Origin of the sequence: Streptomyces tendae (genome assembly GCF_014650435.1) — a bacterium.
Classification (GTDB): Bacteria; Actinomycetota; Actinomycetes; order Streptomycetales; family Streptomycetaceae; genus Streptomyces; species Streptomyces tendae.
Genome location: NZ_BMUY01000018.1, coordinates 112360 through 167144, shown reverse-complemented (window position 1 = coordinate 167144; position 54785 = coordinate 112360). Strand labels below are relative to the sequence as shown.

Below are 54785 nucleotides of genomic sequence, written 5' to 3'. Positions count from 1 at the left end.
GGAAGGTCGGCGCCGTACCGCTGCCCGGCCCCGGCGGCCCCGGCACCAGCGTCCTCGGCGGCTCCAACCTGGCCGTCGGCGCCCACGCCCGGCACCCCGACTCGGCGGCGCGCCTCATCGCGTACCTCACCAGCGAGCGCGTCCAGCGCCAGGTCCTCACCCGCGGCGCGCTGCCGCCCGTACGGGCCGACCTGTACGAGGACCCCGAGCTGATCGAGGCGTTCCCCTACCTGCCGACCCTGCGCGAGAGCGTGCTCGCCGCCGCCCCGCGCCCCAAGAGTCCGCGCTACGACCAGGTCAGCCTGGCCGTGCAGGCGGTCGTGCACGACGCGCTGACCGGGCGGCAGACGCCCGAGGCCGCGGTGCGGCGGCTGGCGCGCGAGCTGGCCGCGATCTCCTAGTTACGCGTTAGGTAACGCCGACGTCTCATCTGCGTCTGTCGCGTGCAGAAAAGTCGGCATATAAAGACCCAACTGTCCAGTAGCCTCCGTTCCCTTCATTGACACCCTCGCGTCACCGCTACCTAACATGCATGCATAACAGCGGCCCTCCTCTACAGACAGGTCCACGGGGTGAACAGGCACCACTGGTGGCGTGACGCGGTGATCTACCAGGTCTACGTCCGCAGCTTCCTCGACAGCACCGGCGACGGCGTCGGCGATCTCGCCGGTGTCCGGGCCGGACTGCCCTACCTGCGCAAACTCGGCGTCGACGGGATCTGGTTGAGCCCCTTCTACCCGTCGCCGCAGCACGACCACGGTTACGACGTCGCCGACTACCGGGGCGTCGACCCGCTCTTCGGCGACCTCGACGAGTTCGACGCGCTGGTCGCCGCGGCCCGGCGCCTCGGCATCCGGGTCCTGCTGGACATCGTCCCCAATCACTGCTCCAGCGAGCACCCGTGGTTCCGCGAGGCGCTGGCGTCCCCGCCCGGCAGCCCGGCCCGCGCCCGCTTCCACTTCGCCGACGGCCGCGGACCGGACGGGGACGAGCCGCCCAACAACTGGCACGCCATGTTCGGCGGCCCCGCCTGGACCCGGGTGACCGAGCCCGACGGCCGTCCCGGCCAGTGGTACCTGCACATGTTCACGCCCGAGCAGCCCGACTGGAACTGGCGCACCCCCGAGGTCGCCGCCGAGTTCGACCGGATACTCCGCTTCTGGCTGGACCGGGGCGTCGACGGCTTCCGCATCGACGTCGCCGCCGGCCTCTACAAGCACCCCGAACTGCCCGACTCCCCGGACCCGGAGGCCGACGCCCGCACCCGCGACTCGGTGAACCCGCTGGCCTGGAACCAGCCCGAGGTGCACGACGTGTGGCGGCACTGGCGCGCGGTCTGCGAGGAGTACACCGACCGCGACGGCCGCGAACGCCTCCTTGTCGGCGAGGTGTCGGTCCCCAGCGCCCGCGAACACGCCCGCTACGTCCGGCCCGACGAACTCCACCAGGCGTTCTTCTTCGACCTCCTCGGCGCCCCCTGGGACCCCGACGCCTTCCGCAAGGTCATCTCCGAGGCCATGCAGGACATCGCCGGCACCGGTTCCACGGTCACCTGGGTCCTCAACAACCACGACCAGGTCCGCACCGTCACCCGCTACGGCGAACCCGCCACCGACGGCAGCGGCCTGGGGACGGCCCGCGCCCGCGCCGCCGCCCTCCTGATGCTCGCGCTGCCCGGCGCCGCGTACATCTACCAGGGCGAGGAACTGGGCCTGCCCGAGGTCGTCGACCTGCCCGACGACGTGCTCACCGACCCGATCTTCCACCGCACCGGCAGCCGTGCCCGGGTTCGCGACGGCTGCCGGGTGCCGCTGCCCTGGTCGGGCCAGGCGTCCCCGTTCGGCTTCACCGCGGGCGACGGGAGTGCCAAGCCCTGGCTGCCGCAGCCCGAGTACTTCGCCGAGTACGCCACCGACCGCGCCCTCGCCGACACCCGCTCCTTCTGGCACCTGTACCGCGACGGCCTGCAACTCCGCTCCGACCTGCCGCAGCTGGGCGAGGGCACGCTGCGCTGGCTGGACACCCCGCCCGGCGTGCTCGCCTTCGTCCGCGGCGACGGACTGGTCTGCGCCGTCAACTTCGGCACCGCCCCCACGCCCGCGCCCGTCCCCGGCGCCCCGCTGCTTGCCAGCGACGGCCCCTGCCCGCCCGGCGTCCTGCCCGGCTCCACCGCCGCCTGGTGGATCGCCGAGCTCTGACCTCGCCTCTGACCTTTCTCGCCCGACCCTCGAAGGGACATCAACGATGATGCGACGACCCAGCACCATCCTGCTCACCGGCTGCACCGCCCTCGTCCTCGCCCTCGGCGCGACCGCCTGCGGCGGCTCCGGACCCGTCACCGCGGGCGGCGGCGACAAGGCGCTCAGCGGACAGTCGGTCACCGTGGCCGGCGTCTGGTCCGGCACCGAACAGGAGAACTTCCAGAAGGTGCTGGACGCCTTCACCGAGAAGACCGGCGCCAAGACCTCCTTCGTCTCCACCGGCGACAACGTCTCCACCGTGGTCGGCAGCAAGATCGAGGGCGGCAACGCCCCCGACGTCGTGATGGTCCCGCAGGTCGGCGTGCTGGGGCAGTTCGCCGGCAACGGCTGGCTGAAGCCGCTGTCCAAGACGGCCCAGAAGTCCGTCGACACCAACTTCGCGGACGTCTGGCAGACGTACGGGACCGTCGACGGCACCCTCTACGGCCTCTACTTCAAGGCCGCCCACAAGTCGACCGTCTGGTACAGCCCCGACGCCCTCGCCCAGGCCGGGGTCGAGCCGCCGAAGACGTACGACGAGATGCTGAAGGCCGGGCAGACCGTCTCCGACTCCGGGCTCGCCGCCTTCTCGGTCGCCGGGCAGGACGGCTGGACGCTGACCGACTGGTTCGAGAACGTCTACCTCTCCCAGGCCGGACCCGAGAAGTACGACGCCCTCGCCGCCCACGAGTTGAAGTGGACCGACGCCAGCGTGGTCGAGGCGCTCACCACCCTCGGCAAGCTCTTCAAGGACAAGCAGCTCATCGAGGGCGGCCAGAAGGGCGCCCTGAACACCGACTTCCCGGGCTCGGTGGAGAAGGTGTTCGGCCCGAAGCCCGAGGCCGGCATGGTCTACGAGGGGGACTTCGTCGCCGGGGTCGCCAAGGACCAGTTCGGCAAGGAGATCGGCAAGGACGCGAACTTCTTCCCGTTCCCGGCGGTCGACGGCGGCGAGGCGCCCGTGGTCAGCGGCGGTGACGCGGCCGTCGTCCTCAAGGACGGCAAGAACTCCGAGGCCGGCATGGCGCTCCTGGAGTACCTGGCGACGCCGGAGGCCGCGGCCGTGTGGGCCGAGGCGGGCGGCTTCCTCTCCCCGAACAAGAACCTCGACCCCGCCTCCTACGGCGACGACGTCACCCGGGCCACCGCCGAGTCGCTCGTCGGTGCCGGGGACTCGGTCCGCTTCGACATGTCCGACCAGGCACCGGCGGCCTTCGGCGGCACCAAGGGCACCGGCGAGTGGAAGATCCTCCAGGACTTCCTGCGCGACCCCTCCGACCCGAAGGCGACCGCGGCCGAGCTGGAGGCCGCGGCGTCCAAGGCATACAAGGGCTGAGGGCCGACCGGTCATGACCTCCACCCTGGTGAAAGAGGCGAGCCCGCCCGCCGCTCCCGGCCCGGCGCCCCTGCGGCGCCCCCGGCGGCGCCGGGCGGCCGTCGCCCTGCTCTTCGTCCTGCCCGCGCTGCTCCTGCTGGGCGCCCTCGTCGTCTACCCCGTGCTGTTCTCCGTCGGCCGCAGCTTCTTCGACGCCTCCGGCACGCGCTTCGTGGGCGGCGAGAACTACACCGAGATGTTCCGCGACCCGGCCACCCTCAAGGCCATCCGCAACACGGCGATCTGGGTCGTCGTCGCGCCCACCCTGCTGACCGGCCTCGGCCTGATCCTCGCCGTCCTGGTGGAGAAGGTCCGCTGGGCCACCGCCTTCAAGCTGCTCCTCTTCATGCCGATGGCGGTCTCCTTCCTCGCCGCCGGCATCGTCTTCCGGCTCGCCTACGACCACGACCCGGACAAGGGCGTACTCAACGCTGCCGTGACCGGCGTGCACGACGCCTTCGCCGGTACGTCGAGCTACCCGGGCGCCCGGGCACGTGAGGGCCAGGAGGGCGGTCTGGTCAAGGGGGCCGACGGCTCGTACCGGACCGGTGCGGGCGTGTCACCCGGCGACACGGTGGCCCTCGGCCTGGTCGGCGTGGGGCCCGACGACCTGCCGTCCGGCGCGGAGTCCGCGTACGGGGCGGCGGGACGGGACGCCGCCGACGACGAGGTGCGCGGCGTCGTCTACCTGGACTTCACGCCCGGCGGGGGAGGGGAGCAGGGGCGGGTCGACCGGCGGGAGAGCGGGCTGCCCGGGATGACGGTCGAGGCGGTGCGCGACGGCCGTACGGTCGCCACCACGACCACCGCCGACGACGGCTCCTTCTCCTTCGACGGGCTGGACCCGGGCTCCTACGGCGTGAAGCTCCCCGCCGCCAACTTCGCCCCGCCCTACGAGGGCGTCTCCTGGCTCGGACCCGCACTCGTCACCCCCGCCATCATCGGGGCGTACCTGTGGATCTGGACCGGGTTCGCGATGGTGCTGATCGGCGCCGGGCTCTCCTCGCTGCCGCGCGACGCGCTGGAGGCGGCGCGGATGGACGGCGCCAACGAGTGGCAGATCTTCCGGCGGATCACCGTGCCGCTGCTGGCACCGGTGCTCACGGTCGTCTTCATCACCCTCGTGATCAACGTGATGAAGGTCTTCGACCTCGTCTACATCATCGCGCCCGGACCCGTGCAGGAGGACGCGACGGTGCTCGCGACGCAGATGTGGCTGGTGTCGTTCGGCGGCGGCAACAACCAGGGACTCGGCAGCGCGCTCGGCGTACTGCTCCTGCTGCTCGTCGTCCCGGCCATGGTCTTCAACGTCCGCCGCTTCAAGAGGAGTCAGCGATGAGGAGTCAGCGATGAACGCCGTCCGGCGCTATCTGGGCAACGGGATCGTCCAGGCATTCCTGGTGCTCATCGGGCTGGTGTGGATGACGCCGCTGGCCGGGCTGTTCCTGTCCTCACTGCGGTCGTCCGAGGACACGGCGAAGGGCGGCTGGTGGACGGCCCTGGCGAGCCCGGGGCAGCTCTCCCTCGACAACTACTCGGCGCTGCTCGGCAACTCCGGCATCACCCAGGCATTCTGGAACACGGTGCTGATCTCCGTGCCGACGACCGTGCTCGTCGTGGTCGTCGGGGCGCTCGCCGGGTACGCCTTCGCCTGGCTGGACTTCCCGGGGCGCGAGACGGTCTTCCTGGTCGTCGTCGCGCTGCTGGTGGTGCCCGTGCAGATCGGGCTGCTGCCGGTCGCCAAACTCTTCGGGCAGCTGGGCCTGTTCGGGACCATCCCGGGTGTGGTGCTCTTCCACGTCGCCTACGGACTGCCGTTCGCGGTGTTCCTGCTGCGGAACTACTTCGCCGAGATGCCCAAGGAGATGCTGGAGGCCGCGCGCATGGACGGCGGCAACGAGTGGCGGATCTTCACGCGGCTGGTGCTGCCGGTCGGCAAGCCGGCCATCGCCAGCCTCGCCATCTTCCAGTTCCTGTGGGTGTGGAACGACATGCTGGTCGCGCTGCTCTTCGCGGACAGTTCCTCGCAGCCTCTGACAGTGGAGCTCCAGTCACAGATCCGCCAGTTCGGCAGCAACATCGACGTGCTGGCACCGGGGGCGTTCCTGTCGCTGGTGGTGCCGGTGGTTGTCTTCTTCGCGTTCCAGCGGCACTTTGTGCAGGGGGTCATGGCGGGGTCCGTGAAGTGACGGGGGAGAGTGGGGCGGTGGGGAGGGTTTTCGCCCCCGCCGCCCCTTCCCGTTCCCGTCCCTGGGGCTGCCGCCCCCAGACCCCCGCTTTCGGCCCTGAACGGGCCTCGTCCTCAAACGCCGGACGGGCTGGATCAGGCCGACGCCGGTGGGTACAGCGACCTCGGCAGCTGGGATGCCGCCGCCGAGTCCAGGAGCCACAGGGTGCGAGCGCGGCCCCTGGCGCCCGCTGCCGGGGCCTGGATCTCGCCGGCGCCCGACAGGGCCATCGCCACCGCGTTCGCCTTGTCCTCGCCCGCCGCCAGCAGCCACACCTCACGGGCGGCGCGGATCGCGGGCAGGGTCAGGGAGATGCGGATGGGCGGCGGCTTGGGCGAGCCGTGGACGCCGATCACCGTGCGCTCCGTCTCCCGGACGCCCGGGTGCTCCGGGAAGAGCGACGCCACGTGGGTGTCCGGGCCGACGCCGAGGAGCAGGACGTCGAAGGACGGGACCGCGGCGTGGTTCTCCGGGACGGAGGCCGTGGCCAGTTCCTGCGCGTAGGCCGCCGCTGCCGCCTCGACGTCCGAGCCGTAGGGGCCGTCGGAGGCCGCCATCGCGTGCACCCGCTTCGGGTCCAGCGGCACCGCGTCGAGGAGTGCCTGGTGAGCCTGGGTGACGTTGCGCTCCGGGTCGCCCTCCGGCAGGAAGCGCTCGTCGCCCCACCACAGGTCGAGCCGGCTCCAGTCGATCGCGTCCCGGGCCGGGGAGCCGGCCAGCGCCGCGAGCAGGCCGTTGCCGTTGCGGCCGCCGGTGAGGACCACGGACGCGCTGCCCCGGGAGGCCTGCGCGTCCACGATCTTCGTGATCAGGCGGGCCGCCGCGGCCTCGGCCATCAGCTCCTTGTCACGGTGCACGACCAGCTGCGGGGTGTCGCTCATTTCGCCGCCGCCTTCCTCACCGGTGTCTTCTCCTGCGCCGCGTCCTTCGCGGAAGCCTTCGCGACCGTCCCGACGGGAGCGGTGACCGCGAGGGCGTCGCCTTCGCCGACCCGGTCTCCTTTGGCCGACTCGTTCAGCCGGTCCACGCCGTACCGCAGCGCCGAGGCGTACGTGTCGTCCGGGTCCAGGCGGCGCAGCTCCTCCGCGATCAGCTCGGCCGTCTCGCGGCGCTTGAGCGCGACCGCGCGGGCCGGCTGGCCCTGGATGGAGAGGTTCGCCAGCGAGCCGTCGGCCCGGTCCAGGACGACGGGACCGCAGTCGGTGTCCATGCGGACCGCGGTGAGACCCGGGCCGCCCGACACCGTGCGCCGCACCGGCACGTCCAGCCGGTCCGCGAGCCACATCGCGAGCAGCTCGCAGCTCGGGTTGAACTCCTCGCCCTCCACCTCGACGCCCTGCACCTTGCAGTCGACCTGGTCGAGCGCGGCCGCCAGCATGGAGCGCCACGGCGTGATGCGGGTCCACGACAGGTCGGTGTCGCCCGGTGCGTAGGCGTCGGAACGGGCCGCCAGCTCCCGTATCGGCTCCTCGCAGGCGTAGGTGTCGGTGACCCGGCGCTGGGCGAGGGCGCCCAGGGGATCCTTCGCCGGGTCCAGCGGCGCGTTCACCGGCCACCAGACGACGACCGGCGCGTCCGGCAGCAGCAGCGGCAGGACCACCGACTGGGCGTGGTCGACGACATCGCCGTACAGCCGCAGCACGATCGTCTCGCCGGTGCCCGCGTCGGCGCCGAGGCGGACCTCGGCGTCCAGCCGGGACCGGGTGCGGTCCCGGGGCGAGCGCGAGACCCGCTTGATGACGACCAGCGTGCGCGAGGGGTGCTCGTGCGCGGCGTCGCTCGCGGCCTTCAGCGCGTCGTAGGCGTTCTCCTCGTCGGTGACGATGACCAGGGTGAGCACCATGCCGACGGCGGGGGTGCCGATGGCCCGGCGGCCGAGCACCAGCGCCTTGTTGATCTTGCTGGCCGTGGTGTCCGTGAGGTCGGTCTTCATGGCCGGCGCCAGCTCCGTCCGTCTCGTTCCAGCATTTCGTCCGCCTCGACGGGCCCCCAGGTGCCGGCCGGGTACTGGGCCGGGGTGCCGTGCTCGTCCCAGTACTCCTCGATCGGGTCGAGGATCTTCCAGGACAGCTCGACCTCCTCGGTGCGCGGGAAGAGGTTGGCGTCGCCCAGCAGGACGTCGAGGATCAGGCGCTCGTACGCCTCCGGGCTGGACTCGGTGAAGGACTCGCCGTAGGCGAAGTCCATGGACACGTCCCGGATCTCCATCGACGTGCCCGGCACCTTGGAACCGAAGCGGACGGTGACGCCCTCGTCGGGCTGGACGCGGATGACGATCGCGTTCGAGCCGAGTTCCTCGGTGGCCGTCGTGTCGAAGGGGGAGTGCGGCGCCCGCTGGAAGACCACCGCGATCTCCGTGACCCGGCGGCCGAGCCGCTTGCCGGTGCGCAGGTAGAAGGGGACGCCCGCCCAGCGGCGGTTGTCGATGCCGACCTTGATCGCGGCGTAGGTGTCGGTCTTCGACTTGGGGTCGATGCCGTCCTCTTCGAGGTAGCCGACGGCCTTGGCGCCGCCCTGCCAGCCCGCCGCGTACTGGCCGCGCACAGTGTCCCGGCCCAGGTCCTTGGGGAGGCGGACCGCTCCGAGCACCTTGGTCTTCTCCGCCGCCAGCGCGTCCGCGTCGAAGGAGGCGGGCTCCTCCATGGCGGTCAGCGCGAGCAGCTGGAGGAGGTGGTTCTGGATGACGTCGCGCGCCGCGCCGATGCCGTCGTAGTAGCCGGCCCGGCCGCCGATGCCGATGTCCTCGGCCATGGTGATCTGGATGTGGTCGACGTAGGACCGGTTCCAGATCGGCTCGAACATCGTGTTGGCGAAACGCAGCGCCAGGATGTTCTGGACGGTCTCCTTGCCCAGGTAGTGGTCGATGCGGAAGACCTGGTCGGAGCCGAAGACCTCGTGGACGATCGCGTTCAGCTCCTCGGCCGACCTCAGGTCGTGGCCGAACGGCTTCTCGATCACCGCCCGCCGCCAGGAGCCGTTCGTCTGGTCGGCGAGACCGTGCTTCTTGAGCTGCTGGATGACCACCGGGAAGGACTTCGGCGGCACCGACAGGTAGAAGGCGAAGTTGCCGCCCGTGCCCTGTGCCTTGTCCAGCTCCTCGATGGTGCCGCGCAGCCGCTCGAAGGCGTCGTCGTCGTCGAAGGTGCCCTGGACGAAGCGCATCCCCTGGATGAGCTGCTGCCAGACCTCCTCGCGGAACGGAGTGCGGGAGTGTTCCTTGACGGCGTCGTGCACGACCTGGGCGAAGTCCTCGTGTTCCCAGTCGCGGCGGGCGAACCCGACGAGCGAGAAGCCCGGCGGCAGCAGACCCCGGTTGGCGAGGTCGTACACGGCGGGCATGAGCTTCTTGCGGGACAGATCGCCGGTGACGCCGAAGATGACCAGACCCGACGGCCCCGCGATGCGCGGGAGCCGTCGGTCTGCGGGGTCACGCAGCGGGTTGCTGCTTGACAATTCTCAGCCCTTCGAGGGAGCGAGGCGCTTGAGCTCCGCCTCCGTGGACTTCAGCAGGTCGTTCCAGGACGCCTCGAACTTCTCGACGCCCTCGTCCTCCAGGAGCTGGACCACCTCGTCGTAGGAGATCCCGAGCTTCTCGACCGCGTCGAGGTCGGCGCGGGCCTGCTCGTACGACCCGGCGACGGCGTCGCCGGTGATCTCGCCGTGGTCCTCGGTGGCCAGCAGCGTGGCCTCCGGCATGGTGTTGACCGTGTTCGGCGCGACCAGGTCGGTGACGTACATGGTGTCGCTGTACGCCTTGTCCTTCACACCGGTCGACGCCCACAGCGGACGCTGCTTGTTGGCGCCGGCCTTCTCCAGGGCGGCCCAGCGGTCGGTGCCGAAGACCTCCTCGTACGCCTGGTAGGCCAGGCGCGCGTTGGCAACGGCGGCCTTGCCGCGCTGCGCCTTGGCCTCGTCGGTGCCGAGCGCGTCGATCCGCTTGTCGATCTCGGTGTCCACGCGGGACACGAAGAAGGACGCCACCGAGTGGATCTGGGAGAGGTCCAGGCCGCGCTCCTTGGCCTTCTCCAGGCCGGTCAGGAAGGCGTCCATGACCTTGCGGTAGCGCTCCAGGGAGAAGATCAGCGTGACGTTGACGCTGATGCCCAGGCCGATGGTCTCGGCGATGGCCGGCAGGCCCGCCTCGGTCGCCGGGATCTTGATGAAGGTGTTCGGCCGGTCCACCAGCCACGCCAGCTGCTTGGCCTCGGCCACCGTGGCGTGGGTGTTGTGCGCCAGGCGCGGGTCCACCTCGATGGAGACCCGGCCGTCCTTGCCGCCGGTGTTGTCGTAGACCGGGCGCAGGATGTCGGCGGCGTCGCGGACGTCCGCCGTGGTGATCATGCGGATGGCCTCTTCGACCGTGACCCCGCGCACCGCGAGGTCGGCGAGCTGCTGGTCGTAGCCGTCGCCCTGCGAGATCGCCTTCTGGAAGATCGACGGGTTGGTGGTGACGCCCACGACGTGCTGCTGGTCGATCAGCTCGGCGAGGTTGCCGGACGTGATCCGCTTGCGCGACAGGTCGTCCAGCCAGATCGCGACGCCTTCATCGGAGAGGCGCTTGAGTGCGTCTGTCATGGAAATTGCATCTCCTACGTGTCGTATACGAGCGTCAGCGCTGGGCCGCGGCGAGGGATTCCCGCGCGGCGGAGGCCACGTTCTCGGCGGTGAAGCCGAACTCCTTGAAGAGCACCTTGGCGTCCGCCGAAGCACCGAAGTGCTCCAGGGAGACGATGCGGCCGGCGTCCCCCACGTACTTGTGCCAGGTCAGACCGATTCCGGCCTCGACCGCCACCCGGGCCTTCACGGACGGGGGCAGGACGCTGTCCCGGTACCCCTGGTCCTGCTGCTCGAACCACTCCACGGACGGCATGGACACCACACGGGTCGGCACACCGTCGGCCTGGAGCTGCTCGCGCGCCTCGACCGCCACGTGCACCTCGGAACCGGTGGCGATCAGGACGACCTGCGGCTCGCCGCCTTCGGCCTCGAACAGGACGTAGCCGCCCTTGGCCGCGTCCTCGTTCGACTCGTACGTCGGCACACCCTGGCGGGTCAGCGCCAGACCGTGCGGCTGGCCCTTGCCGAACTCCTTCGTCCAGCGGCGCAGGATCTCCCGCCAGGCGATCGCCGTCTCGTTGGCGTCGGCCGGCCGGACCACGTTCAGACCCGGGATGGCGCGCAGCGAGGCCAGGTGCTCGACCGGCTGGTGGGTCGGGCCGTCCTCGCCCAGACCGATGGAGTCGTGCGTCCACACGTACGTCACCGGCAGGTGCATCAGGGCCGACAGCCGCACCGCGTTGCGCATGTAGTCCGAGAAGACCAGGAACGTTCCGCCGTAGATGCGGGTGTTGCCGTGCAGCGCGATGCCGTTCATCTCCGCGGCCATCGCGTGCTCGCGGATGCCGAAGTGGATGGTGCGGCCGTACGGGTCGGCCTCCGGCAGCGGGTTGCCCGCGGGGAGGAAGGACGACGTCTTGTCGATCGTCGTGTTGTTCGAGCCCGCGAGGTCGGCCGAGCCGCCCCACAGCTCCGGGACCACCGCGCCGAGCGCCTGGAGCACCTTGCCGGACGCGGCGCGGGTCGCCAGGCCCTTGCCCGCCTCGAAGACCGGGATCTTCTCCTCCCAGCCCCCCGGCAGCTCACCCTTGGCGACGCGGTCGTACTCGGCGGCACGCTCCGGGTTGTTGTCCCGCCACTGCTGGAAGGACTTCTCCCACACCGCGCGGGCCGCCTGGCCCTTCTCCAGCGCCTTGCGGGTGTGCTCGATGACCTCGTCGGAGACCTCGAAGGACTTCTCCGGGTCGAAGCCCAGGACCCGCTTGGTCGCGGCGACCTCGTCGTCGCCGAGCGCCGAGCCGTGCGCGGCCTCGGTGTTCTGCGCGTTCGGGGCGGGCCAGGCGATGATCGAGCGCATCGCGATGAAGGAGGGGCGGTCGGTGACCTTCTTGGCCGCCTCGATCGCGTCGTAGATCGCGTTCGGGTCCAGGTCGCCGTCCGGCTTCGGCGCGACCCGCTGGACGTGCCAGCCGTACGCCTCGTACCGCTTGCAGGTGTCCTCGGAGACGGCCGTCTCGGTGTCGCCCTCGATGGAGATGTGGTTGTCGTCCCACAAAAGCACCAGGTTGCCGAGCTTCTGGTGACCGGCCGTCGAGGACGCCTCGGAGGAGATGCCCTCCTGGAGGCAGCCGTCACCGGCGATGCAGTAGACGAAGTGGTCGAACGGGGACTCGCCCTCGGCGGCCTCCGGGTCGAACAGGCCGCGCTCGTAGCGGGCGGCCATCGCCATGCCCACCGCGTTGGCGACACCCTGGCCCAGCGGGCCGGTCGTGGTCTCCACGCCCGTGGTGTGGCCGTACTCCGGGTGGCCGGGGGTCTTGGAGCCCCAGGTGCGGAAGGACTCCAGGTCCGCCAGCTCGAGGCCGAAACCGGCCAGGTACAGCTGGGTGTAGAGGGTCAGGGACGAGTGGCCCGCGGACAGCACGAAACGGTCGCGCCCGACCCAGTTCGCGTCGGCGGGGTCGTGCCGCATCACCTTCTGGAAGAGGGTGTAGGCGGCGGGCGCCAGGCTCATCGCCGTACCCGGATGGCCGTTGCCAACCTTCTGTACGGCATCGGCGGCCAGGACGCGGGCGGTGTCCACGGCCCGCTGGTCCAGTTCGGTCCACTCGAGGTCTGTGGTGGTCGGCTTGGTGCTCACCCTGAGTCAGGGCTCCTCTCCACATGTCGGTTGCCGGTGCACGAGCACCGGCTGCCGGCGCGTCCGTGAGTCGGCCGGCCATTGCCGAGCCTACCCCCGTAAGTACGTGCGTTTTTCCGCTGGAAACCAGACTGCCGGGACTCTTGTGGATCCGCCTGTCGACTGGGCGAAACCGCATTCGGCAAGTGAATACGGAGCCGCTCATCTGACCGCTCAATCGACTCCGCGAACGCACGTCGGAGCACCCCGGCCAACACGAGCCCACCCCCGCGAAGGCCGAGGTATGGGCAACGTCTAAAGTGGCGTGGTACGCGCGAGCCTTTACCGCCACTTCACACGGGGAGGCTCGCTGGGATGTCTCTGTCAGGGGTGTGCGTGACGGCCGTTGAATCCCGTCCTGCGGGGGTTATCGGGACGAACCAGAGCCCGAGTCACCGGCCGTTCGGGGCCCGTGTCAAGGCGTTCGTGGCGCTGACCAAGCCGCGGATCATCGAGCTTCTGCTGATCACCACCGTTCCGGTGATGTTCCTCGCCGAGCAGGGTGTTCCGGATCTGACGCTGGTGCTGCTGACCTGCGTCGGCGGTTACCTGTCGGCCGGCGGCGCGAACGCGCTGAACATGTACATCGACCGCGACATCGACGCGCTGATGGACCGGACCTCGCAGCGCCCGCTGGTGACCGGCATGGTCAGTCCGGTGGAATGCCTGGTCTTCGGCATCGCCCTGGCGATCGTCTCCACGCTGCTGTTCGGCTTCACCGTCAACTGGCTGTCGGCCTGGCTCTCGCTCGGCGCGCTCCTCTTCTACGTGGTCGTCTACACGATGATCCTCAAGCGCCGCACCTCGCAGAACATCGTCTGGGGCGGTATCGCGGGCTGTCTGCCGGTGCTCATCGGCTGGTCGGCCGTGACCAACTCGATGTCCTGGGCGCCGATCATCCTCTTCGGGGTGATGTTCTTCTGGACGCCGCCGCATTACTGGCCGCTGTCCATGAAGGTCAAGGAGGACTACGCGCGCGTCGGCGTGCCGATGCTCCCGGTGATCGCGTCCAACAAGGTGGTCGCCCGGCAGATCGTCATCTACAGCTGGGTGATGGTCATCGTGTCGCTGCTGCTGACGCCGCTCGGCTACACCGGCTGGTTCTACACGGCGGTCGCCGTGGCGGCCGGCGGCATGTGGCTGTGGGAGGCGCACGGACTGCAGAACCGCGCCAAGGCCGAGGTGACCGGTGGCAAGCTCAAGGAGATGCGGCTGTTCCACTGGTCCATCACCTATGTGTCGGTGCTGTTCCTCGCCATCGCGGTGGACCCCTTCCTGCGCTGACATCCCTCCGGGGTTCCTGCGCTGATATCTCTTCGGGACGGGCGGGGTGCGTGGTCAAGGCCACGCACCCCGCCCGTCGCCGTTCGATCTACCCGTCGGTAGCATCCTGGGCATGGCAGACACGCAGCAGGTTGACACGAAGGCCGACCGGTGGGCCGAGCGCCGGGTGACCCGGCTGGCCGGGCGGATCGACTCCTTCTCCAAGGCCCACGGCGGCGCCGAGGCCCAGGTGGCCTACCTGGGTGAGCGCGGCGCCCGGATCGTGCTGGTCGGCGAGGACGGTGCCTGGGGCGACCTGGTGGCGCGCACCTACGAGACCGCGCAGAAGGCCGTGGAGAAGTCCGGGATCACCGTGCACGAGGACTTCGACGGCGAGTTCGCCGCCAAGGTGACCACGGGCCGCTACGAGTGGTCCCGCATGGCCGGCATCCAGGTCGGCGGGCCGAGCAACACCTGAGAGCGGGTTCACCCGTTAGGACCGTAGGAAGCCGCGAGGCGCACGGGCCGTTCGAGGCACGCGAGCCGCACGGCGCACGGTCCCAGCACGGGGAGCCCGGATGATCGAAACGCCGTCCCTGGTGGACCAGTACTGCCACGGCGTCCTGAGAACGGAGCTGGGCCTCGGCACCTTCGAGGCCCAGCTGGCCCGCACCGAGGGTCCGCCCGCCCCCGGCACCACCCTCTTCGACACCCAGACCGGCTTCGCGGTACGCCGATGGTGCCCGCCGCTGCTCGGCCTGGAACCGCACTGCACGCCCGCCCGCTATCTGGCCCGGCGCCGTGAACTGGGCGTCATGGAGGCCGACCGCAGGCTGCTGCGCGGCAGCGGCATCACCACCTACCTGGTCGATGCCGGGCTGCCCGGCGACCTCACCGGACCGACCGAGATGGCCACGGCCGCGGACGCCGACACGCGCGAGATCGTGCGCCTGGAACTCCTCGCCGAGCAGGTCGCCGACACCTCCGGCACCGTCGAGTCCTTCCTCGCCAACCTCGCCGAGGCCGTGCACGGCGCCGCCGCGGGCGCGGTCGCCTTCACCTCCGTGGCCGGGGTCCGGCACGGTCTGGCGCTCGCGCCGGAGCCGCCCGGCGCGGGCGAGGTGCGCGGGGCCGCCGCCCGCTGGCTCACCGGGCGCGAGGTCGGCGGGGAGCTGAGCGATCCGGTGCTGCTGCGCCACCTGCTGTGGATCGCCGTCGCCTCGGGCCTGCCGCTCCAGCTGCACGCGGGCCTCGGGGAGCCGGGCCTGCGCATCGACCGCACCGACCCGGTCCTGCTCACCGACTTCGTGCGGGCCACCGCCGGTCTCGGCACCGACCTGGTCCTGCTGCACGGCTACCCTTACCACCGCCACGCCGCCCACCTGGCCGGGGTCTTCTCGCACGTCTACGCCGACTCGGGCGCCGCCCTGGTGCGCACCGGCGCACGGGCCGCGACGGTCCTCGCGGAGATCCTGGAGCTGGCCCCCTTCGGTAAGATCCTCTTCTCCAGCGGCGCCCAGGGCCTGCCCGAGCTGCACGTGGTCGCCGCCCGGCTGTTCCGCGAAGCCCTCGGACGGGTGCTGGGCGCCTGGGTGGCCGAGGGGGCGTGGTCGCTCGGGGACGCACAACGGGTGGCGGGGTTGATCGCCTCGGGGAACGCGGGGCGGGTGTACGGGCTGGAGTGACCGGTGTACACACCGGAGCCGGGCGGAGAGACTGGGCGCATGCCGACCGACGCCCTGCTCGACCGCTTCCTCGCACACCTCGCGCCCCTCGACCCCGTGGCCGTCTGGGCGCACGGTTCACTGGGTGCGGGCGACTACCAGGAGGGCCGCAGCGACCTCGACCTGATCGCCGTCCTGCCACGGCCGGCCACGGCCCGTACGGCCTGGCGGCTGGGGCTGCTCCACGCCCGGCTGCGCGACGAGCCCCTGGCCGGACTGCTGCACTGCACCTACCTGTCGCCCGACACCGTCGCCGACCCCGACCAGCGGCATCTGACCTGGGCCCACCAGCAGCTCTTCAAGCGGACCGTCACCCCGGTCACCCGGCGCGAACTCCACAGTTTCGGGCGCGTCCTGCACGGCGAGTCGCCGAAGCAGCTGCTGCCTCCGGTGCCGGACCCGGAGCTCGACGCCTTCGTCGTCCGGGACCAGCGGGAGTTCTGGCGTCCGCACGTGCGCAGGGCGGAGCTGTGGTCGCAGGACGTCTGGGTCGACCTGGGGCTGATCACCTTCGCCCGAGCCACCGTCACCCTGCGCGAGGGCCGCCTGATCACCAAGCGGCAGGCCCTGGACGAGCTGCCCGCCCTGGGCGCTCCCGGCGAGGTCGTCGAGGACATCAGCGAACGGCGGTACGGGAACCGCGCGCGTCCCGCGGCCACGGGGGAGTGGACCGCCCGCCGCGCGGAGCTGACCCGGAGCTACCTGGGACCGGCCATCGACACGCTGGTGGCGTCGTACTCCTGAGAGGGCAGCTCGGGCACCGTCTCCTCGGGCCGCTCGCGCAGCGCCAGCAGCACGCGCAGCACCGCGATCCACACCAGGCACGAGCCGAACATGTGCAGGCCGACCAGGACCTCGGGCAGGTCGGTGAAGTACTGGACGTACCCGATGACCCCCTGGGCGAGCAGTACCAGGAACAGGTCGCGGGTACGGGCCAGCGGGCCCTTGGGCGCGTCGACCGCCTTCAGCACGAACCACAGGGCGAAGGTCAGCGTCACCACGATCCACGCCAGGACGGCGTGCGCCTTGCTGATCATCTCCCAGTCGACCGGCATGCGCGGCACGTCGCTGGAGTCGCCCGCGTGCGGTCCCGCGCCGGTGACCACGGTGCCGACCACGACCAGCAGCGCGGAGACGACGACCATCACCCACACCAGCTGCTGCACGGACTTGCCGACCAGCGGGCGCGGTGCCGTGTCGCCCTCCCGGGTGCGCTGCCACATCACCGTGGCCAGGGTCAGCAGCGCCGTCGTCGCCACGAAGTGCGCCGCGACGGTGTACGGGTTGAGCCCGACGAGCACGACGATGCCACCGAGGACGGCGTTGCTCATCACGACCCAGAACTGCGCCCACCCCAGCAGGGTGAGGCTGCGCCGGTAGGGCTTCTGCGAGCGGGCGGCGATGATCGCCCAGCCGACGGCGGCACACAGCACGTAGGTCAGCATGCGGTTGCCGAACTCGATGATGCCGTGGAAGCCCATCTCGCTCGTGGTGGTGAGCGAGTCGTCGGTGCACTTGGGCCAGGTCGGGCAGCCGAGGCCCGAGCCGGTGAGCCGGACGGCGCCGCCGGTGACGACGATGACCACCGACATCACGAGGGGCGCGAGGGCCGCCCGCTGGACCGTCCGGGGATGCGGGGTCCAGCGCGCGGCGATGAAGGCGAGCGGGTTGCGCACGGCGGCTGCGGCGTCGGCGCGGGTCACGTTTGGCACGCCGTCCATCGTAGGCGCCCGCTTGTGCACGCTTTCACGAGGGTCGGTCCGTGGCATGTGTTCCTACTCCCAGCGGAAGAACTTCCCCGCGGCCGCGAGCCCCACGACCGCCCACCCGGCGAGGATCCCCAGGTCTCCCCAGGGCATCGAGGCGCCGTGCTGGAGGACGTCCCGCAGTCCGTCCGACAGGGCGGAGATGGGCAGCAGCCCCAGCACGTCCTGCGCCGCGTCCGGGAACTTCTCCAGCGGCACGATCACCCCGCCGCCCACGAGGAGCAGCAGGAAGACCAGGTTGGCGGCGGCCAGCGTGGCCTCCGCCTTGAGGGTGCCGGCCATCAGCAGGCCCAGCCCGGAGAAGGCGGCGGTGCCGAGGACCAGGAGCAGCAGCACGGCCGCCGGGTTGCCGTGCGGCGACCAGCCCAGCGCGAAGGCGATCACCGTCAGCAGCACGACCTGGAGCACCTCGGTGACCAGGACCGACGCCGTCTTCGCGGTCATCAGGGCCCAGCGCGGCAGCGGTGAGGCCGCCAGCCGCTTCAGCACCCCGTACCGGCGTTCGAAGCCGGTGGCGATGGCCTGCCCCGTGAACGCCGTCGACATCACGGCCAGCGCCAGGATGCCGGGGGCGAGGAAGTCGACCGCCTCCCCGGCCCCGGTGTCGACGATGTCCACGGAGCTGAACAGGACGAGCAGCAGCGTCGGGATGACCACCGTCAGCAGCAGCTGCTCGCCGTTGCGCAGCAGCATCTTCGTCTCGAGCACGGCCTGCGCCGCGATCATGCGTCCGAGCGGCGCGGCGCCGGGCCTGGGCGCGTACGCCCCCGTACCGCCGGGCGTGCCCGTGTCCCCGGGGGTCCCTGTCGTCGTGGTCACCCGCGCAGCTCCTTGCCCGTCAGTTCCAGGCTGTGTCTTCCCGGGGGACGACCCCCGGGCCCCCGGCCGTCCTTGGCGCTGACCGAAATCATGAGCGCAACTCCCTGCCTGTCAGCTCCAGAAAGACGTCCTCCAGCGTGTGCCGCTCCACCGAGATGCGGTCCGGCATCACCCCGTGCTGGGCGCACCAGGAGGTCACCGTCGCGAGCAGCTGCGGGTCCACCTCGCCGTTCACCCGGTACGAGCCCGGGGTCAGCTCGGCCGCCGCGGAGTCCGGGGGGAGCGCCTTGAGCAGGGACGCGACGTCCAGTCCCGGACGGCCCGTGAACCGCAGGGTGTTCTCGGCGCCGCCGCGGCACAGCTGCTCGGGGGAGCCCTGGGCGACGACCCGGCCGGTGTCGATGATGGCCACGTCGTCGGCCAGCTGCTCGGCCTCGTCCATGTGGTGCGTGGTGAGGATCACGGAGACCCCGTCGCCACGCAGGTCCCGTACGAGGTCCCAGGTGGCGCGGCGGGCCTGCGGGTCGAGACCGGCGGTCGGCTCGTCCAGGAACACCAGCTCCGGGCGGCCGACCACGGCCATCGCGAGGGCGAGCCGCTGCTGCTGCCCGCCCGAGAGCCTGCGGTACGTGGTGCGGCCGCACGAGCCGAGCCCGAGCCGCTCGATCAGTGCGCCGACGTCCAGCGGATGGGCGTGCAGCTTCGCGACGTGGCGCAGCATCTCGTCCGCGCGGGCGCCGGAGTAGACGCCGCCGGACTGGAGCATCACGCCGATCCGCGGGCGCAGCTCGGCGCCCTGGCGCACCGGGTCGAGGCCCAGGACACGCACCGTCCCGGAGTCCGCTCTGCGGTATCCCTCACAGGTCTCGACCGTGGTCGTCTTGCCCGCCCCGTTGGGGCCGAGCACGGCGGTGACGCCCGTGCGGGCCACCAGGTCGAGGCCGTCCACCGCGGTCTTCGTTCCGTACCGCTTCACCAGGGCCTGGACCTGGACCACGGGCTCGCTTCGCATGGGTCACGAGTCTAGGTAGGCGGACGACCTGCCGGGCGCGGGGGTGTGGAAAACCGTGGGTAACCTCCTCCGGCCCGGGACGGGGGCTCACTCGCGGGGGCGGTGCAGCGGCAGCCACCGCTCGGCGTACGCGACCGCGTCCGGCAGCGGGAACAGGCGTGCCTCGGCCGCGCCGACCCGGCCGCGCATCACAAGGCGGTCCCGTTCGAAGTCGTGGCCCAGTTCGTCGAAGCGCTCCGAGGTGATCGACACCTCGGTCACCCGCTCCCAGCCCACCGGCCCCGGGCGGCCCACCTCCACCAGCGGGCCGGGGATCCGGTACTCGGCGAGGTGGAAGGCGGTGCACGCGTCGTAGCCCGCGCCGAGCAGCAGGACCCGGGCGTCCAGCCGTTCCAGCGTGGCCAGGGGGCTCCGCTCGCCCAGCCGGCAGTCGGTCGCGTGGTCGGCGACCACCTCCCCGGCGCGGGCACCGAGGGCCGCGAAGGAGGTCTGCGGATGGGCGCTGCGCCGGGCACCCGGCCAGGTGCGCACCGTCTCGGGGACCACCCCGACGCCGCGCGAGGGCGTGATCAGCGGGTCGTAGGCGGGCGTCGCGGCGCGCACGGTCTCCCACCACTCCTCGGGCACCGGCGGGCTGGTCCACAGGGCCGGGTCGGAGAGGTCGCCGGTCTGCGTCGGGACCACCAGGGTGCCGCCGGGGCCGAGGACGTCGAGCAGCGCCTGGACCACCGCGACCGGGCCGCCGCAGACCCAGCCGAGGGAGCTGAGGGAGGAGTGCACGAGCAGGGTGTCGCCGGTCCGCACACCCAGTTCGCGCAGCCCGGCTGCGATCGAGCCGCGGGTGACGAGTGGGCCGGTCGGAGGGGGTGTGGGCATGCGGGGGAGTGTTCCGGAAGCCGGTCGCGGACGCCAGTGGATTGCTCGTGGCTGATCGATCAAAGATCGTTTCCGCAGGTCAGCTTAGGTATGCCTAAGTGACGCAGGGCACCGTCCGGTGATCCGGACGCGGCTTGCCCGCCTCGAAGGAATTACGCAACAATGGCGTTGTGAAAAACGTCGGTGAGGCTCCGCAGGAGGAACTCGCGACCGGTGAGCGGTCCACCCGCAACCGGGTCGCGCGCTCCATCCTGGACCACGGGCCGTCCACTGTCGCCGAGCTCGCCGGACGCCTGGGCCTGACCCAGGCCGCCGTCCGGCGCCACCTCGACGCCCTGGTCGCCGACGACGTGGTCGAGCCCCGTGAGCAGCGGGTCTACGGCGCGCGCACGCGCGGGCGGCCCGCCAAGGTCTTCGCGCTCACCGACTGCGGCCGGGACGCCTTCGACCAGTCGTACGACAAACTGGCCGCCGACGCCCTGCGCTGGATCGCCGAGCAGGAGGGCGGGGAGCAGGCGATCGCCGCCTTCGCCCGCGCCCGGATCGCCGCCCAGTCGGGGGCGTACCGCGCGGCCGTCGAGTCCGTCCCCGCCGAGAAGCGCGCCGAAGCGCTGGCCAAGGCCCTGAGCGAGGACGGGTACGCTGCTACCGCGCGGAGCGCACCCCACCCCCAGCAGGGCGAGCAGCTGTGCCAGCACCACTGCCCGGTCGCCCACGTCGCGGAGCAGTTCCCGCAGCTGTGCGAGGCGGAGACGGAATTTTTCGCCGAGCTGCTCGGTACGCATGTACAGCGTCTCGCGACCATCGCGCACGGCGACGGGGTCTGCACCACGTTCATTCCGAAGACTTCGCACGCGCCACCCCCGGCGCGCGCGTCCGAGAACACCGCTAACGCATCTGCAAGCACGGCCGGGAGGAACCCCGCATGACTCTCCCCACGGAGACTGCCCACCCCGAGCTCGAGGGCCTGGGCAAGTACGAATACGGCTGGGCCGACTCCGACACGGCCGGCGCCTCTGCCAAGCGCGGCATCAACGAGGACGTCGTCCGCGACATCTCCGCGAAGAAGAACGAGCCGGAGTGGATGACCAAGCTCCGTCTCAAGGGCCTGCGCCTCTTCGAGAAGAAGCCCATGCCGAACTGGGGCTCGGACCTGTCGGGGATCGACTTCGACAACATCAAGTACTTCGTGCGCTCCACGGAGAAGCAGGCGGAGTCCTGGGAGGACCTGCCCGAGGACATCAAGAACACGTACGACAAGCTCGGCATCCCCGAGGCGGAGAAGCAGCGCCTCGTCGCCGGTGTCGCCGCGCAGTACGAGTCCGAGGTCGTCTACCACCAGATCCGCGAGGACCTGGAGGAGCAGGGCGTCATCTTCCTGGACACCGACACGGCCCTGAAGGAGCACCCGGAGCTCTTCAAGGAGTACTTCGGCACCGTCATCCCCGTCGGTGACAACAAGTTCGCCTCGCTGAACAGCGCCGTGTGGTCCGGCGGCTCCTTCATCTACGTGCCGAAGGGCGTGCACGTCGAGATCCCGCTCCAGGCCTACTTCCGTATCAACACGGAGAACATGGGCCAGTTCGAGCGGACCCTGATCATCGTCGACGAGGGTGCCTACGTGCACTACGTCGAGGGCTGCACCGCGCCGATCTACAAGTCGGACTCGCTGCACTCCGCGGTCGTCGAGATCATCGTCAAGAAGAACGCCCGCTGCCGCTACACGACCATCCAGAACTGGTCGAACAACGTCTACAACCTGGTCACCAAGCGCGCCGTGGCGTACGAGGGCGCGACCATGGAGTGGATCGACGGCAACATCGGCTCCAAGGTGACGATGAAGTACCCGGCCGTCTACCTGATGGGCGAGCACGCCAAGGGCGAGACCCTCTCCATCGCCTTCGCGGGCGAGGGCCAGCACCAGGACGCCGGCTCCAAGATGGTCCACATGGCGCCGAACACCTCCTCCAACATCGTCTCGAAGTCCGTGGCGCGCGGCGGCGGCCGCACCTCCTACCGCGGTCTCGTCGAGATCGGCGAGGGCGCCCACGGCTCCAAGTCGAACGTGCTGTGCGACGCGCTGCTGGTCGACACCATCTCCCGCTCCGACACGTACCCCTACGTGGACGTCCGCGAGGACGACGTGTCCATGGGCCACGAGGCGACCGTCTCCAAGGTCTCCGAGGACCAGCTCTTCTACCTGATGAGCCGCGGTCTGAGCGAGTTCGAGGCGATGGCGATGATCGTGCGCGGCTTCGTCGAGCCGATCGCCAAGGAGCTGCCCATGGAGTACGCCCTCGAGCTCAACCGGCTGATCGAGCTGCAGATGGAGGGCGCGGTCGGCTGACCCCCGCCGCCCCCGCAGCAGTCACCAGATCCAGGAACGTAGGAAGAGAGCAGACCGACAGCCATGGCTGAGGCTCAGAACATCCCCGTGGGGTCCACCACCGCGGGCCAGATCGCGGTGGCCGCCGAGTCGACCGTCGCCACGCGCATGAGCGCGCCCGCGTCCTTCGACGTGGCGGACTTCCCGGTCCCCCACGGCCGCGAGGAGGAATGGCGGTTCACCCCGCTGGAGCGGCTGCGCGGGCTGCACGACGGCACCGCCGCCGCCACCGGTGACGGCGTGAAGGTCGACATCGAGGCGCCCGAGGGCGTCGTCGTCGAGACCGTCGGCCGCGACGACGCGCGCATCGGCAGGGCCGGCACCCCCGTGGACCGGGTCGCCGCGCAGGCATACTCGGCGTTCGAGAAGGCCGGCGTGATCACCGTCCCCAAGGAGACGGTCCTCACCGAGCCGATCCGGATCGCCGTGCACGGCGAGGGCGGCACCCGCTTCGGCCACCAGGTGATCGAGCTGGGCGCCTTCGCCGAGGCCGTGGTCGTCATCGACCACACCGGCGACGCGGTGCTCGCCGCCAACGTCGACTACGTCCTGGGCGACGGCGCCAAGCTGACCGTCGTCTCCGTCCAGGACTGGGACGACAAGGCCGTCCACGTCGGCCAGCACAACGCGCTCGTCGGCCGCGACGCGACCTTCAAGTCCTTCGTCGTCACCTTCGGCGGCGACCTGGTCCGGCTGCACCCGCGGGTGGCCTACGCCGGGCCCGGCGGCGAGGCCGAGCTGTTCGGCCTGTACTTCACCGACGCGGGCCAGCACCAGGAGCACCGCCTCCTGGTCGACCACAACGTCCCGCACTGCAAGTCCAACGTCGTCTACAAGGGCGCGCTCCAGGGCGACGACGCGCACGCGGTGTGGATCGGCGACGTGCTCATCGAGGCCGCGGCCGAGGGCACCGACACCTACGAGATGAACCGCAACCTCGTCCTCACCGACGGCGCGCGGGTCGACTCCGTGCCGAACCTGGAGATCGAGACCGGCGAGATCGTCGGCGCCGGTCACGCCTCCGCCACCGGCCGCTTCGACGACGAGCAGCTCTTCTACCTGATGGCGCGCGGCATCCCCGAGCTGGACGCCCGCCGCCTGGTGGTCCACGGCTTCTTCGCCGAGCTGGTCCAGCAGATCGGCGTCGAGGACATCCAGGAGCGCCTCCTCGCCAAGATCGCACAAGAGCTGGAGGCGTCGGTCGCATGACCTTCGTACGCGTCTGTGGAGCGGACGAGCTGGAGGAGGACACCCCCAAGCGGGTGGAACTCGACGGCACGCCGATCTCCGTCGTGCGGACCGAGGGCGAGGTCTTCGCGATCAACGACATCTGCTCGCACGCGAACGTCTCGCTGGCCGAGGGCGAGGTCGACGACTGCCACATCGAGTGCTGGCTGCACGGCTCCCGCTTCGACCTCCGCTCCGGCAAGCCCGACAGTCTGCCGGCGACGCGCCCCGTCCCCGTATACCCCGTAAAGATCGAAGGGGACGACGTGCTCGTCTCCCTCACCCAGGAGTCCTGAGGCACCCATGGCAACGCTTGAAATCCGAGACCTGCACGTCACCGTCGAGGCCGACAACGCCACGAAGGAGATCCTCAAGGGCGTCGACCTCACCGTGAAGCAGGGCGAGACGCACGCCATCATGGGCCCCAACGGCTCCGGCAAGTCGACCCTCGCCTACTCCCTTGCGGGTCACCCGAAGTACACGATCACCGGCGGCACCGTCACCCTCGACGGCGAGGACGTCCTGGAGATGTCCGTCGACGAGCGCGCCCGCGCCGGCCTCTTCCTCGCCATGCAGTACCCGGTCGAGGTCCCCGGCGTCTCGGTCTCCAACTTCCTGCGCACCTCCGCCACCGCCGTCCGCGGCGAGGCCCCCAAGCTGCGGCACTGGGTCAAGGAGGTCAAGGAGGCCATGGAGCGCCTCAACATGGACCCCGCCTTCGCCGAGCGCAACGTCAACGAGGGCTTCTCCGGCGGTGAGAAGAAGCGCCACGAGATCCTCCAGCTCGAGCTGCTCAAGCCGAAGGTCGCCATCCTCGACGAGACCGACTCCGGCCTGGACGTCGACGCGCTGCGCGTCGTCTCCGAGGGCGTCAACCGCGTCCGCGAGACCGGTGAGGTCGGCACCCTGCTGATCACGCACTACACGCGCATCCTGCGCTACATCAAGCCCGACCACGTCCACGTCTTCGCCAACGGCCGCATCGCCGAGTCCGGCGGCGCCGAGCTGGCCGACAAGCTGGAGGCCGAGGGCTACGAGGCATACACGAAGGGCGGCGCATCCGAGTGACACAGCTGCCGGGCCTCCTCGACACAGAGGCGATCCGCAAGGACTTCCCCATCCTGGACCGCCAGGTCCACGACGGGCACAAGCTCGTGTACCTGGACAACGCGGCGACCAGCCAGAAGCCGCGGCAGGTGCTGGACGCGCTCAGCGAGTACTACGAGCGCTACAACGCCAACGTCCACCGCGGCGTGCACGTCCTCGCCGAGGAGGCCACGGCGCTGTACGAGGGCGCGCGTGACAAGGTCGCGGAGTTCGTCAACGCGCCCTCGCGCGACGAGGTGATCTTCACCAAGAACGCCTCGGAGTCCCTCAACCTGGTCGCGAACATGCTGGGCTGGGCCGACGACCCCTACCGCGTGGACCACGAGACCGAGATCGTCATCACGGAGATGGAGCACCACTCCAACATCGTGCCGTGGCAGCTGCTGGCGCAGCGCACCGGTGCGAAGCTCCGCTGGTTCGGCCTCACCGACGACGGCCGCCTGGATCTGTCCAACATCGACGAGGTCATCACCGAGAAGACGAAGATCGTCTCCTTCGTGCTGGTCTCCAACATCCTGGGCACCCAGAACCCGGTCGAGGCGATCGTGCGCCGCGCCCAGGAGGTCGGCGCGCTGGTCTGCATCGACGCCTCCCAGGCCGCGCCGCACATGCCGCTGGACGTGCAGGCCCTCCAGGCCGACTTCGTGGCCTTCACCGGCCACAAGATGTGCGGCCCGACCGGCATCGGCGTGCTGTGGGGCCGCCAGGAGCTCCTGGAGGACCTCCCGCCGTTCCTCGGCGGCGGCGAGATGATCGAGACCGTCTCGATGCACTCCTCCACCTACGCCCCGGCCCCGCACAAGTTCGAGGCGGGCACGCCCCCGGTCGCCCAGGCGGTCGGTCTCGGCGCGGCGATCGACTACCTCAACTCGATCGGCATGGACAAGATCCTCGCCCACGAGCACGCGCTGACCGAGTACGCGGTCAAGCGCCTGCTGGAGGTCCCGGACCTGCGCATCATCGGCCCCACCACGGCCGAGGAGCGCGGCGCGGCGATCTCCTTCACGCTGGGGGACATCCACCCGCACGACGTGGGCCAGGTCCTGGACGAGCAGGGCATCGCGGTCCGGGTCGGCCACCACTGCGCCCGCCCGGTCTGCCTGCGCTACGGAATTCCTGCGACCACGCGAGCGTCGTTCTATCTGTACTCCACGCCGGCCGAGATCGACGCGCTGGTCGACGGCCTGGAGCACGTACGGAACTTCTTCGGCTGACGGGACGAGCGAAGAGCATGAAGCTGGACTCCATGTACCAGGAAGTCATCCTGGACCACTACAAGAACCCGCACGGGCGGGGCTTGCGGGATGGCGACGCCGAGGTCCACCACGTCAACCCCACCTGCGGGGACGAGATCACGCTCCGCGTGAAGTACGACGGCACCACGATCAGCGACGTCAGCTACGAGGGCCAGGGCTGCTCCATCAGCCAGGCGAGCGCCTCCGTGCTGAACGACCTGCTGGTCGGCAAGGACCTCGCCCAGGCGCAGCGGATCCAGGAGACCTTCCTGGAGCTGATGCAGTCCAAGGGCAGGATCGAGCCCGACGACGCGATGGAGGAGGTCCTGGAGGACGCGGTCGCGTTCGCCGGGGTCTCGAAGTACCCGGCCCGGGTCAAGTGCGCCCTGCTGAGCTGGATGGCCTGGAAGGACGCGACCGCCCAGGCGCTGGACGGCGCCGACGCCGAGAAGGAGACGACGGCATGAGCGAGACCCTGGAGATGAAGCCGGCCTCGGAGGAGGAGCTCCGCGAGGCCCTGATGGACGTCGTGGACCCCGAGCTGGGCATCGACGTCGTCAACCTCGGCCTGATCTACGGCATCCACGTCGACGACGCGAACATCGCCACCGTCGACATGACCCTGACGTCGGCGGCCTGTCCGCTGACCGACGTGATCGAGGACCAGGCCAAGTCCGCCACGGACGGGCTGGTCAGCGAGCTGCGGATCAACTGGGTCTGGATGCCGCCGTGGGGCCCCGACAAGATCACGGACGACGGCCGCGAGCAGCTGCGCGCGCTGGGGTTCAACGTCTGAGTCACACCACACCGGCAGCACGGTTTCGGAGAACGGCGGCACCTTCGGGTGCCGCCGTTCCTCGTGTTCGCACCCGCCCGCGCCCGCCGTTATGTACGCTCGTACACATGGGATATCTGCTCCTGGCCGGAGCCATCGCCGCCGAGGTCGCCGGCACCACCGCCATGAAGTACAGCGAGGGTTTCAGCAGGCTGGTGCCGTCCCTGCTGACGGCACTGGCGTACGTCCTCTCCTTCGCGCTGCTCGCCCAGACCCTGAAGATCCTCGCCGTCGGCACGGCGTACGCGATCTGGGCCGGAGTGGGCACGGCCGCCATCGCCACCATCGGCGTGGCCTTCATGGGCGAGGGGATGACCCTCACCAAGGCCGCCGGCATCGCGCTGATCATCATCGGCGTCGTCGTCCTCAATCTGGGCGGGGCGCACTGATGCCCCGCCGTCACGACCCGGAGCGCCGCCAGCGCATCATCGACGCGGCGATCAGGGTCGTCGGACAGAAGGGCATCGCCGGCCTCAGCCACCGCACGGTCGCCGCCGAGGCGGACGTGCCGCTCGGCTCCACGACGTACCACTTCGCGACCCTCGACGATCTCATGGTGGCCGCCCTGCGCCAGGCCAACGAGGGCTTCGCCAGGGTCGTCGCCGCGCACCCGGCCCTCTCCGACCCCGAGGCCGACCTGCCCGGCGAACTCGCCCGCGTCCTCGGCGAGTGGCTGGGCGGGGACCGCACCGGCGTGGAGTTGGAGTACGAGCTGTACCTCGCCGCCCTGCGCCGCCCCGCGCTGCGCCCGGTCGCCGCCGAGTGGGCCGAGGGCGTGGGCGCCCTGCTCGCCGCCCGCACCGACCCCACGACGGCCCGCGCCCTGGTCGCCGTGCTCGACGGCATCTGCCTCCAGGTCCTGCTGACGGACACGCCGTACGACGAGGAGTACGCCCGGGAGGTGCTCACTCGACTGCTCCCCGTGCCCGGCACCCGAGACGCCCCCGGTCCCGGCTCGCTTCCACCGGCGACCGCCGGTTAGGTTGCCCTCATGACCGACACGACTGCTCCCCGCACCACCGGCGCCGTGGCCGCCGGCCTCGCCACGATCGCCGCCGACGGCACCGTCCTCGACACCTGGTTCCCGGCCCCCGAACTCTCCGACGAGCCCGGCCCCTCCGGCACCGAGCGCCTCACCGCCGAGCAGGCCGCCGAACTGCTGGGCGGCGGCGCCACCGCCGCGGTCGGTCCGGACGCCCGCCGCGGCGTCGAGGTGGTCGCGGTCCGCACGGTCATCTCCTCGCTGGACGAGAAGCCGGTCGACACCCACGACGTCTACCTGCGGCTGCACCTGCTCTCGCACCGCCTGGTCAAGCCGCACGGCCAGAGCCTGGACGGCATCTTCGCCCACCTCGCCAACGTCGCCTGGACCTCGCTGGGCCCGGTCGCCGTCGACGACATCGAGAAGGTCCGCCTCAACGCCCGCGCCGAGGGCCTGCACCTCCAGGTCACCTCGATCGACAAGTTCCCGCGCATGACGGACTACGTCGCCCCCAAGGGCGTCCGCATCGCCGACGCGGACCGTGTCCGCCTGGGCGCGCACCTTTCCGCGGGCACCACGGTCATGCACGAGGGCTTCGTCAACTTCAACGCCGGCACGCTCGGCACCTCGATGGTCGAGGGCCGCATCTCCGCGGGCGTCGTCGTCGGCGACGGCTCCGACATCGGCGGCGGCGCCTCCACCATGGGCACCCTCTCCGGCGGCGGCAACGTCCGCATCGTCATCGGCGAGCGCTGCCTGGTCGGCGCCGAGGCGGGCGTCGGCATCGCCCTGGGCGACGAGTGCGTGGTCGAGGCCGGCCTCTACGTCACCGCGGGCACCCGCGTCACGATGCCCGACGGCCAGGTCGTCAAGGCCCGCGAACTCTCCGGCGCCTCCAACATCCTCTTCCGCCGCAACTCGGTCACCGGCACGGTCGAGGCCCGCCCGAACAACGCGGTCTGGGGCGGCCTGAACGAGGTACTGCACAGCCACAACTGATCACGGACGGCCGTGACCTGCGGCTGCCTTATCGATCAACGCCCTGACCTGCTGCCGAGCTGTCGGCACTTGTCGACGTTGGTCAACACTGAGCGCCCTTCCACGGCCCCATGACGGCCCCGGGAGGGCGCTCGTGGTTCAGCCGCTCCTCAGCTTGATCAATTTCCCGATCGCGCCGGGTGGGGCATGAATGAGGAGGATCTCTGCGGGGCCTCGGTCTCTGACGCGACCTCAACTGTCAGTGGTGCGGGCTACCCTAGAAATGCGCAGGCACGAACAAGCCACGTTCGCCCCCCCACACCTCGCGCGACGGCACGTCAGTTAGCGGAGGCATCGATGAGCGTGGACAGCCTTTGGTCCAAGATCGACCTTTCGGTTAAGAGTCCCCCTGGCCAAGGTGTGACCGGAGAGGTTGCAGAGCCTGCCGCTGAGGACAGATTCAAGCCATGGGCCAAATGGAAGGTGCGCCTTCTTGACCTGATTGGTTCTGCTGTCTGGATCTACGTAATCATTAAGCTTTTCGTCTTCGATATCGACACATACCTGATTGAGGAGTTCGTTCCGGACCTTGCAGGTGCTCTCGATTATCGATTCCTTTTCATTGGGGGAATTTTTGTTTTGCTCGTCCTTTTCTCTAAGGGGCGGCGACTTAAGTATCTCTATGTAACCTTCTTTCCCTTGGTAGTCTCGTTCTGGAAGATTCCCAAGTGGTTCTACAAGGCTAAGAGTTGGATCGCAGTCTTCACGTTCCTCAACGTGGCTGCAACGGCGTTTAGGTATCTGAAATGGAACGTTACTACTAGGTTCCTTGCTCTCCTCTCCCTTGTAGGAGTAGCCGCATCGGGTAATCATGTAATTCTGGCGATCTGTGCGGCTTATCTGGGGCTATATTTTATCCTTTTGATGGCTCGAACTATTTGGTTCTCGATCAAGCCCTCTCATTTCCTAAAGTCTCAGCAGACGTTGATCGACAAAGTTTCGAGCGCGTCATTTGTCGCTCAAATCACCTCGGTCAGTGCCGAGTTGAAGGATTCGAGTCTAGAGAAGTTCAGTGCGGCGCAGCTCACTACCTTTCAGTCGAACCTCGGTATGGCAGTGCTGTGCAGTCGAGCAACTTACTACTGGGCATACCAGCTTGAGAAGTATCGCACCAGTGCGGCAGCCTTGGTGCTGAGTGCTGTCGCGTACGCCAGCCTTTACGTGCAGGGTGTTATCGTCTTCTCGGTGATCAACTGGGCGCTTTTCAAGATGGATCCTGCGGCCTTCGCGTACTCGGATGCCCCGTCATTCCTTCAGGTGGCGTACTATTCACTCTTTCATGGGGCGGGCTCTGCTCTTTCTCCGGTTTCTTCTGTGGCGGTTGCTGTTAAGATCGCAACCAATGTAGTAGCGCCCCTCTTCATCACTGCTCTCGTTACCCAGTTCCTCATCAATCGCCGACAGGTGGAGCAGGACGCAGCGGCGGAAGAAGCTGTCAAGAAGATCAAGGCTGCAGGTGCAGAGCTGGAGAAGAGGTTTAGGCAGGAGTACGAAATCTCGACGGAGGAAGCTATCACGCGGTTGCAGGAATTGGGTGAGAATTTCTTCCTCACTGCCATCACGGCTATGTCCTCTCAGCTACCGCCTGATTACGATTCCGAGTAGTGGCGCAATGTAGAGGTCGGTGGAGCGGCTTTGGGCTGGAGCTGCTTTGGGGCGAGTGATCTTGGCCCCGTAAGCTGATGGCGAGTCGGGCAGTCTGTGGACCTGCCCGTTAAAGCACGACGTTGGGGCCAAGATCTTAGAGGCTCGCCCCAAAGTGGCTGCCTAAAGCCGTGGAGCCGACCGCCCCAGCCACAGAGGGTTTCTCCCCACTTCATGCCCGCAGCCGCCGAGCGCGCCGCCGGGCGCGGCCAGCCGGGGCGAAGACAGGAGGCGGGCCGCGCCGTAGAGGCGGCGCGCGCCCGCGCCGTGCGCGGGCCTTGATGAAGTAGGGAAAGTTCTACCGCGTCCATGATCCGGAACGGACACTCCCGGGCTGTCGGCTACGTGCCCGTCTCGGCTACCGTGCGACCTATGCCCTCTGGATTGGACACGCCCCAAGGCGCGGCCGAACTGGCCGAGTCGCTGTTGCCCCCGCTCGGGAACCGCTGGCTGCACACTCAGGCCGTCGCGGCTCGTGCCCAGGAGGCATCCGCGGCTGTGCCCGAGGAGGATCGCGACCTGCTCGTCGCTGCGGCTTGGTTGCATGACCTCGGCTATGCGCCTGAGCTTCGCGACACAGGGTTCCACCCGATCGATGGTGCGCGGCATCTCGAATCGCTGGGGGCGCCTGCACGACTCGTGCGCCTGGTCGCTCACCACTCCGGGGCTGTCTACGAGGCCGAACAGCGCGGACTGACTGCGGAGCTGGACGTCTACGAGCGGGAAGACTCACCGGTCCTGGATGCCTTGATCTACGCAGACATGACGACCGGTCCGGCCGGGCAGTCCTTCGACTTCGATCGACGCATTGACGAGATCCTGGAGCGGTACGCGGAGGGCAGCGAAGTGCACAACGCGATCAGCAAGGCGCGTCCGTACCTCGGGGCCGCCGTCGAGCGGACGCGCGCTCGCCTCGCTGGCTAGCCGATGTGGGGAGCGGTCTCGTCGGACAGGCCGTGATCGATCCGCATCCGCATCGACGGGTGGATGTTCAGGCTGTCGAGTCGGCTCGGGTCCACGAACGCCACCTCCTTGCTCTCGCTGCTCGTGCGCAGCTCGCCGCCGACGATGCGGGCCCGGAAGCAGATGGAGAACTGTTGGCGGACCTCGCCATCGTCGTACGCCATGACGTGAGCCGGGTTGGTGTAGATGCCGACCAGGCTCGTTACCTCGACGTCGAAGCCGGTCTCTTCCTTCGTCTCCCGTACGGCGGCGTCGGGGGCCGACTCGCCCACGTCGACTCCGCCGCCGGGCAGGGCCCAGAGGTTGTTGTCGGTCTTGTGGATGAGCAGGACTTCCCCGGCCTCGTTGACCGCCACCGCGGTTACTGACGGGACGATGCTGTTCGCCTTCGGGGCGTCCGGGTCGTTGAAGTAGTCGATGCGGGCCATGGGTCAAGCCTCGCATGTCCGGGGGGCGGTGGCCGTTGTGCCGGCACCCCCCTACGCGGGGCCTCCGCGCTCCCAGGCGTAGTCGAAGCTGCGCATGTAGTGCCGGAACGTCCGGGCTCCTGGGATGTACCGGAAGTGCAGGACCGGGTTCTGTCCGGCCGGTGCTCCGAGGACATGCGGGTTCACCAACACGTCGTCGTCGAAGCGGTAGATCGAGTTGTAGAGGATCGTGTCGTGCAAGCGGACCTCGACGCCGGGCGTCGTCATCGCCGGTTCGAGGTAGCGACGTGTGATGCGAGCGCGTGCGGCCAGGTCGCCGCCGATGCCCTCCTCATCGCCACGCTGGCGGACCATTTCGGAGTCGGGGTCTCCCAGGAGGATCCGGATCTGTGCTCCGGCCTTGGCCTTCTCCGCCAACTGGTCCGGCAGGTCCGGATGGCTGTCGAAGAGGAACAGTCCCGCGTACACGAGGACGTCTACCTGGTCCTTGGCCTTCTCGATCAGCGATGACCACAGGGTGGTCGGCACGGCTCCCCGGTGCGGGTAGTACGTGATCAGTTCTGACGTGCTCGCGGTCTCCGCCTGCTTCTGCACGCTGGGCCAGATGTAGACCTCATCGACGCCCAAGAAGCTCGCGGCCTTCCAGCGGTGTCCCCGGTGCGGCGTGCGGTCCGTCGTGATCCACCGTTCCACGCTCTTGGGGTCCACTCCGACGTGCTGAGCCACAGACTGGATCGTCTCGTCCTTCGCTGAAATCGCCGCGCGCAGACGCTCGTTCGCCATGACGTGTCCTCCCCTGGGACGCCGTAGGGACGTTTTGACGATAGCTCAGACGTCCCTAAACGTCCATACGGACCGTGATGCGTCCACTACCTCTCGCGGTCTCCTGATCTCACCGCCGCATTGCGGCTCAACTGAGAACAGGAGAACAGACGATGCGTCAGATCCCCGTCGACACCTCCACCGCCACCGTGATGGTGGCCCAGTCCCCCGAGCCGAAGATCCGTGACCGCCGTACCGGCGAGATCGCCACCGACGCCGAGACCGGCGCGACCCTGATGACCGTGAACGTGATGTTCGCCCTCAACGGCGACGTCGAGATCCTGAGCGTCACCGTGCCGGAGACCGGCGTCTCCGGAGAGCTGACCATGGGCACGCCGGTCGCCCTCACGGGGCTGACCGCCCGACCGTGGGAGAACGAGTTCAACGGCCAGAAGCGGCACGGGATCGCCTTCCGCGCGGTCGCCGTCACCTCGCTCGCCGCCGACATGTCGAAGTCGAAGGCGGCCTGACCGTGACGATGCTCATCGTCCTTCTGGTGCTGGTCGCCGCCGCTGCGGGACTCCTGCGGTGGCGGCGCCCCGCCTGGTTCTGGCTGACCTTCGGGGTCACCTTCGCGGCCCTTCGGGTCCTGGTCCGATACGGCTCGGTCATGGAAGCCTGCGGCCTGACGGTTCCCGCCGCCCGCTGGCGCATCGGCCTGGCCCGGATGACCAACCGGCCCGTCCCCGGCCCTCGCGCCCCGCGCATCCTCCGGGTGCGACCGACCCGGACCGGCCTGGTGCTCCGGCTCAAGCTCCGGCCCGGTCAGGACGCCTTCGACGTGGCCGCGTCGTGCGACCGGCTGCGGCACTCGTTCGCCGTGTACGGTGTCACCTCTCGTGAGCTGCGCTCCGGCGTGGTCGAAGTGCGTATGACCGGCTATGACGTGCTCAAGCGCGTGCAGATGCCCGCCGTGACCGAGTCCCGTCTGATGCGTGTTCCGGTCGCCCTGCGCGAAGACGGCTCGGTCCACTTCCGCGACTACCGCACGGTTCCGCACGCGCTGACGCTCGGCGCCACAGAGTCCGGCAAGTCGGTCTATCAGCGCAACCTCGTCGCCGCCCTCGCCTCACAGCGGGTCGCCCTGGTCGGTATCGACTGCAAGCAGGGCGTAGAGCTGTTCCCGCTGGCTCGTCGCTTCTCCGCGCTGGCCGACAACCCCGACTCCGCCGCCGAACTCCTCGACGCGCTCGTGTCCCACATGGAGGACGTCTACCAGCTCATCCGTGCCGAACAGCGGATCACCGCTGACGTGCCGGACGCTGAGATCGCCGCCGATATCTGGGACCTGCGCGAGGACCTGCGCCCGATACCCATCGTGGTCCTGGTCGACGAGGTGGCCGAACTCGCCCTCTTCGCGACCAAGGACGAGGAGAAGAGGCGGGACCGGATCATCACCGCGCTCGCCCGTCTCGCCCAGCTCGGCCGCGCTGCCGGCATCTACCTCGAAATCTGCGGACAGCGGTTCGGCTCCGAACTCGGCAAGGGCATCACGATGCTCCGTGCCCAGCTCACCGGGCGTACGGCACACCGCGTCAACGACGAGTCCAGCGCCAACATGGCCTTCGGTGACATCGCTCCGGATGCCGTGCTGGCCGCGATCCAGATCCCCACGGACACGCCGGGCGTCGCCGTCACGGGTGACTCCACGGGCGGCTGGGCTCGTATCCGTGCCCCGCACACCTCGCTGCGGCAGGCCGTGAACATCTGCAACCGGCACGCCGACCTGACCCCGGACGTCCCCGCTCTGGCTCCCTTCCGGCCCGCGCTCGGCGCTCCCGCTCCGGCCCTGGCGCCCGCCGTCGAGTCCGCTCCGGCTGCGGCCTGAGACCGCCCTCTCCCTGGCCTGACCCTCGCGAAGGAGGTGACGACATGACCCGCTCGATTCGCCCGGACGCCGTTCTCGTCCAGGCCGTGATCGCCGGTGCCCTGTCCTTCGCCCACCTGCACGACCTCGCCGCCGCTGCCGGGCAGACCGGTTGGAAGGCATGGGCCTACCCGGTCAGTGTCGACTTGCTGTTGGTCGCGGCCTGGCGACGACTGCGCAACGACGGGCCGTCCCGGCTGGCCTGGTGCTGGTTCCTCATCGCCCTGGTGGCCTCGCTCGGCGCCAACGTCGCCACGGCCGGGTTCCTCGACCTGGAGCACCCGCCCGCTCTCCTCCGGCTCGGCGTCGCCGGGTGGCCTGCCCTCGCCTTCCTCGGCGGCACGCTGCTCGCCCACGCTCCCAACTCCGCCACCGAAGACCGGACGCCGGTTCCGTCGCCGCCCACGGCGGCCTCCGCCTCGGACCCCGGCCCGGACCCCGTTCCCGCCGCTGAGCCTGAGCCCGTCTCGGCCGCTGACGACACCCCGGCTCTCCCGGCCGCTGAGCCTGCTCCCGCTGTTGCGGTTCCGGCCGCGCTGGTCGACCACGCCCGCAAGGTCGCCGCCGACCACGAACAACGGACCGGTGCCCGAATCGACACCGACACGCTTCGCGCTCGCCTCGGCGTCCCCGCGCCCATGGCCGATGCCATCGCCGCGCAACTCGCCTGAACCGAGAGGAGATCACCCGTCATGCCTGCCCGCGACTTCTTCCACTCCGTGATGCGCATCGGACCGGTGCAGATCGGTACCCACCGCGACCGCCACGGCCAGACCAAGCACGCCGCCGTGTGCAGCTCGGACGGCTGCGGCTGGTCCGCCGACTACACCAGCCAGTCAGCTGCCCAGCTCGCCGCCCGCACCCACCGCTGCAATGTCCGCTAGGAGGCCGTGATGGACGTCCCGCTCTGGTTCGCCCTGCTCTGCGTCGGAGTCCTCGGCGTCAAGCTCATCCGCCCGCCCTGGTGGCTCATCGGCGTACTCCTGCTCGGCGGGTTCCTCCTCGCTGACAGCGTCTTCGCCCCCGCCGTCGACGGCTTCGTCAAGTAGCTCACTCAGAAGGGAGATCGCCCATGCTGCGTCCCAAGGTCCCGACCAACCCCGGGCCCACGGGCTTCGTGTCCCCGCCCGCCGTCATCGAGCCAACCGCCGTCGTCCCGAGCGTCCCGGTCCCGCCGCCCGACATGGCGGCTCCGGCGCCCGCTCGTCCCACGGTTCAGCTCACGCCCGGCTCCGTGCTCGCCCTCGTCGGTGGCGGCACCGCCGTGGTCCTCGTCGTCGGCGTCGTCCTCGTCTCGATGCTGCTCGCAGTCGCCATCACCGGCGCCTCGGTCGCCGTGTGCGCCGTCGTCCTGCGCTCGCTGCTCGCCTCTGAGTCCAAGCGGCGCTGACCGGCCCCCGGAGCGGCCTCAACCGCCAAGTCTCGTCCGCTCCGGGCGCCGTCCCTGTCCGATCTCTCAACCGGAAGGAACCTCCATCATGACCGGCTCCGCCCCGGCCACCGCCGCATCCCCGCGGATCTGCCCGAACTGCGACGGCTTCGCCGCCGTCGCCGTATCCTCCGGTGACCGCGACGCCTCCGGGCAACTGCCCACGCTCGCCGTCGACTGCCCGGCCTGCCACGGTGCCGGCACACTGCCTGCCTCCGTCGCCCAGTTCGCCGGGGGTCGCGCATGACCAACCCCGCGACCTTCGCGGGCCTGGACCCGGTCACCCTCTCCGACACGCTGAGGGTGGCCGGGTCTCCGGGCTTCGACCGCTGGCAGGACCAGGTCCGCCGTACCGGTGGCTGCGCCGATCCGGTCCACCTGTCCGGCTGGGTCATTCACAAGGACAAGACGACCGGCGAGACCCTGCACCACTACTCCACCGAGCATGAGCCGGGCGGACGCCTCCGGGTCGCGTGCGGGAATCGCCGTGCTTCTCGCTGCCCGTCCTGCGCCTGGACCTACGCGGGCGACACCTACCGTCTGATCCGCGCCGGGCTCGCCGGAGACGAGGACAAGGACATACCTGCCACCGTCCGGAATCACCCCCGCGTCTTCGCCACGCTCACGGCGCCCTCATTCGGCCCGGTTCACAACCGGCCCCATCACGGACGTTGCCGTTGCGGGACCCGGCACCCCTCGGACGACTCCGCCCTCGGTACTGCGCTGGACTCGGAGACGTACGACTACGCGGGCAGCGTCCTGTTCAACAACCACGCCGGGGACCTCTGGCAGCGATTCACGAACCGTCTCCGGCGCGAGATCGCTGCCCGCGCGGGCCTCACGCAGCGAGAGCTGAAGGAGTGCGCTCGCCTCTCGTACGGCAAGGTCGCGGAGTTCCAGAAGCGGGGTGCCGTGCACTTCCATGCTGTGATCCGCATCGACGGGGCCGAGGGGCCTGACTCCGCGGCTCCGTCCTGGGCCAGCACGGAGCTGCTCAGTGATGCGATCCGGGCCGCTGCCCATCACTCGTACACGACCGTCAGTGTCCCCGCCTCGGGGGACCAGCCTGCCCGTACGTTCCGGTGGGGTCGCCAACTCGACGTCCGGCCGGTGAAGGCGTTCGGGGACGGCTCCGATCTCACTGAACAGGCCGTGGCCTCGTACGTGGCGAAGTACGCGACCAAAGCCGCCGAGAACACCGGAACCCTTGATCGCCGGGTTGGCGAACTCGCCGAACTCGACCGTCACGGCGTCCCGGACCACGCCCGGCGCCTGATCACCGCATGCCGGGATCTGGACGGGCTGTACCCGGACCGGCGGCTGTGGGCCTGGGCTCACATGCTCGGCTTCCGGGGCCACTTCTCCAGTAAGAGCCGCCGCTACTCGACCACGCTCGGCGCCCTGCGGCAGGCACGCGCCGACTTCCGCGCCGCGCAAGAACGCGAAGTCCTCGCACTCGAAGACCGCGAGCCTGACACCGTCCTCGTGCTGGCCGACTGGCAGTATGCCGGGCACGGTCACACCCCTGGTGAATCCGCCCTCGCCGCGACGATCGCCCGCGATCTGCAAGGCAACCGCGAGACCGCTCGCGAAGCTCTGGCAGAGCTGCACGCCGAGGGGGAGTGGTGACCATGCCGACTCGGCTGCCTGAGCGTTACCTCACGCCGGAAGACCTGGTCCAGCTCTTCGACCTCCCCAGCGTCGAGACCGTCTACCAGTGGCGGCGAAAGCGCCTGGGTCCCCGCGGCTTCCGGGTCGGCCGACACCTGCGCTACGACCCGAAGGACGTGCAGAGCTGGGTGCAGTCCCGCATGAAAGGGGCTGCTGCCTGATGGCCGGGCATGTGCAAGACCGCTGGTACAAGAACGTCCCGGGCCCGGACGGCAAGACCGTCAAGGTCAAGACCGAGCGGTACGGCGTCGGGCACCGCTACCGCGCCCGGTACATCGCGCCGGACGGTTCCGAGAAGTCGAAGAGCTTCCCGGACAAGCAGAAGCGCAAGGCTGACGCCTGGCTGTCCAACATCGAAGCCGACATGTCGCAAGGGCGATACATCGATCCTGCGGCGGGTGCGGTTACCTTCGGGCAGTACGCCAAGGAATGGATGGCGGGGCTCACGATCGACCCGGTGACCCGTGAGAGCGTCGAGATCCGGTTGCGGGTTCACGCCCTGCCGTATCTCGGTGACCGGCCCTTGGCGTCCTTCCGGCCCTCGCACCTCCGCGCCTGGATGCGCCAGCTGGAGGAGACCGGGCGGGCCGCCTCCTACCGGCGGTCCATCTTCGCCAACGTGTCCGCCGTCTTCACGGCCGCTGTGGAGGACCGGGTCATCGCCGAGAACCCCTGCCGGGCTCGCTCGGTGCGGGCGCCTGCCCTCGACGGGCGCAAGGTCAAGCCGTGGTCGGTCGACCGGGTCATGGCCATGCACGAGGCGCTGCCGGACGTCTACCGGGAGATGGTGTCTCTCGGGGCGGGCTGCGGTCTCCGGCAGGGTGAGATCTTCGGCCTGGCGGTCGAGGACGTCGACTTCCTTGGTGGAGTCCTGCGCGTCACTCGGCAGGTCAAGCTCATCCGTGGTGTTCAGGCGGTCTTCGGGCCGCCCAAGGGTGGCAAGGAGCGCCATGTGCCGCTGCCTGAGTCGGTCGCCGCCGCGCTGGAGGCGCACATCACCAGGCATCAGCCGGTGGACCTCACCCTGCCGTGGAAGACGCCGGACGGGCCGCCCGTCACGGCCTCGCTGCTGTTCGTCAACGCGGGGCGCCAGTCACTGCACCGGACTCGGTTCAACCGGGCCGTGTGGCACCCGGCGCTCGTCTCTGCCGGCATACCCCTCGGCCGTGAGAACGGCATGCACGCGCTGCGCCACTTCTACGCCTCCGTCCTCCTGGACGCGGGGGAGAGCATCAAGGCCCTGAGTGAGTACCTCGGTCACCACGACCCGAGCTTCACGCTCCGCACCTACACCCACCTGATGCCGAACAGCGAGACGCGCACCCGGGCCGCCGTCGATCGCGTCCTTCGCGGCCCGGAGCACCCCCAGGACGGCCCCGATACGGCCCACGGCCCGGACCAGGCGTCTGACCTGGAGGGCGATCAGAACAGCCACAACTGAGCCGACGCCGGTTTGCCGAGCGCCCTGTCCGGTCGGTGTGGGGAGGGCGCTCAGGTGGTTGTGGGGGTGGGCTTCTCCTGTTGGCGGCGCACGATCTCCGTGATCCAGACGGGGGCGTACGGGGAGGTGCAGCCCGGGGGAGTGGGGTAGTCCTTCAGGACGCCGAGGCGCTCGCCGATGGCGAGGGCGCGGGGGCGGTGTTCGGGGTGGTCGATGCCGATCTGGGCCAGGCAGTGGTTCATCGCCCACTGCAGGCGGTCCGGGGCGTCCTTCATCTCGGACTCGACGGTGTCCAGCAGGGCCGTGAAGTCTAGACCCGCCGGCTTCTTCGCCACGCGTTCGGTGGTGAGCGCCCAGCCGGCGCTCGCGACCACCGGATCGGGGTCGGCGGTCCAGGCCACGCGCAGTTCCTCTGCGTGCGGGTTCTTCTTCGCCACGTAGTTCACCAGCCAGTCGTGCACCTTGGGGGTGCGGGCCCGGCGCAGCATGGCGTCCAGTTCGTCGCGGTCGTAGGACTTCGGGCGGCAGACCAGGAGGGCCAGCAGGCGGGCGGCGGTGTCGTCCGTGGCCCAGAGGTCGCGCGCGAGGCCGGGCTGCGTCTTGAGGCGCTTCGCGAGCGCGCGCAGCTTGGTGAGGTTCACGCCGTGGTCGTCGCCGTGCTTCTCGTTCACGGCCCGGATCCGCGGGTCCTCGAGCCCGGCCAGCTCGGCCATCACCTCGCGAACCGTCGGCCCCGTGGGCGTCCTCTCAGGTGTCTTGTCCCGCGTCTTCTCCGGCACCCCGGCTCCTCCTGTCGCCCCCTGTCGGCATCGCGGGGGCCCAGCCTACGGCGCTCACCTTTTCAGGGCCCGGTACCTCTTGAGCAGTGCGCTGACGCGGGCCTGGTCGGCCGCGCCGTTCAGTTCGGTCAGGAGGTCGTCGGGACACAGTTCGTAGAGGTCGCCCCACCAGCGGCGGCCCTTGTTGTCCCAGATCCGGTATCCGCCCGGGACGCCCCGGGCCACGTAGCGTCTCCTGCTCATCGCGGGCAACCGTAACCCGCACGTACGGATGACCGCCCGTGACTTTCCGGTGGGCCGGGCGGATGAACGGGTGGACGCAGAGTCCGATCAGACGCCGATCCGACGAGACGAGGACCTGGGATGACGCCTGAGAGCACGCCCGAGAACACGCCCGAGACGCCGAACGAGCGGGTGCGGGCCGTGGCACGCCGCCTGCTGGCCGGGGCGGGGGCCGCGGTGCTGGTGTGCTGCGGGTCGGTGTGGGCCGCGGGAGCCGCGCACGCCGACGAGACGACGACCGGCTCGCACAACGGCCCCCGCGTGGGGCTCCTCAACGTCCACGTCGGCCAGATCGACGACCCCGCGGAGGACGTGCTGGAGCACACCCTGCTGTTCGGCGACGGCTACGCCTGGGACTGACCGGAGGCGGCGGCCAGTTCCTCGTAGGCCGCCAGCAGACCGGCCGTGGCCGTCGGGTCCGCGGGCCGCAGCGGCGTGCGGACCGGGCCCGCCGGCAGGCCGAGCGCGCCGAGGAGGGCCTTGGCGGTGACCGTGCCGGGCAGACCGGCCGCCATCATCGACTCGACGAGCCCGATCGCCCGCCGCTGGAGCAGCGCGGCCCGGCCGGTGTCGCCCGCGTCGAAGGCGTCGAGGACGGACCGGAACAGTCCCGGCACCACGTTCGCCACGGTGCTGACGCAGCCCGCGGCCCCGACCGCGTACAGGGCGAGGACCTGCTCGTCGCAGCCCGCGTAGTACGCCAGGCCGGTGCGGGACAGCACCTTCTGGGTGCCGAGGAGGTCATAGGCGCAGTCCTTGACCGCGACGATCCGCGGGTGCGCGGCGAGCCGGACGACGGTGTCGGGTTCGATGCGGGTGCCGGTGCGGCCCGGGATGTCGTAGAGCATCACGGGCAGGCCGCTCGCGTCGGCGACCTCGCTGAAGTGCGCCTCCAGGGCGTCCTGCGGGGGCCTGCTGTAGTACGGCGCGACCACCAGCAGTCCGTCCGCGCCCGCCTCTTCGGCGGCCACGGCCAGTTCAGCGGTGTGCCGGGTGTCCGCGGTGCCGACCCCGGCGACGAGTGCGGCCCGGTCCCCGACCGCCTCCCGCACCGCCGTCACCAGCGCCGCCTTCTCGGCGTCCGTGGTGGTCGGCGACTCGCCCGTGGTGCCGGACAGCACCAGGCCGTCACACCCCCGGGAGACCAGGTGCTCGGCGAGCCGCCGGGCGCCGTCGAGGTCGAGTGCGCCGGACTCGGTGAAGGGCGTGACCATGGCGCACAGGGTGCGGCCGAAGGGGGCGGCGGGGCGGTCGTCGTCTGTCGTCATGGGAGTAGTGTCGGCGGGCGGACAGTGTAGCTCCACTTAATTCTGCTACGAGGTATTTGTAAGGAATGCTTCAGTGCAGGGGGCTGCCCGGGTGTCGGCGACGGCGCGGGGGCCGGCAGGGGTAGCGCCGCTCGGCCCGGGGTACCCGGGGTGCTCCGAACCGAGAGGAGGCGGGAACACCGTGACCGGAACCATGCACACCAGGCCGGTGCACGACGAGCAGCACTCCGTGGGCGAACTCGTCGGGCAGGCCACCGAACAGCTCTCCCGGCTCGTGCGCCAGGAAGTGGCCCTCGCCAAGATGGAACTGGCCGAGAAGGGCAAGCGGGCCGGGCGCGGCGGCGGCATGCTCGGTGCCGCGGGCGCCATCGCCTACGTGGGCCTGTTCGCCCTGGCCGGCACGGCCACCGCCGCGCTCTCGCTGGTACTGCCCGTCTGGGCCGCGGCGCTCATCGTGACGGCGGCGCTCTTCGTGATCGCCGGCGTACTCGCCATGACCGGTCGCGCCCAGCTCCGCCGGGCCGTGCCGCCCAAGCCCGAGGAGACCCTCGGCAGCGTCAGGGCCGACGTCGACCAGATCAGGGAAAGGGCACATCGATGACCGACGCGACGAGCCGGGACGGTTCGAGGAGCGGCTCCACCGCGCAGCCGGTCGGCGGGGCGAAGGGCCCCGACGAGCTGCGCAGGCAGATCGAAGAGACCCGCGGCCAGCTCGGCGACACCGTGGAGGAGCTGGCGGGCAAGGCCGACGTGAAGGGCCGCGCCAAGGCCCGGGCCGCCGACCTGAAGGACAAGGCGGGCGCCATGGGCGTCCAGCTGCGCAGTTCCGCCGCGCACGCCGGGCACACCGTGCAGGACAGGGCGGGCCGGGCCGGGCACACCGCGCACGACAAGGCGGGCCGCGCCAAGGAGGCCACGGAGCGGCACGCGCCGCCCGGGCGGGCACGCGGCGCGGTACGGGCGGGGCTCGGGCACCCGCGGATCGTGCTGGTCGCCGGGGCGGCGGCGGGTGTGGCGGTCGCGGCGAGCCTCGTGCGGCGCCGGCAGCACGGGGCCTGCTGAGCGCACGCCCGGGAACGCGGCGCGGCGAGGGGCTCCGGGCGGGGCCCCTCGCCCCATGCGTTTCCGCCGGTACCGGAAGGGCTTGACCTCAACCTTGGTCGAGGTCGGAGGGTGGTGCACGCACCCGGACGAGCGGGTGCGTGCACCGACGACCCCGATCACTGGAGGCCGGCATGACCCGCCGCACCGACGCCCACCCCGACCTCGCCCGCCCCGACGCCCTGGCGCCCTTCTTCAGCACCTGGCGGGTCGGCACCCCCGAACGGCAGCGGCAGACCGTCGACGCCATCGCCCGTACCTGGGAGAGCCGGCCCTGGCCCGCCGAAGACCTGCGCGGCTACCACGTCTACACCGGGCACGACGGCAGCACGCTGCTGCACCACTCCCAGTGGGCGAGCGAGCAGGCGTACGAAGCCTTCGTGAAGACCCACCGGCAGGAGCGCGTCGACGAGATCGACACCGCCGTGCCGGGCATCGAACGGCTGGGACTCGGCAGGTACCGCCGCTACCGCAGCGCGCGGCGCGAGGACCCGGCGGCCGCCGTCGTCCCCGGCTGCATCGTGATCGTCGAGGTCGAGTTCGAGGGACCCGACCCCGACCGTCAGCGCGCCTGGGTGGACGCCGTCTTCGAGGCCCTTCAGAGCGAGCCGAACCTGCGCCCCGGGGGCCTCTCCGCGCACTTCCACCTCAGCACCGACGGCACGCGCGTGCTCAACTATGCCGAGTGGGAGAGCGCCCAGGCCCATGTCGACGCCCTCGCCGCGCCCGGGGACGGTGTCGGCTCGTCGACATCTCAGTGGCAGCGGGTGCAGACCTGGCCGAGCCTGAAGAGCAGCACGGTCAACCGCTACGACCACGTGCTGGGCCTCGTGCCCCGCTGAAGCCGCTGCACCCGCCCCCACCGCCGGCCGGTTACGGACGGAACCGCAGCACCTGCGGGTCGTGGTCGCTGATCTGGTCGTGGAACTCGGCGTTGACGTGCACGCTGTCGTAGGACAGGTGTCCGGCGCGGCGCACCGAGGGGCTGACCAGGATCTGGTCCAGGACCTGGCTGTTTCCCTGGTAGACGTACGAGTAACGCTCGCTCCTCGGCAGCGACTTCACCGCCGACCACAGGGCGCCGTCGTCCTCCAGGACGCGGGCGGTCTCGGAGAACTCGAAGTCGTTGATGTCGCCGAGGGCGACGACGTCCGCGTTCTTCTGGGCGGCCAGGATCTCCTTGACGAAGGTGTTCACGACCTTCGCCTGGGCGTGGCGCTGGGTCTCCGAGCTGCGCGACGGCGGCTGGTACTGCGCTGTCAGACCCTGGTCGCCGCCCTTGGAGTTGAAGTGGTTGGCGATGACGAACACCGTCCGGCCGCGGAAGACGAACTCGCCCGCCAGCGGCTTGCGGCTGTCCTCCCAGGCCGGGTTCGCCGGGTCGACCCGGCCGGGGGAGAGGGTCAGCGCCGCCTTGCCGCGCGCCTTGCGCACCCCGGTCGCGGTGGTGGCGTCGCCGCCCGCGCGGTCGGTGAAGGAAACCCGCTCCGGGTTGAACAGGAACGCCTGGCGGATGTTGCCGCCGGGCTCGCCGCCGTCCGCCTTGTCCACCGGGTCGATGCCCCGCCACTCGTAGCGCGGTCCGCCGGCCGCGACGATCGCGTCGATCAGCTTCCCGACCGTCTCGTCGGCCGTGACGGTGCCGTCGTCGGTGGCGCCGTTGTCGTCCTGGATCTCCTCCAGCGACACGATGTCGGGCGACTTCAGGTTGTGCACGATCGTTTCCGCGTGCGCGGTGAAGGTGTCGTCCGACGGGTCGAGGTTCTCGACGTTGTACGTCGCCACCGCCAGCTCGCGCGCGCTCTGCCGACGCGTCGACTCGCGCTCGGTGCCGCCGCTCTCCAGGGCGCCGATCTCGCTCGCGACCAGCGTGTAACCGCCGTACTGGTTGTAGTCGAGCGGTCCCGCGGTGGTGCCGGCGAGCGTGTCGCCCACGTCGGCGACGGGGAAGTCGGCCGGCTTGCCCAGCGACTGGATCTGCAGCCGGCCGGTGTTCCGGTCGTCGTAGGAGCCGTAGACCGTGCCGCCGCGGCGGTTCGGGTTCTCCCAGGGCTTCACCGTGACCCACAGCTCGGTGTACGGGTCCGAGGCGCCCACCACGCGGGCGTCGGCGACCCGGACGTTCATGCCCTCCAGGGACTCGTAGTAGTCCAGGGCGTACGTCCTCGGCCGCAGGGTCAGGCCGTTGACCGAGCCGTTGGCCGCCCCGTCGCCCTCGGGGGCGTACGCGCGGGGCACGGAGCGGGCGGAGACGGTCGTCGCGGCCGGGAGGGCGTTGCCGCCCGAGACGACGGTGACCGTCGGGCGGGTGATCTCCGTCAGCGACTGGTTCCCCGAGGACGTACCGCCGGGGACGTACTCCGAGACCGTGCCGGAGACGGTGACCGCGTCACCGACGGCGACCTCGGGAGCCTTGTTCGTGAAGACGAAGACGCCCTCGCTCGTGGCCGGGTCCGCGTCCGGCCGCGGGTCCTGGATCCAGAAGCCCTTGGAGGAGCCGTAGCCCCGGACGCCGGTGACGATTCCGGCCACGTCCGCGACCTGCCGGCCGGCGTACGGGGACAGCCGGGTGCTGCCCTGGATGTCGTGGATCCGCACGGCGTCCGCCGCTGCGGAACCGGCGTGCGCGGGCACGGTGAGGACGACGGTGGACGCCGCCGAGCAGACGGCGGCGACAGTGAGCGCGGCGAGGCGCGCGGAGGACTTGCTGGCCAACGGATCCCTCCGGGGATGTGACGTGGCGCGGGACTCTACGCGCGTCAATCTCCTGCTTGCTCCGGCCAGTTGTCAAGGTTTCGGCCATGTACACCACCCGTCGGGGAGATGAACCGGGCGGCATGGGGCGAAACCCGTCTAGGCTGAGCCGTTGAGCCGTACGCGGTCCCGACCCGGCCGTACGGCGGTCAAGAGGCGCGCGAGGAGAAACATCCGATGTCAGACAGCTCCACCCTGCCGCCCGCACGGCTGCGCCCCGAAGCGGAGCTGGCCCGCGACGCGCTGTCCGCGCCGGTTCTCGCCAGGGCCGCGCGGCTGGCCTGCTGGGCCGGTCCGGACACCCGCGTCGACGCCGGAGGCGGACTCGTCGAGGAGCAGCTGCCGGCCGCGGCCGAGCAGCTCGGGCTGAGCGGGGACGACGCCGCCGCCTACGCGAGCGAGGCATGGCGGATCGCCGTGGACACCGGTCTCGTCGAGATCACCGACGAGGAGGCGGGCACCGTGGCGGCGGGCGAGGACCTCGCCCTGCTCACCGGCGGCTCCCCCCAGGACGTGCTCGGCGTGTGGCTGACCGCCCTGGAAGCGGTACTCGCCGACGCGAGCGTGCCCGACCTCGACGACCTGGTCGACGCGATGGCCGAGGGCGGCGAGGTCGACCTGTCCTCCCTCGACTGGGACCCCGACGCCGAGTCCGAGTTCCTCGACGGCGTGCTCGGCAACCTCTACCTCCTCACCGTCGGCGAGGACGGCCCCGGCGACGCCCCGGTGCCGCTGCCCGCGCTGGCCGCCTCCGTGATCGTGCCCAGCGACATGGGCGAGCCCAGCAACGAGGTCCTGGAACAGGTGTCGGACGCGATGATGCGCCTGGACGACCAGTTCCGGCTGCTCGAACCGGTCGGCCTCGTCGAGTACCAGCCGGTCGACGAGGCGCTCATGGCCGACGCCGACGAGGAGCCCGCCGCCCCCGTCGACGAGGCCGACGTCACCCGCTACGGCATGGTGCGGCTCACCCCGCTCGGGCTGTACGGACTGCGCGCCCGGCTCCTGGACGCCGGCTTCGAGGCCCCCGCCGTGGGCGACCTCGCCGACAAGGGCGCCGACGCGCTGCTCGACGGCACCGCCCCCTTCCCGCCCGCCGCGGCCCACGCCGAGACCGAGCTGTGGCTGGCCGGGCGCGGCCCGCTCGACGCCGCCCGCGAACTGCTCGCGGCGGCCCGCGGCTCCGACCCCGGCGCTCCGCTGCGCCGGCTGCGCTGCCAGCAGGCGCTCTCCCTCGTCGGCGGGGAGGCCGAGCCCGCGCTGCGGGAGGTCCTCGACGACGCCGAACTGGGCGGCCTCGCCCGGGTCTGGCTCACCGAGCACGGGGCCCGGGACGTGCCCGCACCGCCCCAGGAGATGGTCTTCTGGCTGACCATCGACACCGTGGCCGCCCAACTCGCCGCCGAGGGCAACTCCGAGGAACTGCGCGCCCTGGTGGAGGGCCTCGCGCGCCAGCACAGCGGGTTCTTCGACACGGTCTGGCGGGTCGAGCACCCGGCCACGCCGGACGTCCTGGAGGCGATGGGGCGGCTGCACCCCGACAAGAAGGTGGCCAAGGAGGCCCGCAAGGCGGCGTTCAAGGCACGCTCCCAGCAGGGCGGCTGAGCGCCGTACCGCGGCGCACGGGGCGGGGCGGGGGAACCGAGGGCGCGAGAGGTCTCCGCCAGTTCAACTTCCGTTCAGGCGCCGGCGGGATCCCCGTTCAGGCACGGGCGGAACCGTGACGCCGGATCGAGGTCCGCCACCCTCCACGGCTCGCCCACCGTCACAGGAGACACCATGTCGCTCACCCGCAGGGACTTTGCCGGCCGATCCGCGCTCACCGGCGCCGGGGTCGTGCTGGCGGGCAGCGTCGGCGCCCTCGCCACCGCCCCCAACGCCCTCGCGTCCACGGACACCGACAGCGTGGGGGAGGAGCACGGCCGCGGGCACGACGGCCACGGCCACGGGCACGGCGGAGTCGGCTACGGGCCGCTGCTCCCCGACCCGGACGGCATCCTCGCCCTGCCCGCCGGTTTCCGGTACGAGATCATCACCTACTCCGGCCGGACCAAGCTGGAGTCCGGCGAGTACACCCCGTCCAACCACGACGGCACCGCCACCTTCGACGGCCCGCGCGGCACCACCCTCCTCGTCAACAACCACGAACTCGGCGGCCACCGCGACGACTGGCCGCACCCCGTCCCGCTCACCGAGGGCCTCGTCTACGACCCGGCCGCCGCCGGCGGCTGCACCGTCGTCGAGGTCCGCCGCGGCGGCCACGTCGCCGAGTGGGTCGGCATCGCCGGCACCGCCACGAACTGCGCGGGCGGCAGCACCCCGTGGGGCACCTGGCTGACCTGCGAGGAGACCGAGGACAAGGCCGGCGAGGAGGGGATGACCAAGGACCACGGCTACGTCTTCGAGGTCGACCCCGAGGACCGCCGCGCCAACCGCGACCCCAAGCCGATCAAGGCGCTCGGCCGCTACGCCCACGAGGCCGTCGTCATCGACCCCAAGCGCGGCCACGCCTACCTCACCGAGGACGCCTCGGGACCCAACGGCCTCCTGTACCGCTGGACCCCGCCGGAGCACTTCCGGCACGGCCGCGGCCGGCTGCGCGCCCTCGCCGACGACGCCGGGGTCCTCCAGGCGTTCAAGTGCTTCGACTCCGGCGGCAAGTTCGTCGACGACCTCTCCCGCGCCACGAAGACCGGCACCGTCTACGGCGTCGACTGGGTCGACGTCCCCGACCGCGACGCGAAGACCACCTCCGTGCGCAAGCAGTTCGCCGCCGGCGAGGTCACCCGCGCGCGCAAGCTGGAGGGCATGTGGTGGGCCGACGGCGGCGCCTACATCGTCTCCTCCTACGCCCGTGACGAGAGCCCCGGCCGGCCGCACGACGGCCAGGTCTGGTTCTACGACCCCAAGCGCCGCACCCTCACCCTGAAGGTCCTGCTCGGCGTCAACGCCGACCCGTCCGCCGACGGCGCCTTCGACGGCCCCGACAACATCACCGTCTCCCCGTACGGCGGCCTGGTCATCGCCGAGGACGGCGACGGCGTCCAGCACCTGTTCGGCGCCACCGACAGCGGCCGCACCTACCCCATCGCCCGCAACGAACTGAACCTCGGCACCGAGGACGACCCCGAGTACAGCGAGTTCACCGGCGTCACCTTCTCGCCCGACGGCCGGACCCTCTACGCCAACATCCAGACGCCGGGCATCATGCTGGCCATCACGGGGCCGTGGAAGCGCCAGAAGCGCCGGTAATTAATTCGCTCGCCCGAACGGCGGCCGCCCTTTTAGAGTGATGAACGTCCAGGTGCGAAGGCAGGACCTACTTCCACTCATAATGGGGCGGCCACGGGTTCGAGTCCCGTCACCGGCACAACGCGCCGGTGTAGCTCAGGGGTTAGAGCACCTTGTCGGTTCCGCCGACCTGAACTCTGGACACCCACAACTTCATGCACCTCCCGGTGCGCGGGCTGCGGCTACTTCTTCTCTCAAAAGAATCCCATGCCGCCGCCCACTTGATCTCGGGAGGCCCAGCAGTCGAAGGGTGCCCGGTGCGCAGGCAGCGGATACTTCCTTTGATCGGACGGTTGCGGGTTCGAATCCCGTCATCGACTTCGGGTCGGTGTAGCTCAATTCGGCAGAGCATCCGCACAGTGCCGTCGCCGATTCCGACCTCGGGCACCCTTCCGCTGCCGTGTCTCCCTCCGAAAAAGTTCGAGATCTCGAGCTTTCGAGAATTCGGGGGAATTCACCATGGCGCGTTTCAACACCAGGAAAGCGAAGGCGCAGCCCACCTCGCGCGTGACCTCTACGGGCCGCGTGCTGCGCACCTGCGAGGGCGGCCGGGGCACCGAGCGCGACGCGCGCTCCGAGCTCTACCTGCTGGCGGTGGCCAACTTCGTGTCCCAGCGGGCCTTCTACGAGTCCGGCGCCGCCCGCGACGACCGCTTCGCCACGCTGGTGCGCGAACTCGCGGTCGCCGACCCGTCCTGGACGGCCGGCCTGCTCGGCTGGCTGCGCGGCGAGGGCAACCTGCGCACCGCCTCGATCGTCGGCGCCGCCGAGTACGTCAAGGCCCGCCTCGACTCCGGCGTCACCGATGGACCGGCGAACCGGCAGGTCGTCGCCTCCGTGCTGCGGCGCCCCGACGAGCCCGGTGAGCTGCTCGCGTACTGGACCGCGACGTACGGCCGCGCCGTGCCGAAGCCGGTCAAGCGGGGGATCGCCGACGCCGTGCGGCGGCTCTACCACGGCAAGTCGCTGCTGAAGCACGACACCGCGTCCAAGGGGTACCGCTTCGGCGACATCCTCAACCTGGTGCACGCGGCGCCCGACCCCGACAAGCCCTGGCAGGGCGAGCTGTTCCAGTACGCCCTCGACCGCCGACACAACCCGGACACCGCGGTGCCGCCTGCCTCGAACCTGGTTCTGACCGCGCACCGCGAGCTGATGGCGCTGCCCGTCCCCGAGCGGCGAGCGGTGGTCACGGCGCCCGACGGTGCCGAGCGGCTCGCGGCGGCGGGCATCACGTGGGAGATGCTGGCCGGCTGGCTCCAGGGGCCGATGGACAAGGCCGCCTGGGAAGCGGTGATCCCGTCCATGGGAGCGATGGCGCTCGTCCGCAACCTGCGGAACTTCGACGAGGCCGGTGTCTCGGACGAGGTCGCCGCCCGGGTCGCGGCGCGGATCAGCGACCCGGCCGAGGTGGCGCGCTCGCGGCAGTTCCCCTTCCGCTACCTCGCCGCGTACCGGCACGCGCCGTCGCTGCGCTGGTCGTACCCGCTGGAGCAGGCGCTCGGCCACTCGCTGGCCAACGTGCCCGCGCTGGGCGGCCGGACGCTGGTCCTCGTGGACCGGTCGGGCTCGATGTTCTACTCGCGGATGTCGGACCGCTCCGAGCTGACCCGGGCCGACGCGGCCGCGGTCTTCGGCACGGCGCTGGCGCTGCGGGCGGCCGACGCGGACCTGGTCGAGTTCGGTTCGTCGAGCAACCGCGTGACGTACCGCGAGGGCGAGTCGGTGCTGAAGGTCCTGGAGCGCTTCGGCGACCTCGGCGGCACCGACACCACCGAGGCGGTGCGGCGCCACTACAGGAAGCACGACCGGGTGCTGATCGTCACCGACGAGCAGTACGCGTACAGCAGGCACGGCGACCCGACCGAGCAGGTCCCGGCGCACGTGCCCGTCTACACCTGGAACCTCGCCGGGTACCGGGCGGGCCACGGTCCGTCGGGCCGGGCGAACCGGCACACCTTCGGCGGGCTCTCCGACGCCGCGTTCCGGATGGTTCCGCTGCTCGAGGCCGGCCGGGACGCCGACTGGCCCTGGGACGCCCCGGACGAGCACGCGCGGTAGGGTGCCCGGAAGGTTGCCCGCTGTGCAGGGAGGGGCTGTGGCGCAGGTCAGGCCCATGCGGGCGGATGCCCGGCGTAACCGTGAGCGGCTGCTGGCGGTGGCGGCGGAGGCGTTCGCCGAGCACGGGGAGGGTGCCTCCCTGGACGACATCGCCCGGCGTGCCGGGGTCGGTGTCGGTACTCTCTACCGGCACTTCCCGACGCGGCAGGCGCTGCTGGAGGCCGCCTACCTGGAGCGCCTGGAGGCGATCGCGGCGCGCGCCGGCGTGATCGCGGCCGCCCGGCCGCCGGGGGCGGCGCTCATGGCGTGGCTCGACGAGCTGGCCGTCGGGATGCTCCAGGTGCGCGGCCTCAAGGCGCTGCTCGGTACGGCCGTCACCGGCGGTGGACCCGCGTGCGGCGACTGTGTGCGCGGCGCGGCGACCCGGCTGGTGCGGGCCGCGCAGGAAGCCGGTGCGCTGCGGGCGGACGTGGCGCCGGTCGAGGTGCTGCGGCTGCTGCACGGCGTGGTGACGGCGGCCGAGGCGGCCGACGAGGTGGACGGGACGGCCGTACGGCGGTACCTGTCGCTGCTCATGGAAGGGCTGGGGCAGGGACTGGGACCGGGGCAGGGGCCGGGGCAGGTCTAGGGGCGCCCGCGGCCGGGCGCCCCCAGGTGTCCCGGTCGCCTACAGCGCCTGTGCGGCCGGCTTCACCATGCCGCGGACCGTGCGGGACTTGACGAAGTCACCCATGGCGGTCATCTCCCACTCGCCGGAGTACTGGCGGATCAGCTTCGCCATCATCACGCCGGTCTGCGGCTCGGCGCTGGTGAGGTCGAAGCGGACCAGCTCCTCGCCGCTCGCGGCGTCGATGAGGCGGCAGTATGCCTTGGCGACCTCGGTGAACTTCTGGCCCGAGAACGAGTTCACCGTGAAGACCAGGCCGCTGACCTCCTGCGGGAGTCGGCCCAGGTCCACGACGATCACCTCGTCGTCGCCGCCGCCCTCGCCGGTCAGGTTGTCGCCGGAGTGCTTGATCGCGCCGTTCACGATCGAGAGCTTGCCGAAGTAGCAGCTGTCGATGTGGTTGCGCTGCGGGCCGTAGGCGATGACGGACGCGTCCAGGTCGATGTCCTTGCCGCGGTAGGCCGGCTCCCAGCCGAGGCCCATCTTGACCTGGGACAGCACCGGTCGGCCGCCCTTGACCAGGGAGACGGTCTGGTTCTTCTGGAGGCTGACCCGGCCCTTGTCGAGGTTGATCTTGCCGGTGCCCGGGGCGGGGGCCGGCGGTGCGGCGGGCGGGGCGGGCGGAGCGGCGGGCATCGTGGGCGCGGCCGCGGGAGGCGGCGGGGGCGTGACCGCCTGGGGCTGCGGCGGGGCCGCCGGGGCCGCCGGTTCCTCCACCGTGACGCCGAAGTCGGTGGCGATGCCGGCCAGCCCGTTGGAGTAGCCCTGGCCGACCGCGCGGGCCTTCCAGGCGCCGTTGCGCAGGTAGACCTCGACGATCACGAGGGCGGTCTCGGTGCCGAGCTGCGGGGGCGTGAAGCTGGCGAGCACGGAGTTGTCGTCCGCGTTGCGGATGGTGGCGGTCGGTTCGATGCCCTGGAAGGTCTGGCCGGCGGCGTCCGGGCTGGCGGTGACGACGATCTTCTCGATGCCCGGCGGGACGGCGGCGGTGTCCACCACGATCGCGTCCGGGGCGGTGCCGCCGCCGGAGCGGTAGGTCACGCCCTGGCCGGTGGGCTGGTTGTAGAAGATGAAGTCGTCGTCGGAGCGCACCTTGCCGTCGGCGGTGAGCAGCAGGCCCGATACGTCGAGCCGCACGGGAGCGGCGACGTCCACCGTCACGCGGGCGGCGGAGAGGGGGATGTTCGAGCCGGGGGTCATAGCTGTCATGCCGGGTGAACGAGCGAGGGCGTTTTACCGTTCCCTTACCCGGCGGCCAATCGGGTCACGGTCGCATCTCGCCTGGTCAGCGGCGGTTTCGGGGGTGGTTGCGGGCCGTGCGTTCGTTGCCGTGCTTGTAGTTGCCGGTCCAGCGGGCCATGACCAGCTGGGGGTCGCCGGAGGTGACCTCTTCGAGGAAGCGGGCGGCTCGGGAGCCGTTGAGGGTGGTGGCGGGGTGGTTGTGGTGGGTGATGTGGACGGTGCCGGATGCGGTGGCCGTGTAGGCGAAGCCGTTCGGTTTGGGCATGGCGGGATGGTAGGAGGCGGCGGCGGGGGCGGCCCAGTGGATTTCGCCCCCGCCGCCCCTTCCCGTTCCCGTCCCTGGGGGCTGCCGCCCCCAGACCCCCGCTTTCGGCCTGGACGGCCTCGTCCTCAAGCGCCGGACGGGCTAGAACTCACGGCACGACCACGATCTTGCGGCCCACTCCCGCCGCGAACTGCTCCAGGGCCTGCGGGTAGCGGGACAGTTCGATGCGGTCGCTGATGAAGACGTCCGGGTCCAGGACACCGTTCGCGAACAGCTCCGCCGCGCGTTCGTAGCTGTGGAGGACGGCCATCGAGCCGGTGATGGTGATCTCCTGGTTGTAGATGCGGTACGGGTCGATCTGGACGCGGGTCGCGTAGTCGGCGACGCCGAACTGGAGGAAGGTGCCGGCCTTGGCGACGCGGTCCAGGCCGTCCTGGATCGCCGCCGCGTTGCCCGTGGCGTCGATGACCAGGTCCCAGCCCTGGGGGCGGTCCAGCTCGTCCGGGGTCGCGGCCGAGGCCGAGACGCCGAGGCCGCGGGCCGTTTCCAGGCGGGCCGGGTTGAGGTCGACCATGTCGACGCTGGCCGCGCCGGTGCGCTTGGCCAGCTCCAGCATCATCAGGCCCATCGTGCCGGAGCCGTAGATCAGGACGTGGGCGCCGAGGCGGGACTGGAGGACGTCGTAGCCGCGCACGGCGCAGGAGAGCGGTTCGATCAGGGCCGCGTCCTGGGTGCGGACGTGCTCCGGGAGTTTCACGCAGTTCGCGACCGGCGCCACCGCGTACTGGGCCGCGCCGCCCGCCGTCGTCACGCCGATGGCCGCCCAGCGTTCGCAGAGGTTGTTGTGGCCGGTGCGGCAGTAGCGGCACTCGTAGCAGTAGAGGGAGGGGTCGACCGCGACCTGGTCGCCGACCGCCACCTCCGTGACCTGGGCGCCGACGCCGACCACGGAGCCCGCGAACTCGTGGCCCGGCACGATCGGGAGCTTGGGCGCGAACTCGCCCTGGAGGATGTGCAGGTCGGTGCCGCACAGGCCGCAGGCGGCGACCTCGACGACGACCTCGCGCGGCCCTGGCGTCGGGTCGGGGACCTCGGTGACGACGGCGCGGCCCACGGACTCGATGACGGCGGCCTTCATTTCACGGCTCCCAACGACAGGCCCTGGACCAGTTTGTCCTGGGCGGCGAACCCCGCGGCGAGCACCGGCAGGGAGATGACGAGCGACGCGGCGCACACCTTGGCCAGGAAGAGGCCCTGGCTGGTGATGAAGCCGGTCAGGAAGACGGGGGCGGTCTCGGCGACCACGCCCGTCAGGACCCGGGCGAAGAGCAACTCGTTCCAGCTGAAGATGAAGCAGATCAGGGACGTCGCGGCGATGCCCGGCAGGGCGATGGGGGCCACCACGCGGACCAGGATGGTGGGCAGTTTCGCGCCGTCCACCCGGGCCGCCTCGATGATCGCGACCGGGACCTCGGCCAGGAAGGACTGCATCATCCAGACCGCGATCGGCAGGTTCATCGACGTGTAGAGGATGACCAGCAGCCAGATGTTGTCCAGCATGTCGGTGTTCTTGGCGAACAGGTAGATCGGCAGCAGGCCCGCCACCACCGGCAGCATCTTGGTGGACAGGAAGAAGAACAGGACGTCCGTCCACTTCTTCACCGGGCGGATGGACAGGGCGTAGGCGGCGGGCAGGGCCAGGACCAGGACGAAGAGGGTCGAGGCGATCGACGCCACCGCCGAGTTGATCAGTGCGGGCCAGGGGCTGGCGCCGCCGCCCGCGCCGAAGAACTCGCGGTAGCCGTCCAGCGTCAGGGAGGCCGCGAAGGAGGGCGGGTTGGTGGCCGCGTCCGACTCCGAGTGGAAGGAGGTCAGCGCCATCCACGCGATGGGCAGGAAGAAGACGATGCCCACCAGCCAGGCCACCAGGCCCAGGCCGGCCCCGGCCCTGCGGCGGGTGC

The 54785-nt window shown here is 70.6% G+C and carries 59 protein-coding genes and 1 tRNA gene (2 of these 60 only partly in view); 41 read left to right on the top strand and 19 right to left on the bottom strand.

The annotated features are described in order from the left end of the window. The 5 genes from IE258_RS35415 to IE258_RS35395 all read left to right on the top strand — a co-directional run. A protein-coding gene (locus tag IE258_RS35415) for an ABC transporter substrate-binding protein (protein ID WP_189749950.1) crosses the window boundary here: on the top strand, positions 1–401 show its 3' portion. It extends 865 nt beyond the left edge of the window; 401 of the gene's 1266 nt are visible here — the last part of the coding sequence; its start codon lies off the left edge, out of view; its stop codon occupies positions 399–401. A gap of 171 nt (positions 402–572) precedes the next feature. After that, entirely contained in the window at positions 573–2198 is a 1626-nt protein-coding gene (locus IE258_RS35410) for a glycoside hydrolase family 13 protein (protein ID WP_189749949.1), read from the top strand. A gap of 46 nt (positions 2199–2244) precedes the next feature. Continuing rightward, positions 2245–3576, top strand: coding sequence for an ABC transporter substrate-binding protein (locus IE258_RS35405; RefSeq protein WP_189749947.1), 1332 nt, complete (start codon positions 2245–2247; stop codon positions 3574–3576). 13 nt (positions 3577–3589) lie between these two features. Beyond that, complete coding sequence (locus IE258_RS35400) at positions 3590–4954, top strand: carbohydrate ABC transporter permease (RefSeq protein ID WP_189749946.1); 1365 nt, start codon at positions 3590–3592, stop codon at positions 4952–4954. 10 nt (positions 4955–4964) lie between these two features. Further along, positions 4965–5804 (top strand): carbohydrate ABC transporter permease, encoded by an 840-nt coding sequence (locus IE258_RS35395; RefSeq protein WP_061445379.1) that lies wholly within the window; start codon positions 4965–4967, stop codon positions 5802–5804. A 134-nt stretch (positions 5805–5938) separates the two neighbouring features. Here IE258_RS35395 and pgl read toward each other — a convergent pair whose 3' ends face one another. From pgl to tkt, 5 genes are read right to left on the bottom strand one after another with little or no spacing between them, the layout of a single operon-like run. Next, positions 5939–6724: a 6-phosphogluconolactonase gene (pgl, locus tag IE258_RS35390; protein ID WP_087809983.1), complete on the bottom strand. Its 786-nt coding sequence runs from the start codon at positions 6722–6724 to the stop codon at positions 5939–5941. After that, a complete protein-coding gene (gene opcA, locus IE258_RS35385) occupies positions 6721–7776 on the bottom strand; it encodes a glucose-6-phosphate dehydrogenase assembly protein OpcA (protein ID WP_189749945.1) in 1056 nt (351 codons plus the stop codon). The genes pgl and opcA overlap by 4 nt, the downstream gene beginning before the upstream one ends. Next, positions 7773–9296: a glucose-6-phosphate dehydrogenase gene (gene zwf / locus IE258_RS35380; protein ID WP_189749944.1), complete on the bottom strand. Its 1524-nt coding sequence runs from the start codon at positions 9294–9296 to the stop codon at positions 7773–7775. The genes opcA and zwf overlap by 4 nt, the downstream gene beginning before the upstream one ends. Before the next feature lie 3 nt (positions 9297–9299). After that, entirely contained in the window at positions 9300–10418 is a 1119-nt protein-coding gene (gene tal / locus IE258_RS35375) for a transaldolase (protein WP_127892748.1), read from the bottom strand. Positions 10419–10452: 34 nt separating this feature from the next. After that, positions 10453–12540, bottom strand: coding sequence for a transketolase (tkt, locus tag IE258_RS35370; protein WP_189749943.1), 2088 nt, complete (start codon positions 12538–12540; stop codon positions 10453–10455). A 354-nt stretch (positions 12541–12894) separates the two neighbouring features. Here tkt and IE258_RS35365 point away from each other — a divergent pair, with 354 nt between their 5' ends. The 4 genes from IE258_RS35365 to IE258_RS35350 all read left to right on the top strand — a co-directional run bounded on the left by IE258_RS35365 (position 12895) and on the right by IE258_RS35350 (position 16310). Further along, positions 12895–13863 (top strand): heme o synthase, encoded by a 969-nt coding sequence (locus IE258_RS35365; protein WP_373309972.1) that lies wholly within the window; start codon positions 12895–12897, stop codon positions 13861–13863. Positions 13864–13975: 112 nt separating this feature from the next. Next, positions 13976–14320 (top strand): hypothetical protein, encoded by a 345-nt coding sequence (locus IE258_RS35360; protein ID WP_189749942.1) that lies wholly within the window; start codon positions 13976–13978, stop codon positions 14318–14320. A gap of 100 nt (positions 14321–14420) precedes the next feature. Further along, positions 14421–15527, top strand: coding sequence for an amidohydrolase family protein (locus IE258_RS35355; RefSeq protein ID WP_189749941.1), 1107 nt, complete (start codon positions 14421–14423; stop codon positions 15525–15527). A gap of 39 nt (positions 15528–15566) precedes the next feature. After that, positions 15567–16310: a nucleotidyltransferase domain-containing protein gene (locus IE258_RS35350; RefSeq protein WP_229892620.1), complete on the top strand. Its 744-nt coding sequence runs from the start codon at positions 15567–15569 to the stop codon at positions 16308–16310. Here the strand turns inward: IE258_RS35350 and IE258_RS35345 are convergent. From IE258_RS35345 to IE258_RS35330, 4 genes are all read right to left on the bottom strand, one after another. Beyond that, on the bottom strand, positions 16265–17335 hold the full coding sequence (locus tag IE258_RS35345; RefSeq protein ID WP_189749939.1) for a COX15/CtaA family protein: 1071 nt from the start codon (positions 17333–17335) through the stop codon (positions 16265–16267). The two genes, IE258_RS35350 and IE258_RS35345, sit on opposite strands and share 46 nt — an antisense overlap. Positions 17336–17341: 6 nt before the next feature. Continuing rightward, positions 17342–18151 (bottom strand): ABC transporter permease, encoded by an 810-nt coding sequence (locus tag IE258_RS35340; RefSeq protein WP_189749937.1) that lies wholly within the window; start codon positions 18149–18151, stop codon positions 17342–17344. 88 nt (positions 18152–18239) lie between these two features. Further along, positions 18240–19163: an ABC transporter ATP-binding protein gene (locus IE258_RS35335; RefSeq protein ID WP_189749936.1), complete on the bottom strand. Its 924-nt coding sequence runs from the start codon at positions 19161–19163 to the stop codon at positions 18240–18242. Positions 19164–19250: 87 nt separating this feature from the next. Next, entirely contained in the window at positions 19251–20039 is a 789-nt protein-coding gene (locus tag IE258_RS35330; RefSeq protein WP_189749935.1) for an AAC(3) family N-acetyltransferase, read from the bottom strand. Positions 20040–20209: 170 nt separating this feature from the next. Between IE258_RS35330 and IE258_RS35325 the strand changes: the two genes are divergently transcribed. The 13 genes from IE258_RS35325 (at position 20210) to IE258_RS35265 (ending at position 31417) form a co-directional block, all read left to right on the top strand. After that, the gene (locus tag IE258_RS35325; RefSeq protein ID WP_003976893.1) at positions 20210–20968 is read left to right on the top strand and encodes a helix-turn-helix transcriptional regulator; all 759 of its coding nucleotides are present in this window, start codon (positions 20210–20212) and stop codon (positions 20966–20968) included. Then, entirely contained in the window at positions 20965–22386 is a 1422-nt protein-coding gene (gene sufB / locus IE258_RS35320; RefSeq protein WP_003976894.1) for a Fe-S cluster assembly protein SufB, read from the top strand. The genes IE258_RS35325 and sufB overlap by 4 nt, the downstream gene beginning before the upstream one ends. A gap of 63 nt (positions 22387–22449) precedes the next feature. Beyond that, on the top strand, positions 22450–23634 hold the full coding sequence (gene sufD, locus IE258_RS35315; protein WP_159326534.1) for a Fe-S cluster assembly protein SufD: 1185 nt from the start codon (positions 22450–22452) through the stop codon (positions 23632–23634). Further along, the gene (locus IE258_RS35310; protein WP_053128856.1) at positions 23631–23948 is read left to right on the top strand and encodes a non-heme iron oxygenase ferredoxin subunit; all 318 of its coding nucleotides are present in this window, start codon (positions 23631–23633) and stop codon (positions 23946–23948) included. Before sufD ends, IE258_RS35310 begins: the two co-directional genes overlap by 4 nt. A 7-nt stretch (positions 23949–23955) precedes the next feature. After that, the gene (gene sufC / locus IE258_RS35305) at positions 23956–24720 is read left to right on the top strand and encodes a Fe-S cluster assembly ATPase SufC (protein ID WP_031046948.1); all 765 of its coding nucleotides are present in this window, start codon (positions 23956–23958) and stop codon (positions 24718–24720) included. After that, positions 24717–25973, top strand: coding sequence for a cysteine desulfurase (locus IE258_RS35300; RefSeq protein ID WP_109031968.1), 1257 nt, complete (start codon positions 24717–24719; stop codon positions 25971–25973). Before sufC ends, IE258_RS35300 begins: the two co-directional genes overlap by 4 nt. Positions 25974–25990: 17 nt before the next feature. Continuing rightward, positions 25991–26461 carry a Fe-S cluster assembly sulfur transfer protein SufU gene (gene sufU / locus IE258_RS35295; protein ID WP_030868583.1) on the top strand — a complete coding sequence of 157 codons (471 nt, stop codon included), beginning with the start codon at positions 25991–25993 and terminating at the stop codon, positions 26459–26461. Continuing rightward, positions 26458–26790, top strand: coding sequence for a metal-sulfur cluster assembly factor (locus IE258_RS35290; RefSeq protein ID WP_003976900.1), 333 nt, complete (start codon positions 26458–26460; stop codon positions 26788–26790). The genes sufU and IE258_RS35290 overlap by 4 nt, the downstream gene beginning before the upstream one ends. Before the next feature lie 107 nt (positions 26791–26897). Continuing rightward, positions 26898–27218, top strand: coding sequence for a DMT family transporter (locus IE258_RS35285; protein WP_003976901.1), 321 nt, complete (start codon positions 26898–26900; stop codon positions 27216–27218). Continuing rightward, positions 27218–27811, top strand: a complete 594-nt coding sequence (locus tag IE258_RS35280) for a TetR/AcrR family transcriptional regulator (protein ID WP_189749933.1) — start codon at positions 27218–27220, stop codon at positions 27809–27811. The genes IE258_RS35285 and IE258_RS35280 overlap by 1 nt, the downstream gene beginning before the upstream one ends. 9 nt (positions 27812–27820) lie before the next feature. Continuing rightward, on the top strand, positions 27821–28810 hold the full coding sequence (dapD, locus tag IE258_RS35275) for a 2,3,4,5-tetrahydropyridine-2,6-dicarboxylate N-succinyltransferase (protein ID WP_189749932.1): 990 nt from the start codon (positions 27821–27823) through the stop codon (positions 28808–28810). Positions 28811–29146: 336 nt separating this feature from the next. Then, entirely contained in the window at positions 29147–30454 is a 1308-nt protein-coding gene (locus tag IE258_RS35270; protein WP_189749930.1) for a hypothetical protein, read from the top strand. Between the two features lie 411 nt (positions 30455–30865). Beyond that, positions 30866–31417: an HD domain-containing protein gene (locus IE258_RS35265; RefSeq protein ID WP_153180427.1), complete on the top strand. Its 552-nt coding sequence runs from the start codon at positions 30866–30868 to the stop codon at positions 31415–31417. On the opposite strand, the gene IE258_RS35260 is transcribed toward IE258_RS35265, so the two are convergent. Next, positions 31414–31884, bottom strand: a complete 471-nt coding sequence (locus IE258_RS35260; protein WP_189749928.1) for an NUDIX hydrolase — start codon at positions 31882–31884, stop codon at positions 31414–31416. The two genes, IE258_RS35265 and IE258_RS35260, sit on opposite strands and share 4 nt — an antisense overlap. A gap of 51 nt (positions 31885–31935) precedes the next feature. Next, positions 31936–32667 (bottom strand): XRE family transcriptional regulator, encoded by a 732-nt coding sequence (locus IE258_RS35255; protein ID WP_189749927.1) that lies wholly within the window; start codon positions 32665–32667, stop codon positions 31936–31938. A 152-nt stretch (positions 32668–32819) separates the two neighbouring features. On the opposite strand from IE258_RS35255, the gene IE258_RS35250 reads away from it, so the two are divergent. The 10 genes from IE258_RS35250 (at position 32820) to IE258_RS35205 (ending at position 39114) form a co-directional block, all read left to right on the top strand. Continuing rightward, positions 32820–33176 (top strand): SCO3933 family regulatory protein, encoded by a 357-nt coding sequence (locus IE258_RS35250; RefSeq protein ID WP_189749925.1) that lies wholly within the window; start codon positions 32820–32822, stop codon positions 33174–33176. Between the two features lie 8 nt (positions 33177–33184). Continuing rightward, on the top strand, positions 33185–34534 hold the full coding sequence (locus tag IE258_RS35245) for an FtsK/SpoIIIE domain-containing protein (RefSeq protein WP_373309973.1): 1350 nt from the start codon (positions 33185–33187) through the stop codon (positions 34532–34534). A 44-nt stretch (positions 34535–34578) separates the two neighbouring features. Next, positions 34579–35244 (top strand): DUF2637 domain-containing protein, encoded by a 666-nt coding sequence (locus tag IE258_RS35240; protein WP_189749922.1) that lies wholly within the window; start codon positions 34579–34581, stop codon positions 35242–35244. A gap of 21 nt (positions 35245–35265) precedes the next feature. Beyond that, complete coding sequence (locus IE258_RS35235) at positions 35266–35457, top strand: mobile element transfer protein (RefSeq protein WP_189749920.1); 192 nt, start codon at positions 35266–35268, stop codon at positions 35455–35457. A 9-nt stretch (positions 35458–35466) separates the two neighbouring features. Continuing rightward, positions 35467–35622 (top strand): hypothetical protein, encoded by a 156-nt coding sequence (locus IE258_RS35230; RefSeq protein WP_063789674.1) that lies wholly within the window; start codon positions 35467–35469, stop codon positions 35620–35622. A 23-nt stretch (positions 35623–35645) separates the two neighbouring features. Next, positions 35646–35963, top strand: coding sequence for a SpdD-like protein (locus tag IE258_RS35225; RefSeq protein ID WP_189749919.1), 318 nt, complete (start codon positions 35646–35648; stop codon positions 35961–35963). A gap of 88 nt (positions 35964–36051) precedes the next feature. Further along, positions 36052–36249 (top strand): hypothetical protein, encoded by a 198-nt coding sequence (locus tag IE258_RS35220; RefSeq protein WP_189749917.1) that lies wholly within the window; start codon positions 36052–36054, stop codon positions 36247–36249. Continuing rightward, the gene (gene repSA, locus IE258_RS35215; RefSeq protein WP_189749915.1) at positions 36246–37631 is read left to right on the top strand and encodes a replication initiator protein RepSA; all 1386 of its coding nucleotides are present in this window, start codon (positions 36246–36248) and stop codon (positions 37629–37631) included. Before IE258_RS35220 ends, repSA begins: the two co-directional genes overlap by 4 nt. 2 nt (positions 37632–37633) lie before the next feature. Then, complete coding sequence (locus tag IE258_RS35210) at positions 37634–37834, top strand: helix-turn-helix transcriptional regulator (protein ID WP_153180436.1); 201 nt, start codon at positions 37634–37636, stop codon at positions 37832–37834. Continuing rightward, positions 37834–39114 carry a tyrosine-type recombinase/integrase gene (locus IE258_RS35205; RefSeq protein WP_189749914.1) on the top strand — a complete coding sequence of 427 codons (1281 nt, stop codon included), beginning with the start codon at positions 37834–37836 and terminating at the stop codon, positions 39112–39114. Before IE258_RS35210 ends, IE258_RS35205 begins: the two co-directional genes overlap by 1 nt. Before the next feature lie 50 nt (positions 39115–39164). Here the strand turns inward: IE258_RS35205 and IE258_RS35200 are convergent, their stop codons facing one another. Both IE258_RS35200 and IE258_RS35195 read right to left on the bottom strand, forming a co-directional pair. Further along, positions 39165–39827, bottom strand: a complete 663-nt coding sequence (locus tag IE258_RS35200; RefSeq protein ID WP_189749958.1) for a DNA alkylation repair protein — start codon at positions 39825–39827, stop codon at positions 39165–39167. 120 nt (positions 39828–39947) lie between these two features. After that, entirely contained in the window at positions 39948–40136 is a 189-nt protein-coding gene (locus tag IE258_RS35195; protein WP_189749912.1) for a hypothetical protein, read from the bottom strand. 120 nt (positions 40137–40256) lie between these two features. Here IE258_RS35195 and IE258_RS35190 point away from each other — a divergent pair, with 120 nt between their 5' ends. Then, positions 40257–40535, top strand: coding sequence for a hypothetical protein (locus IE258_RS35190; protein ID WP_189749910.1), 279 nt, complete (start codon positions 40257–40259; stop codon positions 40533–40535). Here the strand turns inward: IE258_RS35190 and dapA are convergent. Next, positions 40520–41443, bottom strand: a complete 924-nt coding sequence (gene dapA / locus IE258_RS35185) for a 4-hydroxy-tetrahydrodipicolinate synthase (protein ID WP_189749909.1) — start codon at positions 41441–41443, stop codon at positions 40520–40522. The genes IE258_RS35190 and dapA overlap by 16 nt on opposite strands. A gap of 181 nt (positions 41444–41624) precedes the next feature. Between dapA and IE258_RS35180 the strand changes: the two genes are divergently transcribed. The 3 genes from IE258_RS35180 to IE258_RS35170 all read left to right on the top strand — a co-directional run bounded on the left by IE258_RS35180 (position 41625) and on the right by IE258_RS35170 (position 43386). Further along, positions 41625–42044, top strand: a complete 420-nt coding sequence (locus IE258_RS35180) for a phage holin family protein (protein WP_087810006.1) — start codon at positions 41625–41627, stop codon at positions 42042–42044. After that, positions 42041–42505 carry a DUF3618 domain-containing protein gene (locus IE258_RS35175; RefSeq protein WP_159326527.1) on the top strand — a complete coding sequence of 155 codons (465 nt, stop codon included), beginning with the start codon at positions 42041–42043 and terminating at the stop codon, positions 42503–42505. Before IE258_RS35180 ends, IE258_RS35175 begins: the two co-directional genes overlap by 4 nt. A 173-nt stretch (positions 42506–42678) precedes the next feature. Further along, complete coding sequence (locus tag IE258_RS35170; RefSeq protein ID WP_189749907.1) at positions 42679–43386, top strand: antibiotic biosynthesis monooxygenase; 708 nt, start codon at positions 42679–42681, stop codon at positions 43384–43386. 31 nt (positions 43387–43417) lie between these two features. On the opposite strand, the gene IE258_RS35165 is transcribed toward IE258_RS35170, so the two are convergent. Then, the gene (locus IE258_RS35165; protein ID WP_189749905.1) at positions 43418–45259 is read right to left on the bottom strand and encodes a DUF8508 domain-containing protein; all 1842 of its coding nucleotides are present in this window, start codon (positions 45257–45259) and stop codon (positions 43418–43420) included. Between the two features lie 216 nt (positions 45260–45475). On the opposite strand from IE258_RS35165, the gene IE258_RS35160 reads away from it, so the two are divergent. The 5 genes from IE258_RS35160 (at position 45476) to IE258_RS35140 (ending at position 51278) form a co-directional block, all read left to right on the top strand. Continuing rightward, positions 45476–46903 (top strand): hypothetical protein, encoded by a 1428-nt coding sequence (locus tag IE258_RS35160; protein ID WP_189749903.1) that lies wholly within the window; start codon positions 45476–45478, stop codon positions 46901–46903. Positions 46904–47077: 174 nt separating this feature from the next. After that, positions 47078–48550: a PhoX family protein gene (locus IE258_RS35155; protein WP_189749901.1), complete on the top strand. Its 1473-nt coding sequence runs from the start codon at positions 47078–47080 to the stop codon at positions 48548–48550. Between the two features lie 45 nt (positions 48551–48595). Next, a tRNA-Met gene (locus IE258_RS35150) sits at positions 48596–48665 on the top strand. A 383-nt stretch (positions 48666–49048) separates the two neighbouring features. After that, positions 49049–50650 carry a TROVE domain-containing protein gene (locus IE258_RS35145; protein WP_189749899.1) on the top strand — a complete coding sequence of 534 codons (1602 nt, stop codon included), beginning with the start codon at positions 49049–49051 and terminating at the stop codon, positions 50648–50650. A 37-nt stretch (positions 50651–50687) separates the two neighbouring features. After that, entirely contained in the window at positions 50688–51278 is a 591-nt protein-coding gene (locus IE258_RS35140; RefSeq protein WP_189749898.1) for a TetR/AcrR family transcriptional regulator, read from the top strand. A 39-nt stretch (positions 51279–51317) separates the two neighbouring features. On the opposite strand, the gene IE258_RS35135 is transcribed toward IE258_RS35140, so the two are convergent. From IE258_RS35135 to IE258_RS35120, 4 genes are all read right to left on the bottom strand, one after another. Continuing rightward, positions 51318–52517 (bottom strand): TerD family protein, encoded by a 1200-nt coding sequence (locus IE258_RS35135; protein WP_189749956.1) that lies wholly within the window; start codon positions 52515–52517, stop codon positions 51318–51320. Between the two features lie 85 nt (positions 52518–52602). After that, entirely contained in the window at positions 52603–52824 is a 222-nt protein-coding gene (locus IE258_RS35130) for a hypothetical protein (RefSeq protein ID WP_189749896.1), read from the bottom strand. A 148-nt stretch (positions 52825–52972) separates the two neighbouring features. Then, complete coding sequence (locus IE258_RS35125) at positions 52973–53962, bottom strand: zinc-dependent alcohol dehydrogenase family protein (protein ID WP_189749895.1); 990 nt, start codon at positions 53960–53962, stop codon at positions 52973–52975. Beyond that, positions 53959–54785 carry the 3' portion of a carbohydrate ABC transporter permease gene (locus IE258_RS35120; protein ID WP_109031984.1) on the bottom strand. 52 nt of this gene lie beyond the right edge of the window, so only the last 827 of its 879 coding nucleotides appear in the window; its start codon lies off the right edge, out of view; its stop codon occupies positions 53959–53961. The genes IE258_RS35125 and IE258_RS35120 overlap by 4 nt, the downstream gene beginning before the upstream one ends.

Coding starts and splice junctions, on each gene's coding strand:
- IE258_RS35405 (WP_189749947.1), top strand. CDS start 2,245: ATGATGCGACGACCCAGCACCATCCTGCTCACCGGCTGCACCGCCCTC.
- IE258_RS35400 (WP_189749946.1), top strand. CDS start 3,590: ATGACCTCCACCCTGGTGAAAGAGGCGAGCCCGCCCGCCGCTCCCGGC.
- IE258_RS35395 (WP_061445379.1), top strand. CDS start 4,965: ATGAACGCCGTCCGGCGCTATCTGGGCAACGGGATCGTCCAGGCATTC.
- pgl (WP_087809983.1), bottom strand. CDS start 6,724: ATGAGCGACACCCCGCAGCTGGTCGTGCACCGTGACAAGGAGCTGATG.
- opcA (WP_189749945.1), bottom strand. CDS start 7,776: ATGAAGACCGACCTCACGGACACCACGGCCAGCAAGATCAACAAGGCG.
- tal (WP_127892748.1), bottom strand. CDS start 10,418: ATGACAGACGCACTCAAGCGCCTCTCCGATGAAGGCGTCGCGATCTGG.
- IE258_RS35365 (WP_373309972.1), top strand. CDS start 12,895: ATGTCTCTGTCAGGGGTGTGCGTGACGGCCGTTGAATCCCGTCCTGCG.
- IE258_RS35360 (WP_189749942.1), top strand. CDS start 13,976: ATGGCAGACACGCAGCAGGTTGACACGAAGGCCGACCGGTGGGCCGAG.
- IE258_RS35355 (WP_189749941.1), top strand. CDS start 14,421: ATGATCGAAACGCCGTCCCTGGTGGACCAGTACTGCCACGGCGTCCTG.
- IE258_RS35350 (WP_229892620.1), top strand. CDS start 15,567: ATGCCGACCGACGCCCTGCTCGACCGCTTCCTCGCACACCTCGCGCCC.
- IE258_RS35345 (WP_189749939.1), bottom strand. CDS start 17,335: ATGCCACGGACCGACCCTCGTGAAAGCGTGCACAAGCGGGCGCCTACG.
- IE258_RS35335 (WP_189749936.1), bottom strand. CDS start 19,163: ATGCGAAGCGAGCCCGTGGTCCAGGTCCAGGCCCTGGTGAAGCGGTAC.
- IE258_RS35330 (WP_189749935.1), bottom strand. CDS start 20,039: ATGCCCACACCCCCTCCGACCGGCCCACTCGTCACCCGCGGCTCGATC.
- sufB (WP_003976894.1), top strand. CDS start 20,965: ATGACTCTCCCCACGGAGACTGCCCACCCCGAGCTCGAGGGCCTGGGC.
- sufD (WP_159326534.1), top strand. CDS start 22,450: ATGGCTGAGGCTCAGAACATCCCCGTGGGGTCCACCACCGCGGGCCAG.
- IE258_RS35310 (WP_053128856.1), top strand. CDS start 23,631: ATGACCTTCGTACGCGTCTGTGGAGCGGACGAGCTGGAGGAGGACACC.
- sufC (WP_031046948.1), top strand. CDS start 23,956: ATGGCAACGCTTGAAATCCGAGACCTGCACGTCACCGTCGAGGCCGAC.
- sufU (WP_030868583.1), top strand. CDS start 25,991: ATGAAGCTGGACTCCATGTACCAGGAAGTCATCCTGGACCACTACAAG.
- IE258_RS35290 (WP_003976900.1), top strand. CDS start 26,458: ATGAGCGAGACCCTGGAGATGAAGCCGGCCTCGGAGGAGGAGCTCCGC.
- IE258_RS35285 (WP_003976901.1), top strand. CDS start 26,898: ATGGGATATCTGCTCCTGGCCGGAGCCATCGCCGCCGAGGTCGCCGGC.
- IE258_RS35280 (WP_189749933.1), top strand. CDS start 27,218: ATGCCCCGCCGTCACGACCCGGAGCGCCGCCAGCGCATCATCGACGCG.
- dapD (WP_189749932.1), top strand. CDS start 27,821: ATGACCGACACGACTGCTCCCCGCACCACCGGCGCCGTGGCCGCCGGC.
- IE258_RS35270 (WP_189749930.1), top strand. CDS start 29,147: ATGAGCGTGGACAGCCTTTGGTCCAAGATCGACCTTTCGGTTAAGAGT.
- IE258_RS35265 (WP_153180427.1), top strand. CDS start 30,866: ATGCCCTCTGGATTGGACACGCCCCAAGGCGCGGCCGAACTGGCCGAG.
- IE258_RS35260 (WP_189749928.1), bottom strand. CDS start 31,884: ATGGCCCGCATCGACTACTTCAACGACCCGGACGCCCCGAAGGCGAAC.
- IE258_RS35255 (WP_189749927.1), bottom strand. CDS start 32,667: ATGGCGAACGAGCGTCTGCGCGCGGCGATTTCAGCGAAGGACGAGACG.
- IE258_RS35250 (WP_189749925.1), top strand. CDS start 32,820: ATGCGTCAGATCCCCGTCGACACCTCCACCGCCACCGTGATGGTGGCC.
- IE258_RS35245 (WP_373309973.1), top strand. CDS start 33,185: ATGCTCATCGTCCTTCTGGTGCTGGTCGCCGCCGCTGCGGGACTCCTG.
- IE258_RS35240 (WP_189749922.1), top strand. CDS start 34,579: ATGACCCGCTCGATTCGCCCGGACGCCGTTCTCGTCCAGGCCGTGATC.
- IE258_RS35235 (WP_189749920.1), top strand. CDS start 35,266: ATGCCTGCCCGCGACTTCTTCCACTCCGTGATGCGCATCGGACCGGTG.
- IE258_RS35230 (WP_063789674.1), top strand. CDS start 35,467: ATGGACGTCCCGCTCTGGTTCGCCCTGCTCTGCGTCGGAGTCCTCGGC.
- IE258_RS35225 (WP_189749919.1), top strand. CDS start 35,646: ATGCTGCGTCCCAAGGTCCCGACCAACCCCGGGCCCACGGGCTTCGTG.
- IE258_RS35220 (WP_189749917.1), top strand. CDS start 36,052: ATGACCGGCTCCGCCCCGGCCACCGCCGCATCCCCGCGGATCTGCCCG.
- repSA (WP_189749915.1), top strand. CDS start 36,246: ATGACCAACCCCGCGACCTTCGCGGGCCTGGACCCGGTCACCCTCTCC.
- IE258_RS35210 (WP_153180436.1), top strand. CDS start 37,634: ATGCCGACTCGGCTGCCTGAGCGTTACCTCACGCCGGAAGACCTGGTC.
- IE258_RS35205 (WP_189749914.1), top strand. CDS start 37,834: ATGGCCGGGCATGTGCAAGACCGCTGGTACAAGAACGTCCCGGGCCCG.
- IE258_RS35200 (WP_189749958.1), bottom strand. CDS start 39,827: ATGGCCGAGCTGGCCGGGCTCGAGGACCCGCGGATCCGGGCCGTGAAC.
- IE258_RS35195 (WP_189749912.1), bottom strand. CDS start 40,136: ATGAGCAGGAGACGCTACGTGGCCCGGGGCGTCCCGGGCGGATACCGG.
- IE258_RS35190 (WP_189749910.1), top strand. CDS start 40,257: ATGACGCCTGAGAGCACGCCCGAGAACACGCCCGAGACGCCGAACGAG.
- dapA (WP_189749909.1), bottom strand. CDS start 41,443: ATGACGACAGACGACGACCGCCCCGCCGCCCCCTTCGGCCGCACCCTG.
- IE258_RS35175 (WP_159326527.1), top strand. CDS start 42,041: ATGACCGACGCGACGAGCCGGGACGGTTCGAGGAGCGGCTCCACCGCG.
- IE258_RS35170 (WP_189749907.1), top strand. CDS start 42,679: ATGACCCGCCGCACCGACGCCCACCCCGACCTCGCCCGCCCCGACGCC.
- IE258_RS35160 (WP_189749903.1), top strand. CDS start 45,476: ATGTCAGACAGCTCCACCCTGCCGCCCGCACGGCTGCGCCCCGAAGCG.
- IE258_RS35155 (WP_189749901.1), top strand. CDS start 47,078: ATGTCGCTCACCCGCAGGGACTTTGCCGGCCGATCCGCGCTCACCGGC.
- IE258_RS35145 (WP_189749899.1), top strand. CDS start 49,049: ATGGCGCGTTTCAACACCAGGAAAGCGAAGGCGCAGCCCACCTCGCGC.
- IE258_RS35135 (WP_189749956.1), bottom strand. CDS start 52,517: ATGACCCCCGGCTCGAACATCCCCCTCTCCGCCGCCCGCGTGACGGTG.
- IE258_RS35130 (WP_189749896.1), bottom strand. CDS start 52,824: ATGCCCAAACCGAACGGCTTCGCCTACACGGCCACCGCATCCGGCACC.
- IE258_RS35125 (WP_189749895.1), bottom strand. CDS start 53,962: ATGAAGGCCGCCGTCATCGAGTCCGTGGGCCGCGCCGTCGTCACCGAG.